The following is a 57,274-nucleotide window of genomic DNA, read 5'->3' as shown; positions in this document are numbered from 1 at the left end:
GAGGAGGCCGTGGAGGAGCTGCGCAGCATCAGCGGCCATGTGGTGGACCAGGGCTGGATCGACGAGCTGGGGAACGGGCGGTTCCTGCGCACGCTGTACGAGAAGAGCTGCGCGTACCGGGATCTGCGGCTGTCCGGCTGGAGCGGCACCCCGACCCGCGACGATCTCGCCACGCTGCGGCTGCCGGATCTGATGCAGGCGTACGGGGAGGTCCTGTCGGGCCGCGGTCCGATGTACCGCGACCCGCAAGACCCACCCCTGGCATAGCGCGCCCGCGGCGGGCTTTCCCCTACCCGCCCCTTCCCGAACCATGGAGCTCCGCCCCTGGACCCCGGACGCCCTTCGGGCGTGTCCTCAAACGCCGGACGGGCTGAAATCAGCCCCTCCGGCGTTTGAGGAGCGGGGTCCGGGGCGGAGCCCCGGTTGTGGGAAGGGGCGGGTAGGGGAACGGCCCGCCGCAGGCGCAACCGCAACCGCAACCGCAACCGCGGTCAGCCGACCATCGCCCGCTCCTCCCCGGAGGGCACGGCGGGCGCCGCCTCGCCCCTGGGCTCGGCCACCCGGTCCCGGGTCCCGCTCCCGCCCCGGTGGGCCGGGTCGTGGACCTCGCCGACCAGCTTCTCCAGGACGTCCTCCAGTGCCACCAGCCCCAGCACCGTGCCCGACGCGTCGGCGACGGCCGCCAGATGCGAGGCGGCCCGGCGCATCGCGGTGAGGGCGTCGTCCAGCGGAAGCTCCGCCCGGAGCGTCTCGATCGGATGCCAGACCCGCTGCGGTACGGCCCGCTCCGGGAACTCCAGCTCCAGGACGTCCTTCACATGCAGATAGCCCATGAAGGCGCCGCCGGGGCCGCGCACCGGGAAGCGCGAGTAGCCGGTGCGCACGGTCAGCTCCTCGATCTGCCGGGGGGTGACCGAGGGATCGACCGTGACCAGGCCCGCCGGGTCCAGGAGGACGTCGGTGACCGGGCGGCTGCCCAGCTCCAGGGCGTCCGCGAGCCGCTCCTGCTCACCGGGGTCGAGCAGCCCGGCCTGCCGGGAGTCCTCGACCAGATGGGTCAGCTGCTCGCTGGTGAAGACGGCCTCGACCTCGTCCTTGGGCTCCACCCGGAACAGCCGCAGCACCAGCCGGGCGCACGCCCCCAGCAGCGCGGTGACCGGCCGGCACAGCCGCGCGAAGGTGACCAGCCCGGGACCGAGCCACAGCGCGGTCTTGTCCGGCGCCGCCATGGCCAGGTTCTTCGGCACCATCTCGCCGATGACCAGGTGGAGGAAGACCACCAGGGCGAGCGCGATGGCGTAGCCGAGCGGGTGGATCAGCTGCTCGGGCAGATGGACGGCGTGGAAGACCGGCTCCAGCAGTTCGGCGACGGTCGGCTCGGCGACCGCGCCGAGGGTCAGCGAGCAGACGGTGATGCCGAACTGGGCGGCCGCCATCATCTGCGGCAGGTTCTCCAGGCCCGTGAGCACCGTACGGGCGCGTGCCGAGCCCTCGGCCGCGCGCGGTTCGATCTGGCTGCGGCGCACCGAGACCAGGGCGAACTCGGCGCCCACGAAGAAGCCGTTGGCCAGGACCAGCAGAACGGCGAAGAGAAGCTGTACCAGGCTCATCGTCCGTTCCCCTTCCCGGCCGCGGCATGGGCGGCCAGCTGCACAGGCGGCGTACCCGACTTCGTGCGGACGATGCGCACCAGTTCCGCCCGGTGGTGGCCGACCTGCCGGACGGCCAGCTTCCAGCCGGGCAGCTCGGCGATGTCGCCGGGGGCGGGGATCCGCGCCAGCAGATCGGCCACCAGCCCGGCCACCGTCTCGTACGGCCCGTCGGGCGCGTCGAGGCCGATCCGGCGCAGGGTGTCGACGCGGCAGCCGCCGTCGGCGTCCCACACCGTGCGTCCGTCCTCGGTGAGGGTCTGCACCAGGTCGGGGGTCTCCGCGGCCTCGTCGTCGTGCTCGTCGCGCACCTCGCCGACCAGCTCCTCGACGATGTCCTCCAGGGTGACCACACCGGCCGTGCCGCCGTACTCGTCGACGACCACGGCTATCGGCTGCTCGCTGCGCAGCCGCTCCAGCAGCGGCTGGACCGGCAGCGTCTCGGGGACCAGCACCGGGGCCTGGGCGATCCGGCTGACGGGTGTGCGCAGCCGGTCGTCGGACGGCACCGCGAGGGCGTCCTTGAGGTGCACCATCCCGATGACCTCGTCCAGCCGGTCGCGGTAGACGGGGAAGCGGGACAGCCCGGTGGCCCGGGTGAGATTGAGCACATCCACGGCGGTCGCCGTGGAGTGCAGCGCGCTGACCCGCACCCGCGGGGTCATCACATGCTGGGCGGTCAGCTCGCCGAGCGAGAGGGTGCGGACGAACAGATCCGCCGTGTCCTGCTCGAGCGCGCCGGCCCGCGCCGAGTGGCGGGCGAGCGAGACCAGCTCACCGGGGGTGCGGGCGGAGGCCAGCTCCTCGGTGGGCTCCACGCCCAGCGCCCGCACCAGCCGGTTCGCCACCGTATTGAGCAGGGCGATCACCGGCCGGAAGAACCGGGCGAAGGCGTACTGCGGGCCCGCGACGAAGCGGGCGACCTGCAGCGGCCGGGAGACCGCCCAGTTCTTGGGCACCAGCTCGCCGATGACCATCTGGACGGCGGAGGCCAGCAGCATGCCGAGCACGATGGCGACACCGGAGACGGCGCCGTGCGGCAGTCCGACCGCCTCCAGCGGCGTGGTCAGCAGATGGCCGAGCGCGGGCTCGGCCAGCATGCCGACGATCAGCGAGGTGATGGTGATGCCGAGCTGGGTGCCGGAGAGCTGGAAGGACAGCTCGCGCAGCGACTCGACGACGGTACGGGCGCGCTTGTCGCCCTCGTCGGCGGCTCGCTCGGCCTCCGGGCGCTCGACGGTGACCAGGCCGAATTCAGCGGCCACGAAGAAGCCGTTGGCGAGGATCAGGACGAGTGCCGCGGACAGCAGCAGGAGGGACAGGGTGATGCTCATGCCGCCGCCTCATGGTCGGCGGCGGCGCAGGTACTACAGGACGATCCGTCCATCTGCTGAGGGAGTCACTCCTCGGGTCGCAGGGGAGCCCGCCAGGGGCGCACGCGGGCGTGCGTGCTGGAGAGGCGGGGTGGGGCACCGTTCGGCCCCGGCAACAGAGTAAACAAGGATGGGGTGTGACGGGCAGGCCCCGCACACCGTTGGAGTGCCGATCCGCTCATCGGCCGGTTCGCGGGGGCCCGCCCGGAAGGGGGCGGAAGCGGACGTAAAGGGGCTGCTCACCGCCGCTGGGGCCGGGCGGCGCGGCCGGGTGGCTCAGTCCGCGGCACGGCCCGTCCCGTGCCGCTCGGCGAGGGCGCGCAGAGCCCGCGCGTCGCTGATGGCGTGCGCCTTGGCGATGCCCGGCTGGATGCCCATCGCGGGCAGGCTGGTGCCGTCGGCGAGATCCAGATAGACCCAGGGGTCGCCGGGGCGCAGATTGACCCGGAGCACCTCCGCCCACTCCAGACGGCGCTTGGTGGTGAGGTTGACCACCGTCACACCGCCCTCCTCGGCCACCACCTTGGGGCGGCTGAGCAGCGTCAGCACCCCGAAGAACAGCAGTCCGGTGAGGATGAAGCTGGCCCGCTCCCCCGGCCCCAGCCGCTCCAGCAGCAGGGCGACGGCCGTGAGGACGACCAGGACGGCGACACCGACGGTCATCAGAACGGCCCGGGTCCTGGTCGGCCGGAAGGTGATGGGCAGGGCGGGGGTGGGCGCGGCGGCGGACACGTGGTCGGCCTCTCGGATGGGAGGGATGGGAGGGAACGGGATGGGGGCGGGGACCGCGTCGGCCGTCAGAGGCGGCAGGCGTGGATGCCGGTGGTGAGGATGGCCCGCGCCCCCAGGTCGTACAGCTCGTCCATGATCCGCTGGGCGTCCTTCGCGGGGACCATCGAGCGGACCGCGACCCAGCCCTCGTGGTGCAGCGGGGAGACGGTGGGCGACTCCAGACCCGGGGTGAGTGCCACGGCGCGCTCCACCTGCTCCACCCGGATGTCGTAGTCCATCATCACGTAGCGCCGGGCCACCAGGACGCCCTGCATCCGGCGGAGGAACTGCTGGACCTTGGGGTCGTCGCTGGGGTCGCCGGTGCGGCGGATGACGACCGCCTCGGACTCCAGGATGGGCTCGCCGATGATCTCCAGCCCGGCGTTGCGCAGCGTGGTGCCGGTCTCGACCACATCCGCGATGACCTCGGCGACGCCGAGCTGGATGGCGGTCTCGACGGCGCCGTCGAGGTGGACCACGGCGGCGTCCACACCGTTGTCGGCCAGGTGCTTGGTGACCAGTCCGGCGAAGGAGGTGGCCACGGTCATCCCGCCGAACTCGCTGACGTCCTTGGCCGTGCCGGGACGGGTGGCGTAGCGGAAGGTGGATCCGGCAAAGCCGAGTTGCATGATCTCCTCGGCCTGGGAGCCGGAGTCCAGCAGCAGATCGCGGCCGGTGATGCCGATGTCGAGCCGGCCGGAGCCCACGTAGACGGCGATGTCGCGGGGGCGGAGGAAGAAGAACTCCACCTCGTTCTCCGCGTCGACCAGGACCAGTTCCCTGCGGTCCTTGCGCTGCCGGTAGCCCGCCTCATGGAGCATCGCCGACGCAGGCTCGGACAGTGAACCCTTGTTGGGGACGGCGATGCGCAGCATGAGTGCTCTTTCCTTCGGTAGCTCGGTGGCTCGGTAGCTCGGTGGCTCGGTGGCGCGGGTGAGGGTGCTGGTGGGGGTGTTCAGAGGTGGGCGTAGACGTCGTCGAGGGTCAGCCCCTTGGCGACCATCATCACCTGAAGGTGGTACAGGAGCTGGGAGATCTCCTCGGCGGTCGCCTCGTCGCTCTCGTACTCGGCGGCCATCCACACCTCGGCGGCCTCCTCCACGACCTTCTTGCCGATGGCGTGCACACCGGAGTGGACCAGCTCGGCGGTACGGGAAGTGGCGGGGTCGGCCGTGGCGGCCTTCTTCTGGAGCTCGGCGAAGAGCTCCTCGAACGTCTTCTTGGGCATCGTGTCCGTCATCCTACTTGGGTCGTGCGACGCGCCTCAGCGCCAGGGTTCGGCGACCGAGCGCAGGGTGGTGGCGGTGGCGACGGCCGCGGTGACCGCCTCGTGGCCCTTGTCCTCATTGGAGCCCGCGAGCCCGGCCCGGTCCAGGGCCTGCTCCTCGGTGTCGCAGGTCAGCACGCCGAAGCCGATGGGCACGCCGGTGTCCACGCTGACCTGGGTCAGGCCCTGGGTGACGCCCTGGCACACATAGTCGAAGTGCGGGGTGCCGCCACGGATGACGACGCCCAGGGCCACGATCGCGTCATAGCCGCGGCCCGCGAGCACCTTGGCGACGACCGGCAGTTCGAAGCTGCCCGGCACCCGCAGCACGGTGGGCTCGTCGATGCCGAGTTCGCCCAGCGCACGCAGGGCGCCGTCGACCAGGCCGTCCATCACCTTCTCGTGCCACTGTGCGGCGATGACGGCGACGCGCAGGTCCCCGCAGTTCTTCACGGACAGTTCGGGGGCGCCCTTACCGCTCACGTCTCTCCTCGGTGTTTCTGGAATTCCGGTGCTTCCGGTGCTTCCGGTGCTTCCGGTGCTTCTGGTGCTTCTGTGGTGGTGCGTTGGTGTGCGTTGGTGTGACTACCGGTTCTGTGTGGCTACTGGTTGCCGCAGGCCGATATGGGCTCCGCGCGGTCGCCGTCCAGCCAGGGCAGGTCATGCCCCATCCGGTCCCGCTTGGTGCGGAGGTAGCGGAGGTTGTGCTCCCCGGCCTGGACGGGCATCGGCTCCCGGCCGGTGACCCGCAGCCCGTGCCGCACCAGCGCCGTGGTCTTCTCCGGGTTGTTGGTCATCAGCCGCAGCGAGCGCACGCCGAGGTCGGCGAGGATCTCCGCGCCCGCGGCGTAGTCCCGCGCGTCGGCGGGCAGGCCGAGCTCCAGATTGGCGTCCAGGGTGTCCCGGCCCAGCTCCTGCAGCTCGTACGCGCGCAGCTTGGAGAGCAGTCCGATCCCGCGCCCCTCGTGGCCGCGCAGATAGAGGACGATGCCACGGCCCTCGGTGGTGACCCGCTCCAGCGCGGCGTGCAGCTGGGGGCCGCAGTCGCAGCGCAGCGAGTGGAAGACATCGCCGGTGAGGCATTCGGAGTGGACGCGGACCAGCACGTCCTCGCCGTCCCGGATGTCGCCCTGGACCAGCGCGATGTGCTCGACGCCGTCGGCCGCGCGGTAGCCGTACGCCCGGAAGTCGCCGAAGGCGGTGGGCAGCCGGGTCTCGGCCTCGCGCCGTACGAGCGGCTCGGCGGGCTTGCGGTAGGCGATCAGATCGGCGATCGAGACGATCGCCAGGTCGTGCTTGTGGGCGAAGGCGACCAGGTCGGGCAGGCGCAGCATGGCACCGTCCTCCCCCGCGATCTCGCAGATCACGGCCGCCGGGCGCAGTCCGGCCAGCCGGGCGAGGTCGACCCCGGCCTCGGTGTGGCCGTCGCGCTCGAGCACCCCGCCGGGGCGGGCGCGCAGCGGGAAGATATGACCGGGGCGGACGAGGTCGCCGGGGGTGGTGTCCGGGTCGGCCAGCAGCCGCAGGGTGGTGGCCCGGTCGGCGGCGGAGATTCCGGTGCTGACGCCGTGTTCTGCGGTGGCGTCGACCGAGACGGTGAAGGCGGTCCGCATGGACTCGGTGTTCTCCTCGACCATCTGCGGCAGCCGCAGTCGGTCGAGGTCGGCGGCCTCCATGGGCGCGCAGATGAGCCCCCGGCACTCGTTCATCATGAAGGCGACGATCTCGGGGGTGATCGTCTCGGCGGCGGCGACGAGGTCGCCCTCGTTCTCCCGGTCCTCGTCGTCCACAACCACCACGGGGCGGCCCGCGGCGATGTCGGCGATGGCGCGCTCGATGGGGTCCAGCGCCAGTTCGTCGGGCCAGTGCGCGGTCCGCAGGGGGGCGGCCGGGCCGCCGCTCGGACGCGGGTCGGTCACCGCGTATGCCTCACTCATGATGTGGCCTCCTTGTCCTGCGTGCCGTTGTCCCGGCCGAGCAGCCGCTCGACGTATTTGGCGAGTACGTCCACCTCGAGGTTGACCGTGTCACCGGCCTGCTTGACCCCGAGCGTGGTGAGCGCGAGGGTCGTCGGGATGAGGCTGACGGTGAAGTAGTCGAGGCCCGCGTCCACGACGGTGAGGCTGATGCCGTCCACCGTGATGGAGCCCTTCTCGACGACATAGCGGCTGAGTTCGGCGGGCAGCGAGATCTTCACGATCTCCCAGTGCTCGGAGAGCTTGCGGTCCACGATGGCGCCGGTGCCGTCCACATGGCCCTGCACGATGTGGCCGCCGAGCCGCCCGCCCAGCGCCATCGGGCGCTCCAGGTTGACCCGGGAGCCGATGTCGAGCGCGCCGAGACTGGAGCGGTTCAGGGTCTCGGCCATCACGTCGGCGCTGAACCGGGTGCCCTCACCGTCCTCGATGATGTCGACGACGGTGAGACAGACGCCGTTGACGGCGATGGAGTCGCCGTGCTTCGCCCCTTCGGTGACGACGGGGCCGCGTACCTGGAAGCGGGACGCGTCGCCCAGGTGCTCGATGGCGACGATCTCACCCAGTTCTTCGACAATTCCGGTGAACACTTCAGTTCTCCTCGGCGAGGGGGGCGGGGGCGGCGGGAACGGCGGTGGGGGCGGCGGGGACGGGGACGGCCGTGACGCGCAGATCGGGACCGAGCCGGGTCACATCGGCCGTCTCGAGGCGCAACGCCTGCGCGATGGTGGTGATTCCGGCGTCGGCCAGGGCGGCGGGGCCCGCGCCGAGCAGGACGGGGGCGAGATAGCCGACGACCTTGTCGACGGCGCCCGCGGCGAGGAACGCCCCGGCGAGGGTGGGCCCGCCCTCCAGCAGGACGGAGCGCACCCCGCGGCCGTGCAGCTCGGCCAGGAGCGCGGGGATCCGGAGGCCGGTTTCCGCGCGTGGCAGCCTTACGGTCTCCACGCCCGGCCGCCGCGGCAGATGGGCGATGCCCGCGTCCTCGGCGACGGCGATCAGCGTGGGCGCGGCGTCGTCCAGGACGCGGGCACCGGGCTTGATGGTGGCGCCGGTGTCGACGACGACCCGCAGCGGCTGGGTGGCGCCCTCCCGGTCCCGTACGGCCAGGTGGGGGTCGTCGGCGCGCAGGGTGCCGGAGCCGACGACGACGGCGTCGGCCTCCGCGCGCAGCCGGTGCACATCGGCGCGGGACTCGGCGGAGGTGATCCACCGGCTGGTGCCGTCGGCGGCGGCGCTGCGGCCGTCCAGGGTCGCGGCGAACTTCCACAGCACGAAGGGGCGGCCGCGGCGCATCGCGGTCAGCCAGGGCTCATTGACCGCCTCGGCCTCCTCGGCCAGCAGCCCGGCGTCGACCTCGACCCCGGCGGCGGCCAGGGTCGCGGCGCCGCCCTTGGCCTGGGCGGTGGGGTCGGCGACGGCGTAGTGGACGCGGGCGATCCCGGCGGCGATCAGGGCCTGCGAGCAGGGGCCGGTGCGGCCGGTGTGGTCGCAGGGCTCGAGGGTGACGACGGCGGTGCCGCCGCGAGCCCGCTGCCCCGCCGCGCGCAGCGCGTGGACCTCGGCGTGCGGGCCGCCGGCCCGCTGGTGCCAGCCCTCGCCGACGACGCGACCACCGGCGTCGAGGACGACGCAGCCGACGACGGGGTTGGGGCTGGTATGGCCGAGACCGCGGGCGGCGAGCGCGACGGCATGGCGCATCGCTTGGGCTTCGGCTGCGGTGGCCACCGGGTCCTCCTGCCTCTTCGGGCACGGACTCCGGGGCTGTCGAGATGACATGGAAGCGGGAACGCCGCCGCCAGCGCGCCGGGATCGGCGAAGCGTCCGCGTCCCGCATACGCGAGGGCGAACCGCCGAGGCGGCGCACCGGTGATGTCGCTACCGCCGCGCACTGCCTCCCATCCGGACTTTCACCGTCGGTCCAGGAATTTCACCTGGTCAACCGGCCGCTGGCGGCGGACGGGTCGCGGACTGTAACCGCCGGTTCGGATTTTCACCGACCCCGGAGTGCGCTGACGTCACTGGTACGCGCCCAGTGTGCCACGGCCATCAGCCCAGCTGGGAGGCCACCCTGGTGTGGCCTCCCTCACCCACCTGCCCCCGGAGGGGACCCCACCGTGTCCAGGGCCGGACCGCCCGGCCCGGCCGGGAACGGCCTTCACACCGTGGAGGCCCGCCGAGGCGTCGGCACCCCGCAGGTGGCAGATGGCGGCCGCCCTCGCCTCTCCGCCATCCGCTGCCATCCGCGGGGCACCCGCACCCGCCCCCGGCGGCTGGGGCCGCGGCGCGGAGGCCGTTCCCCGGCGGGGGCTCGGGGGCCTGCCTCCGATTCGGGAAGGGGCGGGGTAGGGAAAGAGACGCTCCCGCCACCGGCGGCTGGGAGGCCGCCGGAGCCACCGGCCACCGGCCCCGCCCCTCTGGCTTGCTCGCGGGGCGGGGATATGACACAGGCTCTTAGCCCTGGGCGATGCTGTCGAGTTGTTCCACCGCCGGCCGCAGGGCCCACAGGTCGCCGCCGGGTGGGGTCTGGAGCTCGGGCAGGGCCGCGCGGGCCTCGCGGTCACCCGCGTCGGCCGCCGCGTGGACGATGTCGCTCGCCGCGTAGGCGCGGAAGTCGAGCTCCGGGTACGGCCAGGTCGCGGCGCCCGTGGCCGCCGGGAGCAGGACGTCGACCGCCTTGAAGAGGTTCCCGCCGCCGGGCCCGGTGTAATGCCACAGGTCCACCCCGACGTGCTTCCCGATCGCGGCCATCCGGGTGTACGCGACCAGGTTGAAGGTCGAGTAATGGAAGCTCCGGGTCCGCTCCAGCTCCTGCGGCTGCGTGCCGTCGGCCGCGATCTGTGTGTCGATCCGCTTGGTACGGGCGTCGCGGAGCACCTGGCGGGCGCGGTCCCGGTCGCCCACGGCGGTGGCGATCGCGGCGACCTGCATGTCGTAGAAGGTGCCGTGGTTGTTCTTGGCGGCGCCCTCCTCCTTGCCGAAGTCGCTGTTCACCAGCCAGTCCAGGAACTGCTTGTTCCAGGTGCGGAAGCCCGCGTGGTCGCTCTTGGACCAGCCGGGGGCGCCGGTGTCGAGGAGCGCCGCGGCGTCGAGGAGGCTGGTGAAGGCCTGGGAGAAGTCGATGATCCCGATCGAGCGGCCGTCGTACTTGCAGGGGATGAACTGCGCGTGGTTCAGGTTCGGGTTCATCCGGGTCCCCGGGGTGACGAACCAGGTGCGCAGGATGTCCGCGGCATGCTCGGCGTAGGCCCGCTTACCGGTGTAGTACCAGGCCAGGGAGAGCTCGTAGGCGGACTCGAAGACCTTCCCGACCTCGGGACGGTCCGTCATCTTGTCCACGTCGGGGTTCCGTTGGCCATCCTTCTGAACGTAGGGGCAGCCGTACGGATTGTCCTCGGTCTTGGGCTGGCTGGGCCACCAGTAGGGGGCCTGACTGAAGTAGTCGTGTTTGTCGCCGCTGGGCGGCACCTGGTCCTTGTCGGTGACCGTCCAGGGGCCCTGCTTCATCCACTGGTCGGCCTGGGTGGTCAGATCGCGTACGGTCCGCCGCAAATCCCGGTCTCCGAGCTGCAGTTTCAGCTTGGTGAGGGACAGTCGGGGCCCGTCGAGCACCACGGTACGGGGCACCGGGCCGGAATGCCGGACGCGCTCGGCGCCCTGCGCGGAGGGGGCGGCGGGGATCGCCAGGACGGCCAGGAGGGCGGAGGCGGCGACGATCGCCCGAGCGATCCGCCCGCGTCCCGCTGGAGGTGCACCCATCGAGCACTCCAATCAGATAGCTGAACGCTATTCAGAATTGAGATCGGGCTCAGAGTAAGACGGCTCCATGGGCACGACAAGAGATCGCACAGGAATCCACTCGCCCCGCGGACGCGGCGGGCCGAACGGCTACGGAGCGCCGAACAGCTCGTTCTGCGTCGCGTCCAGCGCCGTCAGCACGGCACCCCGCAACACCCCGCCACCGCCCACCACCCCGGCCCGCACCCGCGTGCGCAGCGGCGACAGCCGGGCCACATGCTCCTCCACCCGCCGGGCGAGCCCCTCGCCCCCGGCCCGGCCGACCTCGCCGCCGAGCACCGCGCACCCCGGGTCGAGCACCGCGCAGATCGCGGCGACGCCCAGCGCGATACGGGCCGCCAGCGCGTCCAGGAACGCCTCGCCCCGCTCCCCCGCCCCCAGGGCCGCACGGAGCACCGCCTCCGCCGCGCCGGAGCCCTCCGCCCCCTCCCCACGCGAACCGCCCGCCGCGGCCGCCAGGCCGTGCTCCTGGGCGAGTTCACAGACCGCGGCACTGCACACCAGGGAATGGAACCCGCCCTCGCAGCCGGTGGCGGAGGGCAGCCCCACGGTGCCCGGCACCGGCAGAAAGCCGATCTCCCCGGTGCCGCCGGACGCTCCGCGCCGCAGCACCCGGTCGAGCACCACGGCCGCGCCGATGCCGTGGCCGAGCCACAGCAGCACAAAGGTGTCGCGGTCGCGCACCGCGCCCAGCCGCTGTTCGGCGACGGCCGCGAGATTGACCTCGTTCTCCAGCAGCACGGGCGCCGCGAGGCCGCCGTGCAGCGCGGTGGCCAGTTCGCGGTGCCAGGAGGGCAGCCCGCCGGGCGAGTTGAGCTCCCCGGTGGCGGGGTCGATGAGACCGGGCATCCCGATCCCGATGTGGTGCAGCCGCGCCGCCCCGGCCCGCTCGGCGGCCCGCTCCACCAGGGCCACCACGGCCGCCACGGTGTGCGCCGGTTCCATGTCCGGGGCCACCGGGAGCGATTCCTCCGCCACGGTCCGGCCCAGCAGATCGGCCACGCACACGGCGACGCCGTCCGTACGGACGTCGACCCCGGCCACATGCGCGCTGTCGGCGACGATCCCGTACACCCGGGCGTTGGGCCCCCGGCGCTCCGCCCCCGATTCCCCCACGACCGCCACCAGCCCGGTCTGCCGCAGCCGCTCGACCAGATCCGCGATGGTGGGACGGGACAGCCCGGTCAGCGACTTGAGCTCCCCCGCGGTCAACGGCCCCTTGTCCTTGAGCAGATGCAGGGCGAGGCGGTCGTTGATGGCCCGCGCCGTACTCGGAGAGGCGGTGCGGCCCGCCACGGACACGCTCGTCGAGGTCATGCCGGGATCCTTCCAGAAGGCCATGAGAAAAGCCCTATCTATCAGGGAGCCTTCCTGATAGTTTCCGGTGGGCCACGGCACCGGCCGGGCACGAGCACAGGCACGGGCACGGGCACGGGCACGGGCGCAGGCACGGATACAGGCACGGACACGGGTCGGCACTACGGGGAGGGTGCGGCAAGCATGGGCAGGCTCAAGGAGTCCGGGGCGTCCGAGATGCGCCCGGTACGGCGGGCACGGATCGCCGTGGCGGCGGTGTTCGCCGTGCACGGCGCGGTGACCGGCAACTTCGCCACCCGTATCCCCTGGATCCAGGAGCGGCTGGACCTGAGCGCCGGTCAACTCGGCCTCGCGCTCGCCTTCCCCGCCATCGGAGCCTCGATCGCGATGCCCCTGGCCGGGCGGATCAGCCATCGCTTCGGCGCCCGCACGGCGCTGCGCGGACTGCTCGCCCTGTGGACCGTCTGGCTGGTGATGCCCCCGCTCGCGCCCGGACTGGTCTGGCTGTGCGGTGTGCTGCTCATCTTCGGCGCGACCGCCGGGATGGCCGACGTCGCGATGAACGCCCTCGGTGTGGAGATCGAGAACCGCCTCGGCCGTTCGATCATGTCCGGGCTGCACGGCATGTGGAGCGTCGGCGCGCTCACCGGCTCGGCGGCGGGCACGGTCGCCGCCCACGCCGAGGCCGACGCCCGGCTCCATCTCGCCATCGCCGCCGGGGTCCTCACGGTGCTCGGCGCGGTGGCCTGCCACTGGGTCCTGGACCTGCGCAGCACCCCCGAGGAGCACCCGCCGCCCCGCTTCGCCCTGCCGCCCCGCTCCGCGCTGATCATCGGCGCGGTGGGGTTCTGCGCGGTGTTCGCGGAGGGGGCGAGCCTGGACTGGTCGGCGGTCTATCTGCGCGACGTCATGGAGACCTCCCCCGGCGTCGCCGCCGCCTGCACCACCGCCTTCTCCTGCACGATGGCCGGTGCCCGGCTCGTCGGGGACGCGGTGGTGGGCCGCTTCGGGCCGGTGCGGACCGTACGGACGGGCGGCGTCCTCGCCACCGCCGGGGGCATCCTCGTGGTCGCCGCCCCCGGGCCCGCCCTCGCCATCACCGGATTCGGCCTCATCGGCCTGGGCATCGCGATCGTGGTGCCGCTGGCCTTCGCCGCCGCCGGGCGCAGCGGCCCGGCCCCGAGCCAGGCCATCGCGGGCGTCGCCACGATCACCTACACCTCGGGGCTGATCGCTCCGGCGGCGATGGGCTCGATCGCGAATCTGACCTCGCTGACGATCTCGTTCTGCCTGGTCACGGCGTTGGCGCTGGGGCTGGTGGCGGGGGCCGGGGTGCTGCGGACCCCGGCGGGGACGGACGCCACGGGCCCCGCCCCGCACACCGACCCGTCGACGTCCCGGGCCACGCTCTCCTGAGAGGCCCGCGCACTCGCGCCCGGTTTCGCGTATCTGGACGGCGTACCGGGGGCCACGCTCTCCTGAGAGGCCCGCACACCGACCCGTCGACATCCCCGGCCACGCTCTCCTGAGAGGGGCGGGCCCAGGACCGCGCACCGGCTCCGACACCGCCATCGTTCGGCGAGCGCCGAAAGGATCCGGCCGTACGGTCGGTGATATGAGCGATACGAGCGACGGCCCGGTCCCCGACCGCCACACCGCCTTCCGCCGGCTCCACCACGGCGAGCGGCCCCTGTTGCTGCCCAACGCGTGGGACCACGCCTCCGCCGCCGCCCTCGTCCGGCGCGGCTTCCCCGCCATCGGCACCACCAGCCTCGGCGTGGCCGCGGCGGCCGGGCTGCCCGACGCGACGGGCGCCGCCCGCGACGGGACCCTCGCCCTCGCCCGTGCCATCGCCCGGCTCCCGGCGCTGGTCACCGTCGATATCGAGGGCGGGTTCGGCGAACGGCCCGAGGAGGTCGCGGCGGTCGCGGCCGAGCTGGACCGGGCCGGGGTGGTCGGCGTGAACATCGAGGACGGACGCCCCGACGGCACCCTCGCGCCACTGGCCCGGCAGTGCGCGGTGATCGAGGCCGTCAAGGAGCGGGTGCCGCGGCTGTTCGTGAACGCCCGGACCGACACCCACTGGCTCGCCGCGATCGGTGGCGGCACCCCGCCCTCGCTGGCCACCACCGCCGAGCGCATCGAGGCGTATGTGGGGGCGGGCGCGGACGGGATCTTCGTACCCGCGCTCACCGATGAGCAGGACATCGGCGCACTGGCCGACGACCTCGGCGAGACCCCGCTGAACATCCTCTTCACGCCCGGCCGCCACACCTACGAGCGGCTGGCGGAGCTCGGGGTGCGGCGGATCAGCTGCGGTTCGCTGCTCTTCCGGGCCGCCCTGGACCGCGCGGTCGAGCTGGCCTGGTCGATCGCCCACCCGGACGCCCCCGCCCATCCCGATCGAGCCGCCGACCTGCCCGGCTACGCCGAGGCGCGGTCACTGGCCGACGATTTCACCAATGACGTCACCGGGGCCGATCCCACCTAGGGCCTGTCTGGAGTTGTGACCGCATAGGTTCACCGGGCCGGCGGTCGTGGCGGTTGGATGTGCGGCGACGTCCGATCCGATCGCTGGAGGCCCGGTGGCCGAGCCTGTCCGGGTACGCGGACTGACCGACCAGGAGGGGCAGAAGCTGCAGCAGATCATGCGCAGGGGCAGCACGAGTTCGGTGCGCACCGGCGCGCGATGATGCTGCTCGCCCCGGCGGGCGGGAACCGGGTGCCGGTGATCGCCCAGCTGGTCCAGGCCGACGAGGACACCGTGCGCGATGTGATCCACCGCTTCAACGAGATCGGCCTGGCCTGCCTGGACCCTCAGTGGGCGGGAGGCCGTCCCCGCCTCTCGCGACGCCAAGCTCGACCGGATTGAGCAGGTGCTGGACCGCTTCCCGGACCGGGTCTTCACCTTCGACGAGTTCGGGCCCCTGGGGATCCGGCCCACCGCGGGCTCCCGCTCGGCGAAACAGGGCAAGCCAAACCGGCTGCCGGCGACCTACCGCCGCACTCACGGCGTCACCTACTTCCACGGCTGCTACTCCGTGGGCGACGACCGCCTGTGGGGCGTCAGCCGACGTCGCAAGGGCACCGCCAACACCCTGGCCGCGCTCAAGTCGATCCGCGCCGCCCGACTCGACGGCGCCCCGACCTACGCTTCCCGGGCCAATCCGATCGAGGCCCACTTCGGCCCGCCGGGGCGGACGCCCCCTCAACACCGCAGCCCGACCAACCGCGAACCGCAGCCCCCGAGCGCCGAAGGGGCCAAGTTCAGGAGAAGGACAGCGACAGAAGGATGGCTCAGGAGGCGGACGGTTCGATCTCCCCCGCAAAGACGATGACCTGGTCGATGAGGCTCCGCCGCAGATGGACGACGTCCGTTCCCGCCAGGCGGGGACCTCCATCCGGCGTGGTGAAGACCCACTGGTACCGGGCCCACTCGTCAGGCATGTCCACCGCCGAGCAGCGCACCATCGTGCCGGTCCCCGCCGGGTGGCGCCGGATGTCCAGCACGAACCGCTCGACCGCCGCGATTCCTTCGCTGCGACCCAACGGCCCCCAGAAGACCACGTCTGAGGTCAGAGCCTGGGAGAGCAGGGCAGTCACATAGCTGTCGTCCGAGGCGTTGAACGCGGAGATGAACGTGTCGATCGCGGAGCGTGCAATTTCTTCCTGCATGCCCCAGTCATACCAGCCGTTTCGCGTGCGCTCGTCCCGCGAGCCGCCTTCCGATCACGGTGAACCATCCCGGTCACAGCACTAGCCGATCCCACATGGCCGCACGACGCATATTTTCGGCCAACTAACATTGCTGCGATTCCCCCGTAGCGATGAAGTGGAGCAGTCATGGGCCTCGGCGTGGGCTGGACCCTGCACGGCGATGGGCGCACCCCAGCCCCCGGTGCCGTCGTCAAGCCGGATGAGCGGCTGTCGTGGCCGAGGACGGTGGGGCTCGGCGCGCAGCACGTCGTGGCCATGTTCGGGGCCAGCTTCGTCGCCCCGGTGCTGATGGGGCTCGACCCCAACCTCGCGATCATGATGTCCGGGGTCGCGACCGTCCTCTTCCTGCTCGCGACCCGCGGCCGGATTCCCAGCTATCTGGGATGCAGCCTGTCGTTCGTCGGCGTGGCCGCCGCGATCCGGGCGCAGGGCGGCGGCAGCGCCGCCGTCACCGGGGCGATCCTGGTGGTCGGCGGTGTGCTGCTGCTGAGCGGTCTGGCGGTACGGACGTTCGGCGCCCGGATCATCCACGCGGCGATGCCGCCGGTGGTGACCGGCGCGGTGGTCATGCTGATCGGGTTCAACCTCGCCCCGGTGACGGCCGGTACGTACTGGCCCGCCGATCAGTGGACCGCGCTGCTGACGATGCTGCTCACCGGGGCGGCGGTGGTCTGTCTGCGGGGCTTCTGGTCGCGTATCGCGATCTTCCTGGGGCTGGTCTTCGGCTATGCGGTCTCCTGGGTCTTCGACCGCGTCTTCGGCAAGATCCACTCCATCGACGGCAGTGGTCGGGTCACCGACCACTGGCGGCTGGATCTCTCCGGGGTGGCCAAGGCGGACTGGATCGGTCTGCCGTCCCTGCACGGGCCCACCTTCCACTGGTCGGCGGTGCTGGTGGCGCTGCCGGTGGTGATCGCGCTGATCGCCGAGAACGCCGGGCATGTGAAGGCGGTCGGCGAGATGATCGGCGATCCGCTCGACGACCAGTTGGGCACGGCGATCGCCGCGGACGGCGCGGCGACCATGATCTCCACCTCGGTCGGCGGCCCGGCCAATACGACGTACTCCGAGAACATCGGGGTCATGGCGGCCACCCGGGTGTACTCCACCGCCGCGTACTGGGCCGCCGCGGGATTCGCGCTGCTCTTCGGGCTGTGCCCGAAGTTCGGCGCGGTGGTGGCGGCGGTGCCGGGCGGGGTGCTGGGCGGGATCACCGTCATCCTCTACGGCATGATCGGGCTGCTCGGTGCGCAGATCTGGGTGCACAACAAGGTGGACCTGCGCAATCCGCTCAATCTGGTGCCGGTCGCGGCGGGCGTCATCATCGGCGTCGGCGGCGTCAGCCTGAAAATCGGCCACAACTTCGAGCTGGGCGGGATCGCGCTCGGCACGATCGTGGTGCTGCTCGGCTACCACGTGCTGCGTGCCCTGGCCCCGGCACATCTGAAGCAGCAGGAGCCCCTGCTGGACGCGGGCACCAGCGAATACGACGACGAGCGGCCGGACTAGGGCCTGTCTGGGGTTGTCCGGCGGGTCTGGCGCCTGCGGCGGACTGATCCCCTCCCCGCCCCTTCCCACAACCGGGGCTCCGCCCCACGACCGGGGCTCCGCCCCAGACCCCGAGGTCCAGGGGCGAAGCCCCTGCCACCCGCCGGACACCCCGTAGCCCCGAAGCGCCCGGCGGAAACCTCCCAGGTCCTCATCCTCGCGGCGCGAGGTCCTGCAGCCCCACCACCCGCAGCAGCTCCAGCCGCTCGGCGGACTCGCTGCCGGGACGCGCGGTGTGGACGATCAGCCGCTGGGCGTGTTCCGAGCTCAGCAGCACCTCGCAGTCCAGCTCCATCGTCCCCACCACCGGATGGGTGAACCGCTTGACCGTGGAGTGCCGTATGGCCACCTCATGGGCCTCCCACAGCGTCGCGAACTCCGCGCTCACCGACAGCAGTTCGGCCACCAGCCCCGCCGGGCCCGGGTCGTCGGGGCGGGCGGCGACCACGGCCCGGAGGGTGGCCACATGCAGCCGGGCGTGCTCCGCGATCTCCTCGCTCGGGAAGATCCCGGGGGTGCCGGAGGGGTCGGCGCGCCGGGTGAAGAAGCCGCGGACGATATTGCGGTCGCCGGGCGGCCGCCCCATGATGTCGCCGACCAGCGCCGCCGCCATCGCGTTCTGCGCCAGCACCTCGCCCCAGTCGGTGATCACCTGGGCCGGGGTGTCGTACAGCCGGTCCAGCACCCTGAGCAGTCCGGGCCGCACATGCTCTGAGGTGCTGCGGTCGCGCGGCGGCTCCTCCCCCACCAGATGGAAGAGATAGTCCCGCTCGTCGTCGGTGAGCCGCAGCGCCCGCGCCAGCGCGGTCAGCATCTGGCGGGACGGGCGCGGGCCGCGGGCCTGTTCCAGCCGGGTGTAGTAGTCCGGGGACATGCCCGCGAGCTGGGCCACCTCCTCCCGGCGCAGCCCGGGCGTACGGCGCCGCGGGCCGGGTGTCAGCCCCACCTCGGCGGGACCGAGGCGGGCGCGGCAGCGGCGCAGGAAGTCGGCGAGTTCCGTTCGATGCACGCTCCCATGGTCGCCGCGCCCGCGGCCGGTATCCAGGGTCTGCGGATCCCTGGATACGGAGGTCTCTCCCGGTCCCGCCCCGCCCGCCGCAGGCTCTAAGGCCGAGCGACGAGGCGAAAGGCGGATGCTCATGCCCTTGATTCTGGTGACGGGTGCGACCGGCCAGGTGGGACGGCGGTTCACCAAGCGGCTGCTGGAGCGGCGCGCGACCGGTACCGAGGTACGGGTGCTGGTGCGCGACGAGGAGCGCGGCGCTCCCTTCGCGGCCCAGGGCGCGCGGCTCATGGCCGGCGATCTGCGCGAGGAGAAGGATCTGCGGAGGGCCATGGAGGGGGTGCATGCGGTGGTCAACATCGCGGCGGCCTTCCGCGGGGTGCCGGACGAGGAGGCATGGGCGGTCAACCGGGACGCGGCGGTCGCGCTCGGGCGGGCCGCGGTCGAGGCCGGGACGAGCCGGTTTCTCCAGGTCAGCACCAATCTGGTGTACGGCGCCTCGCGCGGGCGGCCGTTCACGGAGGACGACGAGAGCAGGCCCGGCGGTCCGCGGTGGGGCGCGTACCCCGCCGCCAAGGCCGAGGCGGAGCGGGAACTGCTGGCGCTGCACCGCGAGCACGGCCTCGATCTGCGCATCGGCAGCCTGGCCTTCGTCTACGGGGACGGCGATCCGCATCTGACGAACGTGCTGCCGCACGCGGCGGCATGGGCCGGGAGCCGGCGGCTCGCCATGGTCCACCACGCCGACGCGACGCAGGCGCTGCTGCGGCTGCTGCGCGCCCCGGGCGGCACGGCCGGCGGCTCGGTCTCGGGCCGCAAGTACAACATCGTGGACGACGCCCCGGTGACCACGGTCGAGCTCTTCCAGATCAACGGGGTGCCACTGCCCGAGGGCATGACCGAGCGGACCGACGAGGACCCCTGGTTCGGCATCGCCTCCAACCTCCGGCTGCGCGACGAGCTGGGCTGGCGCCCGCTGTACCCGTCGATGTGGACCGCACGCGACGCGGGTGTGCTGTGATACGGAGGTTGACGAGGCATTACGCCGTCCAGGGGACGCGGCGGCGTACGGCGGGACCGCGCCCGTCCGGCCTGCCACCCTGGCGTCCATGACGATGCCCACGCCCGCGCGGCTCGCGCCGCCGCGCACCGTGAGAAGCGTCGTGGCGCGCATGAGCGCGCTCGGCGCGGCGCTGCCGCCGGGGGACGGGGTGGCGGTCTTCAACGGGGTGTATCTGTCGGTCACCGAGGAGGTCGGCCGACGGCTCGCGGACGGCTACTTCCACGACCCGTCCGCCACCGAGGAGCTGGACGTGCGGTTCGCCGGGCGCTATCTGACGGCGGTCGACGCGGTGGCCACCGGCGCGCGGCCGCCCGCCTGCTGGCGGCCGCTGTTCCAGCTGCGGTGCCATCCCGGGGTCCGCCCGGTGCAGTTCGCGCTCGCCGGGATCAACGCCCATATCGGCCATGACCTGGCGCTCGCGCTGCTGGACACCTGCCGGTCCCGGGGCCTCGAACCGGACGCCCTGGAGGGGGACTTCGACCGGATCGGAGAGCTGCTCACGGGGATGGAGGAGCGGATCCGGGAGGAGCTGATGCCCGGCCCCGACCTGCTGGACGTGGCCGATCCGCTCACCCATCTCGTGGGCTCCTGGAGTCTGGAGAAGGCGCGGGACGCCGCATGGGCGGCGTTCCGCGCGCTGTGGGGGCTGCGCGGAGTGCCGGAGCTGGCGGAGGAGTTCGCGGAGCGCGTCGACGCCACCGTGGGCCTGGTCGGGCGCTTTCTGCTCACTCCTCTGCCGTCCGCGTGCTGAGCGGCCCCGGTGCGGGTGCCCCCGGTCCGGGTGGGTGCTGAGCGGCCCCCGGACCGGCTCAGTCCTCGGGGAGCTCGACGGGCGCGATCTCGTCGTACAGATCGCCCGGCCCCGGGTTCTTCGGGTCGGTGCCGCCGCCGAACTGGTGCATGACGCCCCACACCGCGTTCAGCGCGGTCTGGACGGCGCCCTCGGCCCAGCCCGCGGTCCAGGAGATGTCGTCGCCCGCGAGGAAGACGCCGCGCTTGTCGGCGGGCAGCCGGTCCTGCATGAAGTGGGTGAACAGCCGGCGCTGGTAGCGGTAGTGGCCGGGCAGATTGGCCTTGAACGCGCCCATGAAGTACGGCTCGTTCTCCCAGGACACGGTGACCGGGCTGCCGATGATGTGCTTGCGGATGTCGACGTGTGGATAGATCTCCGAGAGCGACTTGAGCATGACCTCCATCCGCTCGTTCGCCGACAGCGGCAGCCACTTCAGGCTGTCGTCGCACCAGGTGTAGGAGAGGCAGATGACGGCGGGCCGGTCCGGGCCGTCGTCCAGCAGGTACGTGCCGCGGGTCATCCGGTCGGTGAGCGTCATGCTCATCGTGTCCCGCCCGGTGACCTCGTCCTTGTCCAGCCAGAACGGCCGGTCCACCGGCACGAAGAGCTTGCTGGACTCCATGTAGTGGGTGCGCTCGATCGCCGTCCAGTGGTCGATCGGGAAGAGCGAGTCATCGCAGTCGATCTTGGAGAGCAGCATCCAGGACTGCGCGGTGAAGACCACCGCGCGGTACGAGCGGATGTCACCGCTCGCGTCCGTCACCACGACGCGGTCGCCCGCGGCCCGGTGCAGCCGGGTCACGGCCGGGCGGGGCGCGCCCTCGTGCAGCGAGGCCAGCGAGGTGCCCTGGGGCCAGTGGACGATCTTCTCGGGCTCGCGCTCCCACAGCCGCAGCGGAAGCTGCTGGCTGCCGCCGACGATGCCGCGGTGGTGGTCGTCGGCCTCGGTGTAGACGACCCGCAGGATCTCCAGGATGGAGTTGGGGAAGTCGGTGTCCCAGCCGCCGGTGCCGAAGCCGACCTGGCCGAAGATCTCCCGGTGGCGGAAGGAGGTGAAGGCCGAGGAGTCGCAGAGGAAGCCGTAGAACGTCTGGTTGTCCAGCTTCTCGACCAGCCGCGCCCAGATCTCCCGGATCCGGGGGACGTCCCGCTCGCGGATGGCGCGGTTCATGTCGGAGAAGTCCGCGCCCTCCTCCAGGCAGGCGTTCCAGGCGTCGGCCACCTCGCGGTAGACCGGCGGCAGCTCGTCGATGGTGCGGGCGTAGTGGGACTCGCCCTTGAGGTCGACCACGGTCGAGGGGGTCTCGGGGGCCAGCGGGTTGGGGAACGGCCGGGTCTTCAGGTCCACCAGGTCGATGTAGTGCTGGAGGGCGGTGGAGGACGGCGGGAAGCGCATCGCGCCCATCTCGGCGGTCAGCGCGTCGTCACAGCCGTCGAAGCCGACGGTGCGCAGCCGTCCGCCGATCCGGTCGGCCTCGTAGACCACGGGCCGCAGGCCCATCTTCATCAGCTCGTACGCGGCGACGACACCGGAGAGCCCGCCGCCGACGACCGCGACCTCGGCGCCGTGCTCGGTCGCGGGTATCTGGCCCAGGCCCGCGGGGTGGGCGAGGTAGTCGTCGTAGGCGTAGGGGAAGTCCGGGCCGAACATGGTGATGGGCGGCAGGGCCTCGAGGGCCTGCGTCTCCTGCTCGTCATGGACGGCCGTGGGCACCGTGGACGTCATGGGGTACGGACTCCTTGCTGCTGTGCTCAAAAGGGTGGTTCGGGTGCGGCAGGGGCCGGACGGATCAGCCGAGGGAGGTGTAGAGGCCGGGGCGGCGGTCCCGCAGATACGGGTTGATCCGGCGCGAGGTCGCCAGCAGTTTGGGGTCGACGTCGCCGAGGAGGAGTTCCTCTCCGCGGCCGGCACGCAGACAGGTGGCGCCGTCGGGCCCGGCGAGACAGCTCAGCCCGACGAAGTCGAACTCGCCCTCGCGGCCGCTGCGGTTGACGTACGCGATGTACATCTGGCTCTCGAAGGCCCGCACCGGGATCAGGGATTCGGCCACGAACTCGAAGGGGTGCATCTGCGCGGTGGGCACCACCAGCAGATCGGTCCCGGCCAGCGCGTGGGCCCGTACGTTCTCGGGGAACTCCACGTCGTAGCAGACCAGGATGCCGACGGTCAGCTCGCCGATGGTGGCCTGGACGACGGGGGCCTCACCGGGGGTGAACGACGCCCGCTCGAAGCAGCCGTAGAGATGGGTCTTGCGGTAGTTGGCCAGCTCGGTGCCGTCCGCGCCCACCAGCCGCGCGGAGTTGTGAACCGCGTCCGCGTGGCGCTCGGGGTAGCCGTAGAGGATGGCCAGCCCGTGCGCCGCGGCGATGTCGGCCACGGCCCGGCCGCTCGGCCCGTCGGCCGGCTCGGCCAGCTCCCGCACGCCGCCACCGCCGATGGCGTAGCCCGTGAGGAACATCTCCGCGGTGACCAGCAGCCCGGCGCCGTCGGCGGCCGCTCGGGCGGCGGCCTCGTCGAGGACCTTGAGGTTACCGGCGGGGTCGCCGGGGTGACCGGAGTTCTGGAGCAGAGCGGTGCGCAGCGGCGGCATGGCAGACCTTGGGAGGAGGAGTACGGGCATAAAAACAGTACGTTGCCTCCGGATCGCCCAACAAGACGACTTCATTGCGTCCGGCGTCGATTCACACCGTATGGGACCCGGCACACGACGATTCATTGCACGGGCCGGGGCCCCGAAGAGGCGCGGGGCTGTGTCGATATGCGGCTCCGCCGCGTGAGGGGGGCGCCCCGCAGGGGCGCGGGGAACTGCGCGCCCAGCCACGACGCATGCCGCAGCCGACCGACAACAGGCCAGGGCAGACGCCCAGAACCGCGCACCCAGCGGAGCGCTTACGTCGGGGCACCCGAACTGAACCTCCGCAGCAGCGGCGACAACACCAGCACGGACTTGGTGCGCTCCACGAACGGCTCCCCCGCGATCCGCTCCAGCACCCGCTCGAAGTGGCGCATATCGGCGGCGAAGACCTGGACGACGGCGTCCGCGTCACCGGTGACGGTGGACGCGGACACCACCTCGGGGTAGCGCGACAGACCTCGGCGGATGTCCTCCGGCGAGGTGTTGTGGCGGCAGAAGAGCTCGATGAAGCCCTCGGTCTCCCAGCCCAGCGCCACCGGATCGACCCGCACCGTGAAGCCGGTGATGGCCCCCTCCGCGCGCAGCCGGTCCACCCGCCGTTTGACGGCGGGCGCGGACAGTCCGACGATTTCGCCGATGTCGGCGTAGGAGCGGCGGGCGTCCTCGGCGAGGGCGTGGACGATGCGTTCGTCGAGATCGTTCAGTCGCACTGGGGGGCAATCACTTCTCTGCTGTGGCCAGTCGGGATCGGCGCATGCCGTATCCGAAGTACAGCACAAGGCCGACGGCCATCCACACGCCGAAGACCACCCAGGTCACGAACTGCAGGCTGCCCATCATCCACAGACACAGCGCGAAGCCGATCACCGGGAAGAGCGGGGACAGCGGCACCCGGAAGGTCCGGGGCATATCGGGCCGGGTCCGGCGGAGCACGATCACGGCGATGTTGACCAGCGCGAAGGCGAAGAGCGTGCCGATGCTGGTGGCGTCGGCGAGCTGACCGAGCGGGATCGCGGCGGCGAGGACCCCGCAGAAGAGCGAGACGATGACGGTGTTGGCGCGGGGCACCCCGGTCCGGGCGTGGACCGTGGAGAAGGCCTTGGGCACCAGCCCGTCCCGGGACATCGCGAAGAGGATGCGGGTCTGCCCGTAGAGCACGGTCAGCACCACGGAGGCGATCGCGATCACCGCGCCGGCCGCCAGCAGCACGGCCCAGAAGTCCTGTCCGGTGACATCCTTCATGATCGAGGAGAGCGCGGCCTCGGAGCCGGAGAACTTCTTCCACGGCAGCGCGCCCACCGCCACGGCGGCCACCAGGCAGTACAGCGCGGTGACGATGATCAGCGAGAGCATGATCGCGCGGGGCAGGTCGCGCTGGGGGTTCTTGGCCTCCTCACCGGCCGTGGAGGCGGCGTCGAAGCCGATGTAGGAGAAGAAGAGGGTGGCGCCGGCGGCGCTGACGCCCGCCATGCCCAGCGGCATGAACGGGGTGTAGTTGCCGGCCCGGATGCCGGTGAAGGCGACGGCGCAGAAGAGGATCAGCGCCGCGATCTTCACCCCCACCATGATCGCGTTGGCGCGGGCGCTCTCCTTGGCGCCGCCCAGCAGGAACGCCATGGCCAGCAGCACCACGAGCAGCGCGGGCAGATTGAAGACCCCGCCGTCCCCGGGCGGGGCGGCCAGCGCGTCGGGGATGGTGATGCCGAGCGTGCCGTCGAGCAGTTCGTTGAGGTACTCGCCCCAGCCGACGGCCACGGCCGCCACCGAGACGCCGTACTCCAGGATCAGACACCAGCCGCAGACCCAGGCGATCAGCTCGCCCATCGTGGCGTAGGCGTACGAGTAGGAGGAACCGGAGACCGGGATGGTGCCCGCCAACTCGGCGTAGGACAGCGCGGAGAACAGCGCGGTGAGCCCGGCTATGACGAACGACACGACGACCGCGGGGCCCGCGTCCGGCACCGCCTCGCCGAGCACCACGAAGATGCCGGTGCCCAGGGTGGCGCCGATGCTGATCATGGTGAGCTGCCATACGCCCATCGAGCGCCGGAGGCTTCCGCCCTCGCCCTGGCCGCCCTCGGCGACCAGCCGCTCCACCGGCTTGCGCCGCATCAGGCGGGCGCCCAGCCCGCCGACCGGAGGGTCTGGTTCCGGTTGCTGGGTGGCGGGCGGTGCTGCGCCGTGCTCCAACACTTGGGTGGCTCCTTTATCGCTGCCATCAGGTGGTGGCGACCGACTGCGGACATACGGATACCCGGGAGGGAAACCCGCAGGTGGGAATCGCCGAGCAGCCGGTCCCCGCCACTCCACGTCAGCGCAAGACCCTATGAGCCGTCCGCCGACGGCCGTAATGCACCATGGTTGCGCATACGTGTCGCAACGTTGCGCGCGGGGGCGCCCGACGGTGAATCGTTGCGAAACCCTGAGCTCGTCAGCGCGCGTTTCACCCGAATGCCGCGATACTGCACCATTTTAGCGGTCGTTGGTGGGGACGTGACCACTGACAGTCTGCAACCACCCGATCACTCCCGCCTCGGCGCCGAACCCGTGTTCCGGCCCCGTGACCAGGGGGGTGACAGCGAGCGCTACCCGCTCGAATACTGCGCGAGAGTGTGGGAGGACTTCATCCGGACGCTGGGCCGGATCGAGGCGGACTTCCTCCAGCGCTCCGGTACCACAGAACCGGGCGTCAAGGCATGACGTACACCGAGCCGAGGCCGGGCGGCTACGGGCCCCCTCCCACCGGCCACCGGCCCGCCCCCGCACCCCCTCCCGGGGACCGGTTCGAGGTGGCGGCCGATTATGAGATGAATCCTTTCCCCCTGCCCGACCCGGAGACCATCGAGGGCCGCTGGGACCTGGAGGGGGACCTGGCGCGGCTGCTCCAGACGTCCTCCGCCGAGGAGGCGGTGCACACCACCGGCCCCATCGGACCACCGGTCACCCCCCTGCGAACCCCCTCCCCCGCGCATGTGCGGGGGCGCGGCAAGCGCCGCCGGGTCCGCTTCCGGCTGCCGACGATGCCGTGGCTGCATGTGATCAGCCTGATCTTCGCGGCGGTCACCACGGTCATCGTCGCCATGCTGAGCGTGCTGGGCGGAATGATCTCCTACCGCCCGCTGCGCTATCTGGCCTCCCCGAGCACCTCGGAGTCCATGGCGGCGTGGTGGCCCCTGCTGGTCTACGGGCCCTGGCTGGTCGCCTCGCTTTCGGTGCTGCGAGCGGCCCTGCACCGGCGGGGCGCGGCGCACTCATGGGCCGTGGTGGTGCTCTTCTCCACCATCGCGGTGTTCCTGTGCGTGGCCCACGCCCCGAGGAACGCGCCCAGCATGGCCGTGGCCGGTCTTCCCCCGGTCGCCGCGCTGGTCTCGTTCCACCAGTTGGTGCGGCAGATCACGCTCACCAGCCCGCCACGCCACGCGCTGCCCCGCACCCGGGGTGAGCAGCGTGGAATGGCGAGATGAGACACCGTCACACCACGGCGCCACAGCCCCACTCACCCGAGCCGAGTGGGGCTGTGGCGCTGTTGCGGTCCCGGTAGGCGCCGGCTCCGGGGCGCGCCGGCTCCAGGGGCGCCGGCTCAGTCCCAGGAGGCGTGGAGGGGCTTGCCCTCGGCGTAGCCCGCGGCGCTCTGGACGCCGACGACGGCCCGCTCGTGGAACTCCTCGAGCGACCCCGCGCCCGCGTAGGTGCACGAGCTGCGCACGCCCGCGACGATCGAGTCGATCAGGTCCTCGACGCCCGGCCGGGCCGGGTCCAGGAACATCCGCGAGGTGGAGATGCCCTCCTCGAACAGCCCCTTGCGGGCCCGCTCGTACGCCGACTCCTCGCTGGTGCGATTGCGCACCGCTCGCGCCGACGCCATGCCGAAGCTCTCCTTGTAGGGGCGGCCGTCGGCGGTGTGCTGGAGGTCGCCGGGCGACTCGTACGTGCCCGCGAACCAGGAGCCGATCATGACGTTGGACGCCCCGGCGGCCAGCGCCATGGCGACGTCACGGGGGTGCCGGATACCGCCGTCCGCCCAGATGTGCTTGCCGAACTTCCGCGCCTCGGCGGCGCATTCCATCACCGCGGAGAACTGCGGCCGGCCGACACCGGTCATCATGCGGGTGGTGCACATGGCACCCGGCCCGACGCCGACCTTGACGATGTCGGCACCGGCCTCGATGAGATCGCGCACCCCCTCGGATGCGACCACGTTGCCCGCCACCACCGGCACCCGCGGGCCCAGCCCGCGGACCGCCTTGAGCGCGCTGACCATCGACTCCTGGTGGCCGTGGGCGGTGTCCACGACGAGGGTGTCCACCCCGGCGTCGATGAGCGCCTTCGTACGGCCCTCCACATCGCCGTTGACCCCGACGGCGGCCGCGATCCGCAGCCGGCCCGCCGCGTCCACCGCGGGCGTGTAGAGCGTCGCGCGCAGCGCTCCCTTGCGGCTCAGGATGCCCGCCAGCTTCCCGTCCGCGTCCACGGCGGGGGCCAGCTTGCGGTGGGCGGCGTCGAGGCGGCTGAACGCCTCCTGGGGGTCGATGTCGGCGTCGAGCACCATCAGCTCCCGCGACATCACCTCGGACAGCTGGGTGAAGCGGTCCACCCCGGTCAGGTCGGACTCGGTCACCACACCCACCGGACGCCCGTCCTCGACCACCACGCCCGCGCCGTGTGCCCGCTTGGGCAGCAGCGACAGCGCGTCGGCGACGGTGCCGGTCGGGGCGAGGACGATCGGGGTGTCCAGCACCAGATGGCGGCTCTTGACCCAGCGGACCACGTCGGTGACGACGTCGATCGGGATGTCCTGCGGGATGACGACGAGGCCACCGCGCCGGGCGACCGTCTCGGCCATGCGGCGGCCGGCGATCGCGGTCATGTTGGCGACGACGAGCGGGATGGTGGTGCCGGTGCCGTCGGGGGCCGACAGGTCCACCCCCTGGCGGGAGCCGACCGCGGAACGGCTCGGCACCATGAACACATCGTCGTACGTCAGGTCGTAGGGAGCCGGGGAAGATTCCACATGGCGCCCCGTACCGGGCTCGAGGAAACGCATGAGTCTCACATTTTCACGCGAAACGACGCAGGTCACTCCCACGGCGGCACAACAAAAGACCCCCGCGTTCATAGAGTCCTCCAAAGAGGCGCTGCGGGGGCTGCTCCGATGCCGGCAGGCAACCTGCCTTACGTCGAAACGTTACCCGAGCGCACGCCCGAGGGCGAGTGGCCGATGGACCGCGGCCACCGCCGGGCCGTGATCCTCAACTCCCGGACGGCGATCGGCCCGCTTTCGTGCCACCGACCGCCGGTTTCTGGGGAAAGTGCCAGGAAAGCCGCCTGAACTGCCGAAACGGCAGGTGGATCGCGTACACAAGGTCTGGGCGCTCGACATGGGCGTCCGGTACGCGAACCCGCGAACGGGAGCCGTGCGCGCCCACCCGGTGAGGTGTGCCCGAGCGGCACTGGGTGCGAATGGCTGCCGTCGCCCCCTATCGAAGGAGTTGACCATGTCTGTTGCCGTACCGGCCGAGTCGGCCACTGAGATGTCGGAGTTCGACCTGGACGTGCGTGTCGAGCTCGACGAGCCGGCGGCCGCCCAGGGCGCCTCCACCGGCACGCCCGCGGCGTCCATCCTCTGGTGCACCGTCGTCGCGCCGGCCTGTTAGTGGTCACCGCGCGGGGTCCGGGCCGAGCCCGAGCCCCGCGCGGCTCGCCGACGGCGGAATGGCGGTGCCGAGCGTGAACGGGAGAGACGACACCATGTGCGGAGACAACGCGATGTTCCACGCGGAGCCCAGTGGGATGCTCCGTGTCCCCCTCCTCCCCCGCTCGGCCGCCGGGACCCGCGCGGACATCGACCCGCGCGACCGCGAACAGGTCCGCCGGTACATCGACGCGCTCCTCTCCGACGGACGGGTCGAGGAGGCCCTCGCCGTCTCCAGCCCCTCACTGCACCGGACCGTGGAAGCGCTGCGCGCGGACGTGCCGATGAAGCCCGGCGCCCTGCGCAAGCTCACGCTCTCGGCCACGCGCTACGTCCTGCGGGGTGCCAGCCGCGCCACCCCCTTCGGGCTCCTGGCGGGCGTCGCCCCGGTGTCCTTCGGCGAGACGGGCTACCGGATCCGGCTGGGCACCCGGCACCGCAAGGCGGTGCGCCCGGACGGCGGCTGGCTGAGCGGTGTGCTCACCACCTGGGAGGGCGACCTCGAGGTGCTGCGGGCGCTGCGCGTCGTGGCGAACGACCTGGGCTTCGCACGCGGGCGGCGCTGGGTGCTCCCCTGCGGCTACGACATGAAGGACCCCGCAGGCTCCGATGAGCCGGCCGCCGACGAACGGCGGGGCGAGGGGCGGCAGCGCGAGGGGCGGAGCGCCCAGGAGATCTCCATACGCCACACGGCGGCCGTGCGGACCATCCTCGCCGCCGCCCGGCACCCCCGCCCGGCCGGCGGCCTGCTGGAGATCCTCGACGAGACGTACCCGAACGTCCCCGCGTCCGCCAAGGAGGGGCTTCTCCTCGAGCTGGTCCGCCAGGGCTTCCTTCTCACCGAGCTGCGCCCCCCGCTCGGCGAGACCGACCCGTTACGGTACGCGGTGGACGTCCTCAAGGCCGTGGGCCGAACCGACAAGGCACGCGAACTGGCCGCCATCGGCGACCTGTTGGAGAGTTACGGCGCGGAACGCCTCGGCGCGGGACTCGGCCGCTGGCGAACGGCCCTGGACGCGATGGGCGGCCTGCGCGCCGATGACCGGCCGATCCAGGTCGACATGCGACTGGACGCCGAAGTCACCCTGGACCGGGAGGTGCTGCGGGAGGCGGAACGCGCGGCCACGGCGCTGTGTCTCGCCGCACCCGACACCATGCCGACGCCGGAGCTCCGGGAGTACCGTGACGCGTTCGTCGAACGCTATGGCACCGACCGGGCCGTGCCGCTCGCCGACGTCCTCGACCCGCACACCGGCCTGGGCCCGCCCGCCGGCTACGACCATCCCAGAAGCGAGCGGCGCACGGCGGAACCCGGTGAGCCGAGCGAACGCGACCGGGCCCGGAACGAGTTCCTGGGCGAGCTGGCGCTCACGGCGATCGCGTCGGGCGACCGCGAGGTGGTGCTCGACGACGCGGCGCTCGACCGGCTGCGCGGCTCCGGAGCACCGCCCCCGGCCGCGCTTGAGCTCTGCGCCCATCTGACCGCCCCCTCGCGGCGGTCCCTCGAAGCGGGCGACTTCGCGCTCGTGCTCTCCCCGTCGACGGGATCGCCGGCACCGGGCGCGCTCTTCGGCCGGTTCGCCTACCTCCTCGACGACGTGGAGGAGGTGGGCGAGTTGGCACGCCGCTCCGCCGCCGACTCGGCCCGGGACGGCGCGCTCCAGGCACACCTGGACTTCCTGCCCCTGAGCGGCCGCGACGCCAATGTGGCCCGCGTCCGGCCGTTCTGGACCGAGCGGGTCGCGGTGGGCTGCTTCGCGGACCGGGCCTCGCCCGCCGTGCGGGGAATGGGCGATCTCGCACTGGCCGCCGACCCGGACCGGCTGTATCTCGTGGACGCCTCGACCGGGCAGGAGATCAACCCCCGGGTTCCGACCATGCTCGACCCGCGGCGCGCCCCCGCGGCGGTCCGTCTGCTGCGCGAGTTGCCGACGATGGGAAGCTGGCCCTCGTGCGTGTGGACATGGGGGCGCCACTCCACACTTCCCCACCTGCCCCGGGTCCGGTACGGCAGGACGGTCCTCGCCCCCGCCCGATGGCGGCTGACCGACCCCGGCCTGTTCGACTCCGCCGTCTCCGACGCGGAGTGGGAGCGCCGCCTGGACGGCTGGCGGGCACGCTGGAACGTACCCGACCGGGTCGCCGTCGGCGGGGGCGACGACCACCGGGTGGAGATCGACCTGACCGCCCCGCTCCACCGCATGGTGCTGCGCCGCGAGCTGCGCCGGGGCAAGGACGTGACGGCGTACGAGACGCCCGAGGACGCGGGGCGGGGCGGCGGCTGGCTCGCCACCGACTCGGGGGCGTTCAGCAGCGAACTGGTGATTCCGCTGCTGCCCGCCCGCCCGGCGTCCGGCGAGTCCCCGGCCGTCCGGGCTCCGGCGCGGCGGATCCGCCCGGTCGGTCCGCCCGTCCCGCGGCACAGCCGCGGGTGGCTCTACGGCAAGCTCTACGCCTACGCCGGCCGCCAGGACGAGGTGCTGACCGAGCACCTGCCCCGGCTGCTGGCGGCCCTGCCGCCCGCGGTGGACCGCTGGTTCTTCATCCGCTACGCCGATCCGGCCGGCGCGCATCTGCGACTGCGGTTCCACGGCGACCCCGGCACGCTCCACGGCGAGCTGCTGCCGGGTGTCCTGGACTGGGTGGAGCAGCTGCGCGACCTGCGTCTGGCCGGGGGGTTCGTCATCGACGGCTATGAGCCCGAAACCCACCGCTACGGTGGCCCCGAGGCCATCGAGGCCGCCGAGGCGGTCTTCCACCACGACAGCGTGGCCGCCCTCGAACAGCTGCGCCTCCGGGCGGTCGGCGCGGTCGCCGTCGAGCCGCGGCTGCTCGCCGCCGCCAACTACCTCGATCTCGCCCGCCAGGTCCACGGCGACCGGTGGACCGACTGGTTCCTGCGCAACCCGCGGGACGAGGAGCACCACGCCCACTTCCGGGACGGGCGCACGGCGGCACTTCGCCTGCTGGACGGCGGGCTCCGGGCCGCGTTCCCCGCCGAGGGCGGCGCCGCCGTGCTCGCCGCCCTCGACGCCAGGGCGGCCGCCATGCGTGCCTATGCCTCCGTGGCCGCCGACGGATCGGTGCTGGCGAGCGTGTTGCATATGCACCACAACCGGCTCATCGGCACCTCACGCACCTCCGAGGCCCGTTCGCTGGCGGTGGCGCGCGGCCTCGCCCAGGCCGAACACGGACGGCGGAGGCACCTCGGATGACGGCGGCACCAGCCGGAGGGTGGGACGCCGGCACGGTGGCGGCCGAGATCGCCGCCCGCGTCCGCGACCACGTTCTCTCCACCGGCACCGGGGACTTCACCGCCGCCGGGCTCGGCATGGGCGCCTCGGGGGCGACGCTGTTGCTCAGTGAGCTGAGCAAGGGCGACCCGGGCCTGCGCACGACCGTCCACGCCCTGCTGGCCGCGGAGGCCGGGTTCGCCGGTGCCAAGGGTTCCGGGCTGATCACGGGCCTGGCCGGGCTCGGCCTCGCCACCAAGCACGCCGCCCGCTCGCCCCGGGACTACGCCACCGTGCGGGGCCGGGTGGACGCGGCGCTGCGGCATCGCCTCGGAAAGGTCCTCGACGCCGAGTACGACCGGATGGAATTCGGTGTCCCCGGGGCGGAGCGGGAGAACTTCGACGTCGTCGCCGGTGTGACCGGCCTCGGCCGGTACTTCCTCGCCGAGCCGTCCGACCCCGAAGCGATCCACGACGTGCTGCGGTATCTCGTCGCCCTCACCGAGCCCGTCAAGGCCACGGCCGGGCCCCTGCCCGGCTGGTTCAGCCCCCCGTGGCCCGCCGCGGTGGACCCGCGGCGCCGGGAGTGGGTGCTCGACCTGGGCCTCGCCCACGGGATAGCCGGGCCGCTCGCGCTGCTGTCCCTGTGCTGGACGCGCGGACTGCGCGTCCCCGGCCACGACACGGCCATCCGCCGTATCGCCCGGTGGCTGATGAGCTGGCGCCAGGAGGACCCCGCGGGCCCCGGATGGCCCGGTACGGTCTCCGCCGACCAGGAGCTGGCCCCCGTCCGGCCGGCCCTGGAGCCTGGGCGCGCGAGCTGGTGCTACGGGGCTCCGGGAATCGCCCGCGCGCTCCACCTCGCCGGAGTCGCGCTGGGCGAGGAGGCGTGGGCGCACACCGCGGCGGAGGCGATGCGGGCGGTCTTCGCCCGCCCCGACGGACTGCGGGGGCTGGACGACCCCGGACTCTGCCACGGCCTCGCCGGGCTGGCCCGGATCACCGGGCGCATGGCCGACGAGCTGGACGATCCATCGCTGTCCGCGCGGGCGGACGAGATCGCCGAGCGGCTGTGTGCCCGCTTCGACCCCGGCACGGCCTTCGGCTTTCCCACCGCGCCGATGCCGTCGTTCCGGCCGGAGCCGCTGGACGCGCCCACGTTCCTGGAGGGCGCGGCGGGCGTCGCCCTCGTCCTGCTCGGCCGGAGCACGCCGCCCGCCGGCACCGCCGACGACGATGTGCCCTGGGACGCCGCCCTGCTTCTGGCGTGATCCGGCGGGCGGTTCCCCTGCCGGGGCCGTTCCGACGGAGGGGGCGTCCCGACGGGGGGTCGTTCCGACGGCGGAGGCGTCCTCCCGACCGGGGGGTCGTTCCGACGGATCTCCGTGGCGGAAGGACCCCAGCCCGCGGCGGTCGGCCCGCTACGCGCCGTCCGGGTCGGCGCGGTCGAGGGCGGGGTGGGCGGCGGGGGTGGTCTCGGCGAGCAGATAGTCCGCCGCGGCGGTGTCCGTCACCAGGCTGGTGACCAGGCCGGACCTCAGCACCGCCCCGATCGCCTCGGCCTTACGGCGGCCACCGGCGATGGCCACCACCTCGGGGATCCGGCGCAGCCGGTCGGCCTCCACCGTGATGCAGCGCTCGCCCAGGTCGCGGCCGATGCGGCGGCCCTCGGCGTCGAAGAGGTGGGCCGACATCTCGGCGGCGGCGCCCAGGCTCTCGTAGTGGGCCCGCTCCTCCTTCGTCAGCATGTCGTAGACCGTGGAGATCCCCGCCTCCCAGGAGCCGATGGACACGCAGGCCACGGTGACCTTGTCGAAGTACTCGAAGGCACGGGCGATACCGGTCTGGCCGCGCAGGGCGTCCGCGGTGGCCGTGTCCGGCAGCAGCATCGGCGCGTAGATGGGATGCGCCTCACCGCCGGAGACGGCGGCGGCGCGGCGCACCGCCTCGACCGAGCCGCGCTCGGCCGTGCCCGCGTCGTACACGCCCGTGAGCTGGACGACGGTGCACGGGGGCAGCCGGTGCAGCGCGGCCGCCATGTGGATCGTGGACCGTCCCCAGGCCAGCCCCAGCACATCCCCCTCGGTCACCAGCTCGCCCAGCAGGTCCGCGGCGACCTCGCCGAGGTTCTCCGGGTCCGGGGTGTCCGCCTCGGCGTCGGCCGGGGACTCCACGACGACCGCGTGGCGCAGCCCGTAGCGGGCCCGCAGCGCGTCGGAGCGCTCCGCGTCGAGTTCGGCGGGAACCCGGATTTCGATGCGCACCAGATCGCGCTCGAGCGCCGTCTCCAGCACCCGCGCGACCTTGAAGCGGCTCACGCCGAACTCCTCGGCGATCTGGATCTTGGACTTGCCCTCGAGGTAGAAGCGGCGCGCCATGGCGGCCGCCTGCACCAGTTCGGCGGGTCCCATCCGCGTGGCTGAACGGCCCGTCGACACCGCGGTCTCCTCACTATTCACTGTCCGGACTCACCGTTCATCCTGTCAGAAACGGCGGAGTTGGTTTGGCCTTCATCCTTGAGTTCACCGACCGGTAGCTGGGTCGCCTCATGAACCGGGGGTGCCGGTCGCCTTTTCGGCGAGGTGGCGCAGCTCCCGTACGGCCTTGGCCGGGTCGTCGGCGCCGTAGACGGCCGAGCCCGCGACGAACACGTCGGCGCCCGCCTCGGCGCACCGCTCGATGGTCTCGGCGGAGACCCCGCCGTCCACCTGCAGCCACATCTGAAGGCCGTGCTTGGCGATGAGCTGCCGGGTGCGGCGGATCTTCGGCAGCATGATGTCGAGGAACGCCTGGCCGCCGAAGCCGGGCTCCACGGTCATCACCAGCAGCATGTCCAGCTCGGGCAGCAGATCCTCGTACGGCTCGATGGGTGTGGCGGGCTTGAGCGCCATCGAGGCCCGCGCGCCCTTGGCCCGGATCTCGCGCGCCAGCCGCACCGGCGCGGCCGCGGCCTCCACATGGAAGGTGACGGAGCCGGCGCCCGCCTCGATGTACTGCGGCGCCCAGCGGTCCGGGTCCTCGATCATGAGATGGCAGTCCAGCGGGGTGTCCGTGGCCCTGCCCAGGGATTCGACCACCGGCACGCCGAGGGTGAGGTTGGGGACGAAGTGGTTGTCCATGACGTCGACGTGGAGCCAGTCGGCGCCTTCCACCGCCTTCGCCTCATCCGCCAGGCGGGCGAAGTCTGCGGACAGGATGCTGGGATTGATCTGCGGGGCCATGGCTCCAAGCCTCCCACGATCGGCGCCGGTCCATGGAGCCGGGATGTGATCACCGGGTCCCGCTCGGATCACCGGACCCGCCAAGGCCATCGGCCCCGCTCGGTTCATCGGCCCCGCCAAGGCCATCGGCCCGCTCGGTTCATCGGCCCCGCTCGGATCGACGGACGCCGAGGGAGACGAGATCATGAAGATGGTCGAGCAACCCCTACAGGCAACCCACCATGACGAGCGATCGAATACCCCGGCACCCCCGCACCGCGGTGTGCGCGGCGCTGACGGCGGCCGTCGTCGCGGCGCCGGCCGCCGGGGCCGGCCCCGCCTCCGCGGCGGCCACGGCACCGCGGCCGGTCTGCGTCTCGCACCAGTCCGGGCTGGCCGGAAGGATGTCCAAGGACATCGCCGGCGCGCTGCGCGGCCGGTCCGGCACCGTCGCGATCAGCCTCCGCGACCACACCACCCACACCCGCTGCACCCTGCGCGCGAACCAGAGGTTCGACTCCGCGAGCGTGGTGAAGGTGACGGTCCTTGGAGCGCTGCTGTGGGACGCGCAGCGGCACCACCGGGGGCTGACCAAGCGCGAGAAGACCCTCGCCAAGGCCATGATCACCAAGTCGGACAACGCCTCGACCAGCAAGCTGTGGAAGCAGCTCAAGCCGGCCGGGGTCAAGGCGTTCCTGCGGGCGGCCGGAATGGACGCCACCGTGCCCGGCAAGGACGGCTACTGGGGCCTCACCCAGATCACCGCGAACGACCAGGAGCGGCTCCTGGACCTGATCACCCACCCGAACACGGTGCTCACCGACGCCTCCCGCGCCTACGTCCGCACGCTGATGGGCAAGGTCATCCCCGAACAGCGCTGGGGCACCCCGGCCGGGGCCCCGGCCGGTACCCGGATCCAGGTGAAGAACGGCTGGCTGAAGCGGTCCTCGCACGTCTGGCGGGTGCACAGCCTCGGCGCCTTCACCGGCGGCGGCCACGACTACACCCTCACCGTGCTCACCCAGGACGACCGCACCATGGAGGCGGGCGTGGCCACCATCGAGGCGGTGGCGCGCGAGGTGCACAGGGACCTCAATCCCACCGCCCAGGCCGCTACGCTCTACGCCCCGACCGACCGGCCCGAGGAAGCGCTTCCGGCGGTTCCGAAGGACTGAACGCCCGTCCTGGAATGGGCTGACCCCGGAAATCCCCGGCGATGGGCGCGGTCAGCCGGTGCGGCGCAGCAGGGCCAGATACATGGCGTCCGTGCCGTGCCGGTGCGGCCACAGCTGGACGTCGGGGCCGTCGCCCAGCTCGGGCACCCCGGGCAGCAGCGGCCGGGCGTCGATCCACTCCGCGGAGACGGCCGCGCCGCCCCGCCCCTTGAGGACGTCCTCGACCACGGCCCGGGTCTCGGCCGGATGCGGGGAGCAGGTGGCGTAGCCGACCACCCCGCCGATCCGCGCCGCGGCCAGCGCCTCCCGCAGCAGCCCGCGCTGGAGCGGGGCGAACCCCTCGAGGTCCTCGGGGCGGCGCCGCCAGCGCGCCTCGGGGCGGCGGCGCAGGGCGCCCAGGCCGGTGCAGGGGACGTCCACCAGCACCCGGTCGAAGGACTCCGGGCGCCACGGCGGCCGGGTGCCGTCCGCGGCGATCACCTGGTACGGCCCGGGGTTGCCCGCCAGGGCCCCGGCCACCAGCCGGGCCCGGTGCGGCTGCTTCTCGGCGGCCAGCAGCGAGGCGCCGCGCTCCGCGGCGAGCGCGGCGAGCAGCGCGGCCTTGCCGCCGGGGCCCGCGCAGCCGTCCAGCCAGCGCCGGTCGTCCCCCTCCAGCGGGGCGTTCGCCAGCGCGAGCGCCACCAACTGGCTGCCCTCGTCCTGCACTCCGGCCCGCCCGTCGCGCACCGCCTCCAGCGCACCGGGCTCGCCGCCCTCGGTGAGCCGCACCGCGTACGGCGACCAGCGGCCCGGCACCGCGGCCTGCTCGCCGACCGCGGCCAGCAGCTCCCCGGGCGTGGACCGGCCGGGCCGGGCGACGAGGGTGACCTCGGGCCGTTCGTTGTCGGCGGCCAGCAGCTCCTCCATACCGGCGCTGCCGCCGCCGAGCGCGTCCCACAGGGCGGAGACGACCCAGCGCGGATGCGAGTGGCGGACGCCCAGATGCTCCTCGGGGTCCTCGTCGTACGGCGGAGCGACCCGCTCCAGCCAGCCGTCGAGGTCATGGGTGGCGATCTTGCGCAGCACGGCGTTGACGAACTTGGCCCGGCCGTCGCCGAGCACCACCCGGGCCAGCTCCACGCTCGCCGAGACGGCGGCGTGGGTGGGGATACGGGTCCCGAGCAACTGGTGGGCGCCGAGGCTCAGTACATCGAGCACGGGCGGATCCACCTCGTGCAGCGGGCGGTCCACGCAGTCGGCGATGATCGCATCGTAGGTGCCCTGGTGGCGCAGGGTACCGTAGACCAGCTCGGTGGCGAGCGCCGCGTCCCGGGAGTCGAACCGCGGCCCGCTGCCGGCCTCCGCGCTCTCCCGCGCCTTGCGCAGCAGGGGCGGGAGAACGAGGTTGGCGTACGCGTCCCGCTCGTCGACCGCCCGCAGCGCCTCGAAGGCGAGGATCCGCACGGGGTCCTTCTGCGGGCGGCGGTAGGGCTTGCCAGGCCGGTTCGGGGCGTGCGGACGGCGACGACGGGGCTGGTCGGTCACGGGAAATGTGCTCCGGGGGACGGATCGGGCTGAAGGGACCAGCCTACGTCGCCGGGGCGTCGGCGGTCGTGGGGCCGTCGTCCAGGGCCGTTCCGTCCACGACGGTTCCGTTGACGGTCGTCCCGTTCGCGGTCGTCCCGTGCACGGCCGTGGGCGCGACGGCCGCGCCGGACACGCTCGCTCCGCCCATGCTCGCTCCGTCCACGGTGAATCCGTGGTCGACCGTCGTCGGCTGCTCGAACTGGGTGCGGTACAGCTCCTCGTAGCGGCCTCCGGCGGCCAGCAGCGCGGTGTGCGTACCGCGCTCCACGATCCGCCCGTCCTCCACGACGAGAATGAGATCCGCGGCCCGGACCGTGGACAGCCGGTGGGCGATCACCACCGCGGTGCGCCCGGCCAGCGCCTCGCCGAGCGCCTCCTGGACATCCGCCTCCGAGGTGGAGTCCAGATGCGCGGTGGCCTCGTCCAGGATCACCACCCGGGGCCGGGCCAGCAGCAGCCGGGCGATGGTCAGCCGCTGGCGCTCACCGCCGGAGAGCCGGTAGCCGCGCTCGCCGACGACGGTGTCGAGACCGTCCGGCAGCGCCGCGATCAGCCCCTCGAGCCGGGCCCGGCGCAGCACCGCCCACAGCTCCTCGTCGGTGGCCTCCGGCCGGGCCAGCAGCAGATTGGCGCGGATCGAGTCGTGGAAGAGGTGGCCGTCCTGCGTGACCATGCCGAGGGTGGCGCGGATCGAGTCGGCCGTCAGATCGCGGACGTCCACCCCGGCGAGCCGTACGGCGCCGCCGTCGGCGTCGTAGAGCCTCGGCAGCAGTTGCGCGATGGTCGACTTCCCGGCGCCGGAGGAGCCCACCAGCGCGACCATCTGGCCCGGTTCGGCGCGGAAGGACACCTGGTGCAGAACCGGGACGCCGCCGCGGGTGTCCAGGGTCGCGACCTCCTCGAGGGAGGCCAGGGAGACCTTGTCCGCGGCCGGGTAGCCGAAGTCCACGCGGTCGAACTCGACGGACACCGGCCCCTCCGGGACCTCCCGGGCGTCCGGCTTCTCCTTGATCAGCGGCTCGAGGTCCAGCACCTCGAAGACCCGCTCGAAGCTGACGAGCGCGCTCATCACCTCGACCCGCGCCCCGGCCAGCGCGGTCAGCGGCGCGTACAGCCGGGTGAGCAGCAGCGCGAGCGCCACGACGGCGCCGGGGTCGAGCCGCCCGTGCAGCGCGAACCAGCCACCGAGGCCGTAGACCAGGGCGAGGGCCAGCGCGGAGACGAGGGTCAGCGCGGTCACGAAGGAGACCTGCACCATCGCGGTCCGCACCCCGATGTCCCGCACCCGCCGGGTCCGCGCGGCGAACTCGGCGGACTCGTCCGCGGGCCGCCCGAACAGCTTGACCAGGGTCGCCCCGGGCGCGGAGAAGCGCTCGGTCATCTGGGTGCTCATCGCGGCGTTGTGCGCGGCCGCCTCGCGCCGCAGCTTCGCCAGCCGTCCGCCCACCCGGCGCGCGGGCAGCAGGAAGACGGGCAGGAGCAGCAGCGTCAGCAGGGTGATCTGCCAGGAGATCCCGACCATGACGACGAAAGTGAGCAGCAGCGTCACCACATTGCCGACCACCCCGGAGAGGGTGTCGCTGAACGCCCGCTGCGCGCCGATGACGTCGTTGTTGAGCCTGCTGACCAGCGCGCCGGTGCGGGTCCTGGTGAAGAACGCCACCGGCATCCGCTGGACGTGGTCGAAGACGGCGGTGCGCAGATCGAGGATCAGCCCCTCGCCGATGTTCGCCGACAGCCAGCGGGTCAGCAGCCCGAGCGCCGCCTCCGCCACGGCGATCGCGGCGATCAGCCCGGCCAGCCAGAGCACCGTGTCCTGTCCCGAACGGTGGACGATCGCGTCCACCACCCGGCCGGCCAGCAGCGGCGTCGCCACCGCGAGCACCGCCGTGACCGTGCTCAGCACCAGGAACAGCAGCAGTTGGCGGCGGTGCGGACGGGCGAAGGCGCCGATGCGGCGCAGCGTCTCGCGGGAGAAGGGCCGCCGGTCGTCTTGAGCATTGGCCGTCTGGTACAGGGAATGCCAGGCGGTCGATTGCATGTCCATCACGCACCTCCGAGGTCTCGTGAGGAACGTAGGACCTCAACCTAGGTTGAAGTCAACGTCCGCCCCCTCGGCGCGTCCGTAGCGCACCTGGTTCCGGCGCGGCGGCCCGCTCAGGCCCCGAGCCGCTCGTCCTCCGCGATCCGCACCCCGCGCGCCCAGTCCGCCGCGAGCATCGGCTTCTTGCCCTGCGGCCGCACCCAGGTCAGCTCGACGGCATGGCTGCCGGTGCCCACGTACACGGCCTTCTTGGTGGCCGCCAGCAGCCCGGGTTCCAGATCCGTACGGTCCGCCACCGGGCGCGCCGAGACGACCTTCAGCCGCTCCCCCCGGAAGGTGGTCCACGCGCCCGGGGCGGGCGTGCACGCGCGCACCAGCCGGTCGACGCGCAGCGCGGGCGCCGTCCAGTCGATCTCCGCGTCCTCGACAGTGATCTTCGGGGCCAGCGAGATGCCCTCGGCCGGCTGCGGCACCGGGTTCAGGGTGCCGTTCTCGATGCCGTCCATCGTCGCCTCGAGCAGCCCCGCGCCGGCGAAGGCGAGCCGGGTCAGCAGATCGCCGCTGGTGTCGGTGGCCCGCACCTCCTCCGTCACCACCCCGAACACCGGCCCGGAGTCCAGCCCTTCCTCGATCTGGAAGGTCGAGGCGCCGGTCATCTCGTCGCCCGCCAGCAGGGAGTGCTGCACGGGGGCCGCGCCCCGCCAGGCCGGGAGCAGCGAGAAGTGCAGATTAACCCAGCCGTGCGCGGGGATCTCCAGCGCGGCCTTGGGCAGCAGCGCGCCGTAGGCCACCACCGGGCAGCAGTCCGGCGCGATCTCGGTGAGCCGGGCGAGGAACTCCGGATCGCGCGGCTTGGCGGGCTTGAGCACCTCGATGCCCGCCTCCTCGGCCCGCTCGGCGACCGGGCTGGCCACCAGCCGACGGCCGCGCCCGGCGGGCGCGTCGGGACGGGTCACCACGGCCACCACCTCGTGCTTCTCGGACGCGATCAGCGCGTCCAGAGCGGGCAGGGCGACCTCGGGGGTACCGGCGAAGACGAGCCTCATGGGTGGCGAACTACCTCTCACACAGCGGATACGGCGGGAACGTCGCGAACAGCGTGAAGTCTATGGTCCGCCGTCCGAGGGGGCGTACGAGCGGACTGCCGCACGCCCCGGACCGTGACCGACGGGCGGGTGCCGCGTTGGTCAAGGCAGATTGACCGCATCGGGCCGCTGTCGCGGCCCGATCCGTTTCCCGCCGCCCGTCCGACTCCCCTGTCCAGCCCCAGCCCTTCCCCAGCTCCCCCATCCCCCCAATCCCCCGTCAACGCCGGTTCGAGAGGCTTGTTCATGGCCGACCACGCAACTCATGACGCCCAGGCACGGGCCAGCCTGCACCTCCTGGTCCGGGACATCGAGCGGGTCCGCCGCCAGGTGGACGCGCTGCGCACGCTCACCGCCCAGCTCGGCAATGTCTACCGCCCCCGTCGCACCGGCCCGTCGTCCGGTTTCGTGGTCTACGGACGCGCCCCGGCGCCCACCGTGCGGCTCGCCCAGGAGCTGCGGGACAGCGTCGAGACGCTGGTCACGGCCGCGGTCGACTTCGACCGCTCGCTCGGCTTCTCCTGGGACGCGGTGGGCTCGGCGCTCGGCGTCACCAAGCAGGCGGTGCACCGCCGTTACGGTGCCCGCCGGGCCGCCGCGCAGAACGCGACCGAGGGCGGCGAACCGTCCACGGGCCGCCCGGCCGAGCCCGCCCCCCTGCCCTCGGTGCCGGCCGCCCGCACGGTCCCGCCGCAGTCGGCCCCGTCCCTCCGCGAGGACCCCCGCCCCAGCGCCTTCCCGAGCCCCCGGCCGTCCCTCTAGAGGCCCGGTTCTCCCCCAGCTACCGCTGGGAGGTGCCCCCGCCGGAGTCACCCGATGTCCAGGGGATCCACCCGCACCGCGGGGTCCCTGTCGCCCCGGGCCAGACGGCGGGCCTTCGACTCCTTGAGGGCTGCCGCGAGAGCGCTGCCCTGGCCGGTGCGGACCCGCAGCAGGGCGCGCTCCCAGACCTCGCCCGCGGGCGGGTCTCCGGGGCGGCGCGGGCGCCCGGGGGGCGGCGGGGGCAGCGGCACCGGGCCCAGGGTCTCGGCCCCCTCGGGGAGCCGGGTCGAGGCGATCAGCTCGGCCACCGCCTCCGCGGGACCGGTCACGGCCGCCATCCGGGAGATCGGCGGGAAGCCCAGATCGGACCGCTCGGCCAGCTCGCGCGCCGCGTAACCGGCCGGGTCCCAGCGCACCAGCGCCTGGACGGGCCGCAGCGTCGGCTCGGCCATGATCACCACCGTGCCGCCCGGACCGTCGTCCCCCTCCTCCCCATGGCCACGGACCAGCGAGGCCGCCTCCAGCCAGTGGCGCAGCGCGTCCTCACCCGCGCGCAGATCGGGGCGGCCGAGCAGGGCCCAGCCGTCGAGCAGCAGCGCCGCGGCGTAGCCGCCCTCCGCGACCGGTTCGGCGCCCGGAGTGCTCACCACGAGCGCCGGGCGGTCGGGGACGGACGTCAGCACATGGTCGCGGCCGGAGGTGCGGACGGGCACCGACGGAAAGGCACGGCCCAGCTCCTCGGCGGTGCGCCGGGCGCCGACGATGGACGCCCGCAGCCGGACGCCCCCGCATTCGCGGCAGTGCCAGGCGGGCTCGTCCCGCCCGCACCATCCACACACCAGATGGTCCGCGTCCCGCGCCTCCAGCGGACCCGAGCAGTGCGCACAGCGCGCGGGCTCCCGGCAGCGCTCGCAGGCCAGCTTGGGCACATAGCCCCGGCGCGGCACCTGCACCAGCACCGGGCCCCGGGTCAGCGCCTCCCGTACGGTCTGCCAGGCGAGCGTGGGCAGCCGGGCGGCGCGGGCCTCGGCGTCCCGGGCCACCTCGCCCTCGTCGACCGTACGGATCAGCGGGGCGGCCGCCCGGACCCGCTCGCGGTCGGCCTCGAGCGGACGGGCCCAGCCGTTCTCCACCAGCTGGGCGGCCTCGACGGTGCGGCCGAGGTCGCCCAGCAGAAAGCCGGTCTTCTCATGGACGGCGCGGAGCAGCAGCACATCGCGGGCGTGCGGCTGCGGCAGCCGGTCGTCGCTGTGGCTGCGGTCCCCGTCGTCCCAGATCCCCACCAGCCCGAGGTCCCGGACCGGTGCGAACATCGCCGCCCGGGTGCCCACCACCGCGCGCACCGAGCCCCGGCTGACCGCCAGCCAGCGGCGGTAGCGCTCCTCGGGCCCGAGGTCGGCGGTGAGCAGCACATGCCGCCCCGGGCCGCCGAGCACCTCCGTGAGCGCGGCGTCCACCCGCTCGGCGGTCCGCCCGTCGGGCACGACGACGAGCGCCCCGCGCCCGGACGCCAGGGTGGCGGCCACGGCGGTGGCCCACTCCCGGGGCCAGTGCGGTCCGGGCAGCGCGGTCCATACGGCACGCGGCCGGTCCCCGCGCCCCAGCGCCTCCAGGAACCCGGGCCCGGCCGGATAGCGCGCCCAGCTCCCGGGCGCGGGCGGTCCGGGCGGGGGCAGCGGCGGCGGTGACGGCTCGCCCTCGGCGCGGGCGTTCCGCTTGGGCAGGGCCAGCTGGAGCACATCGGCGAGCGATCCGGCGTACCGGTCGGCGACCGCCCGGCACAGCGCCAGCAGTCCCGGTCCCAGCACCTGCTCCGTGGAGACCACCTGCGCGAGGGCGGCCAGCGGGCCCCGGTAGTCGGACTCGGCGACGCGCTCGATGATGTACCCGTCGAGCAGCCCGCCCCCCTCGCGCCGCCCCTCCCGCACCTTCCCCGTACCGGCCCCGAACCGCACCCGCACCCGCACCCCGGGCCGGGCCTCGGCGTCCATCTCGGCGGGCACCGCGTAGTCCCACAGCTTGTCGAGGTGGACCGGCCCCTTGTCGACCAGCACCCGCGCCACCGGCCGCTCCGCGGCCAGCGCCGCCCCCCGCCAGGTCCGCGGCTTGGCCTTGGGCACCTTGGCCTTGCGCACCGTCTCCCGAATGAGCGCGAGCTGCTCCCCCTCCGACGCCTCCGCCGGATCCCTCGGCCGCTCGTTGTCCCTGCTCACAGATCAAGTCTTAGCAGACCGCACGGACAGGGACGCAGGCGAAGGCCCGGACGCCGCGGGGGCGTCCGGGCCTTTGCCTGGATCCGTGAATCGAGCCGGGGTCCTACAGACCCGCCGCCGCGCGGAGGGCGTCGACGCGGTCGGTGCGCTCCCAGGTGAAGTCGGCGTGCTCACGGCCGAAGTGGCCGTACGCCGCGGTCTGGGCGTAGATCGGGCGGAGCAGGTCGAGGTCGCGGATGATCGCGGCCGGGCGGAGGTCGAAGACCTCGGAGATGGCCTTCTCGATCTTCTCGGCGTCGACCGCCGCCGTGCCGAAGGTCTCGACGAAGAGGCCGACCGGCTCGGCCTTGCCGATGGCGTACGCGACCTGCACCTCGCAGCGCTGGGCGAGACCGGCGGCCACCACGTTCTTCGCGACCCAGCGCATGGCGTAGGCGGCGGAGCGGTCGACCTTGGAGGGGTCCTTGCCGGAGAAGGCGCCGCCGCCGTGGCGGGACATGCCGCCGTAGGTGTCGATGATGATCTTGCGGCCGGTGAGGCCGGCGTCGCCCATCGGGCCGCCGATCTCGAAGCGGCCGGTGGGGTTCACCAGCAGGCGGTAGCCCTCGGTGTCGAGCTTGATGCCGTCCTCGACCAGCTCGTTCAGCACGTGCTCGACCACGAATTCCCGGATGTCGGGCGCCAGCAGCGAGTCCAGGTCGATGTCGGAGGCGTGCTGCGAGGAGACGACGACGGTGTCCAGGCGGACCGCCTTGTGGCCGTCGTACTCGATGGTGACCTGGGTCTTGCCGTCCGGGCGCAGGTAGGGGATGGTCCCGTTCTTGCGGACGTCGGACAGCCGGCGGGAGAGCCGGTGCGCCAGGTTGATCGGCAGCGGCATCAGCTCGGGCGTCTCGTCGCAGGCGTACCCGAACATCAGGCCCTGGTCGCCCGCGCCCTGCTTGTCCAGCTCGTCCTCGTCGCCCTCGACCCGGAGCTCGTAGGCGGAGTCCACACCCTGGGCGATGTCCGGGGACTGTGAGCCGATCGACACCGAGACGCCGCAGGAGGCGCCGTCGAAGCCCTTCTTCGAGGAGTCGTAGCCGATTTCGAGGATCTTGTTCCGCACGAGCGTCGCGATCGGGGCGTACGCCTTGGTCGTCACCTCGCCGGCCACGTGCACCAGGCCGGTGGTGATCAAGGTCTCGACCGCGACCCGGGAGTGCGGGTCCTCCCGCAGAAGGGCGTCGAGAATGGTGTCGCTGATCTGGTCAGCGATCTTGTCGGGGTGACCCTCGGTGACAGATTCCGAGGTGAACAGGCGGCGGGACACATCGCTCCCTGGGGTTGCAGCGGCTGCTGGCTGATCATGGTCGGGACCGCGCGGGGGCTGCGCCCGATGCGGTTCCTGGGCCAGTTTATCCGGCACGTCCACCGGTCAAGCATCCCCGTCCCACAGAACGGGCAGGCCCGTGACCGGGAACATACCTTGCCTCAAGCCGAAATACAGCCCCACCCCGCCGTGGCGGGAATGTGTCATGAGCCCGATCGGCCGTGTCGCGCCCCCGTCGAGCGTGTGGGGAGAGGTCCCGGCGGGCCCCGGGTCCGGGTTCAGCCCAGGCGGCGGGCCACCAGGTCCCAGACCGTATCGGCGAGTGCCCCCTTGGGGCCGTACGGCACGGGCGTCTCGGAGCCGTCGGCGCCGAGCACCACGGCCTCGTTGGTCTCGGCGCCGAAGGTCTTGTGCTCCCCGACCTCGTTCACCACGAGCAGATCGCAGCCCTTGCGGGCCAGCTTCGCGCGGCCGTTCGCGAGCACATCGTCGGTCTCCGCGGCGAAGCCGACCACGATCTGGCCGGGGCGGGCGCGTTCGGCCGAGATCTCGGCGAGGATGTCCGGATTCCGTACCAGGGCGAGCGGCTCGGGCTCCTGGCCCTCGCGCTTCTTGATCTTCCCCTCGGCGTACTGGGCGGGGCGGAAGTCGGCGACGGCGGCGGCCATGACCACGGCGTCCGCGTCCGCGGCGGCCTTGAGGACGGCCTCCCGCAGCTGTGCCGCGGTGCCCGCGCGCACCACATCGGCGCCGGCCGGATCGGGCAGCTCACTGTTGGCCGAGACAAGAGTCACCCGCGCGCCCCGGGCGACGGCGGCGCGGGCCAGGGCGTACCCCTGGCGGCCGGTGGAGCGGTTACCGAGGAAGCGCACCGGGTCCAGCGGCTCGCGGGTGCCCCCGGCGCTGACCACGACATGGCGGCCGGCCAGATCGGCGGTGAGCGCCTCGGTGCCGCGGGCCAGCACCCGGCGGCAGACCTCGAAGATCTCCCCGGGGTCCGGCAGCCGCCCCTTGCCGGTGTCCACGCCGGTGAGCCGCCCCACGGCGGGCTCGATGACGATGGCGCCGCGACGGCGCAGCGTCGCCACGTTCTCCTGGGTGGCGGCGTGCTCCCACATCTCGGTGTGCATCGCGGGCGCGAAGACGACCGGACAGCGCGCGGTGAGCAGCGTATTGCTGAGCAGGTCGTCCGCCAGGCCGTGAGCGGCCTTGGCGAGCAGATCGGCGGTGGCGGGCGCGATCACGACCAGATCGGCGGACTGGCCGATGCGGACGTGCGGCACCTCGTGGACGGACTCCCAGACCTCGGTCGTCGCCGGATGCCCGGACAGCGCCGACCAGGTCGCCTCGCCGACGAAGTGCAGCGCCGAGTCGGTCGGCACCACGCGTACGTCATGGCCGGACTCGGTGAGGCGGCGCAGCAGCTCGCACGCCTTGTAGGCGGCGATCCCGCCGCTGACACCCAGGACCACCTCGGGCTTGTCCATCGCTCGGCTCCCCACCGGGTATGTCGTCTGCCGCATCGGGCCGTACGTCCAGTCACGGTACGCCGGGACGGCTCACGTACCCATGACACACCACGGGCCCGGCATCACTGCCGGGCCGGTGGCTCAAGCGATCCGAAACCTACTGAGCCGGGCCCTCGATGGCCTCGGAGGTCAGCAGGCCCGCGTTGATCTCACGGAGCGCGATCGAGAGGGGCTTCTCGTGGACGTGGGTGTCCACGAGGGGACCGACGTACTCGAGCAGGCCCTCACCGAGCTGGGAGTAGTACGCGTTGATCTGACGCGCACGCTTCGCCGCGTAGATCACCAGGCTGTACTTGGAGTCGGTGGCCTCGAGCAGCTCATCAATCGGAGGGTTGATGATCCCCTCGGGCGCGGTCATGGGAGAGGACACTCTCTAGCCTTCCTAATTTCGCCTCATGGCAAGAGTGAATCGAAGATCAAGCCACTCACATCAAGGCTAGCAGCTCGTTTGCCACGTCCTCGACGGAGGTATTGACCAAGGTCGTATCGAACTCTGACTCGGCGGCCAGCTCGGTCCGCGCGGCCTCCAGCCGCCGCTCGATCACCTCGGGCGCCTCGGTGCCCCGGCCGGTGAGCCGGCGCACCAGTTCCTCCCAGCTCGGCGGCGCGAGGAAGACCAGCTGCGCCTCCGGCATGGACTCGCGGATCTGCCGTGCGCCCTGCAGATCGATCTCCAGCAGCACCGGCTCGCCCGCGTCGAGGCGGTCCATGACCGCCTCGCGCGGGGTGCCGTAGCGGTTGCCCGCGAATTCGGCCCACTCCAGCAGCTCACCATTGGCTATGAGCTTGTCGAACTCCCCGTCGTCCACGAAGAAGTAGTGGACGCCATCCCGCTCACCGGGGCGCGGGCGCCGGGTCGTGGCGGAGACCGAGAGCCAGACCTCGGGGTGTTCCTTGCGCATATGGGCGACGACCGTGCTCTTGCCGACCCCGGAGGGGCCGGAGAGCACGGTCAGTCGCGGTCGTGCGGAGTGTGCTGCCATGGAGCGATTATCCAGGTTCCCGGGAGTGCCTGGAAACGCCGGGCCGGGTCAGCCGGCGGCGCCGCCGAACTCACGCTCGAGCGACGCGATCTGGTTGGAGCCCAGACCCCGCACACGACGGCTCTCGGAGATGCCGAGCCGCTCCATGATCTGCTTGGCGCGGACCTTGCCGACGCCGGGCAGGGACTCGAGGAGAGCGGACACCTTCATCTTGCCGATGACATCGTTCTCCTGGCCCTGCTTGATGACCTCGTGCAGGGAGGCGCCGGAGTGCTTGAGTCGATTCTTGACCTCGGCGCGCTCCCGGCGAGCCGCGGCGGCCTTTTCTAGCGCGGCTGCGCGCTGTTCAGGGGTAAGGGGCGGAAGAGCCACGCCTACGTCACCTCGGATGTCGAACTGTCGGATATGGACCGGTGAGGAACCTAGTCGCCCCTCACCTGGGGAGCAACGCGCAACGCAGCGCGCGATCGCTCTCGTCGGAGACTAGCGGCCGATCCCGCTCCAGTCAGCGAGAACAGACGAAAAGTCCTGGTCAGACTCGCTCGACTCAGACATTTACGGACAAAGTAGCCGGGTTATTCGGCCACGGCACGCACTTCATCAGCCATTCGGGAGGCCGCCGCGACCAGCGATGCGGCGTCCGGACCATGCCGGAGCACCCCCCGGCTGACGCTCGGAAGAACATTTCGCACCGCCGCGCCGAACACCGCCGGAAGATCGGCGGGGGTCGCGCCCTGGGCCCCGATGCCGGGGGCCAGCAGCGGCCCGTCGATCGCCAGATCGGCGCCGAGCCGGTGCGCGGTGCCGCCGAGGGTGGCCCCGACGACGGCCCCGTACGAGCCGAGGCGGCCCTCGGCGGCCTCGGCGGCGTTCTCGGCCTTGAGCGCGGTCAGCACGGTGGCCGCGACGGTCGTCCCGTCGGGCCGCACCGCGTGCTGCACCTCGGCGCCCTCCGGGTTGGACGTCAGCGCCAGCGCGAAGACGCCCGCCCCCGCCGCCCGCGCGGCGTCCAGCGCCGGGCGCAGCGAGCCGAAGCCGAGGTAGGGGCTGACGGTGACCGCGTCCGAGAAGAGCGGGCCGGCCGGATCCAGATAGGCGGAGGCGTACGCGGCCATGGTCGAGCCGATGTCGCCGCGCTTGGCGTCCATCAGCACCAGCGCCCCGGCGGCGCGGGCGTCCGCGACGGCCCGCTCCAGCACCGCGATGCCGCGGGAGCCGAACCGTTCGAAGAAGGCCGACTGCGGCTTGAGGACGGCCACCCGCCCGGCGAGGGCGTCCACGACGGTCCGGGTGAACCGCTCCAGACCGGCCACATCGTCCCCCAGGCCCCAGTCGGCGAGCAGGGAGGCGTGCGGGTCGATGCCGACGCACAGCGGGCCACGGGCGTCCATGGCGGCGCGCAGCCGGGTGCCGAAGGGGGTGGGGGCGGGTGTCGTCATCGGTCTCTCCTCAGAAAATTCAGCCCCTCCGGCGCTTGACGAGCGGGGTCCGGGGCGGAGCCCCGGCGGGGGGGGCGGGGGCGGAGCCCCCGGGCATTACGCGGCGGCCTCGGCGCCGACGGCCTCGGCGAGGGTGGCGTACGGGCTCGCGGCCAGGCGGGCCGCGAGGCCGTGGTGGATCTCACGGCACCAGAAGGGACCCCGGTAGATGAAGGCGCTGTAGCCCTGCACCAGCGTGGCGCCGGCCAGAATCCGCTCCCAGACGTCGTCCGCGGTCTCGATCCCGCCGACCCCGACCAGGGTCAGCCGGTCCCCCACCCGGGCGTACAGGCGGCGCAGCACCTCCAGGGAGCGCGCCTTCAGGGGCGCGCCGGACAGACCGCCGGTCTCGGCCGTGAGCTGGGCGGAAGAGGTGAGGCCGAGGCCGTCGCGGGCGATGGTGGTGTTCGTGGCGATGATGCCGTCCAGGCCGAGTTCGACCGCCAGATCGGCGACCGCGTCCACGTCCTCGTCGGCGAGATCCGGCGCGATTTTGACCAGAAGTGGCACCCTGCGGCCGGTGACCGTGCGGTCCGCGGCCTCGCGGACCGCGGTCAGCAGCGGCCGCAGATGGTCCACGGCCTGGAGATTCCGCAATCCGGGGGTGTTGGGCGAGGAGACGTTGACGACGAGGTAGTCGGCGTGGGCGGCGAGCCGCTCGGTGGACGTCACATAGTCGGCGACGGCCTCCGCCTCGGGGACGACCTTGGTCTTGCCGATGTTGACGCCGACCGTCGTACGGAAGGCCGGGCGCCGGGCCGCGAGGCGGGCCGCGACCGCCGCCGAGCCCTCGTTGTTGAAGCCCATCCGGTTGATCAGGGCGCGGTCGGCGACCAGCCGGAAGAGCCGCCGCTTGGGGTTGCCGGGCTGCGGCTGGGCGGTGACCGTGCCGATCTCGACATGGTCGAAGCCCAGCATGGCCATGCCGTCGATCCCGGCGGCGTTCTTGTCGAATCCGGCGGCGAGCCCGAAGGGCCCGTGCATCCGCAGGCCCAGCGCCTCGGTGCGCAGCGCCGGGTGGCGGGGGGCGAGGACGGCGGCGACGAAGGTCCGCAGGACGGGGATGCGGGCGGCCAGCCGGATCCAGGAGAAGGCCAGGTGATGGGCGCGCTCCGGGTCCATGCGGCGGAAGATCAGGTTGAAGAGGAGCGGGTACATGAGGGGCTTTCTGCCGAAGAACGAGGACGTGGGCTCATGAAGAGGGGGACACCGGCCGGTGTCCCCCTCCCTCGTCTCACTCCTCGCGGGCGGCGGTCAGATGTTCCGCGTGTTCCTGGAGCGATCGCACGCCCACCGCGCCCCGGCCCAGCGCCTCGATGCCCTGGACGGCGGCCGCGAGCGCCTGGACGGTGGTCAGGCACGGGACGCCGCGGGCGACGGACGCCGTACGGATGTCATAGCCGTCGAGCCGGCCGCCGGTGCCGTACGGGGTGTTGACGATCAGATCGACCTCGCCCTCGTGGATGAGCTGGACGATGGTCTTCTCGCCGTTCGGGCCCTCGCCCTCGCTGTGCTTGCGCACCACGGTCGCGTTGATCCCGTTGCGCTTGAGCACCTCCGCCGTGCCCGAGGTGGCCAGCAGCTCGAAGCCGAGGCCGACCAGCTCCCGGGCCGGGAAGATCATCGAGCGCTTGTCGCGGTTGGCCACGGAGACGAACGCGCGCCCCTTGGTCGGCAGCGCGCCGTACGCCCCGGCCTGCGACTTGGCGTAGGCCGCGCCGAAGACCGAGTCGATGCCCATGACCTCGCCGGTGGAGCGCATCTCCGGGCCGAGGATGGTGTCCACCCCGCGCCCGGAGGCGTCCCGGAACCGGCTCCAGGGCATCACGGCCTCCTTGACGGAGATCGGCGCGTCCATCGGCAGCGTGCCGCCGTCGCCGCTGGAGGGCAGCAGCCCCTCGGCGCGCAGCTCGGCGACGGTGGCGCCCAGCGAGATCCGGGCGGCGGCCTTGGCCAGGGGGACGGCGGTGGCCTTGGAGGTGAAGGGCACGGTACGGGAGGCGCGCGGGTTGGCCTCCAGCACGTAGAGGATGTCCCCGGCCATCGCGAACTGGATGTTGATCAGCCCGCGGACGCCGACCCCGCGCGCGATGGCCTCGGTCGAGGCGCGCAGCCGCTTGATGTCGAAGCCGCCGAGGGTGATCGGGGGCAGGGCACAGGCCGAGTCGCCGGAGTGGATCCCGGCCTCCTCGATGTGCTCCATGACGCCGCCGAGGTAGAGCTCCTCGCCGTCGTAGAGCGCGTCCACGTCGATCTCTATGGCGTCGTCGAGGAAGCGGTCGATCAGCACGGGGTGCTCGGAGATCAGCCCGGCGTGCCGCTCCAGGTAGGCGGCGAGCGAGGGCTCGTCGTAGACGATCTCCATGCCGCGGCCGCCGAGCACGTAGGAGGGGCGGACCATGACCGGGTAGCCGATCTCGGCGGCGATGCCCTTGGCCTGCTCGAAGGAGAAGGCGGTGCCGTACTTGGGCGCGGGCAGCCCGGCCTCGGTGAGCACCCGGCCGAAGGCGCCGCGCTCCTCGGCGAGGTTGATCGCCTCGGGCGAGGTGCCGACGATCGGCACGCCGTTGTCCTTGAGCGCCTGGGCCAGGCCCAGCGGGGTCTGGCCGCCGAGCTGGACGATCACCCCGGCGACCGGGCCCGCCTGCGTTTCCGCGTGGACGATCTCCAGCACGTCCTCCAGGGTGAGCGGCTCGAAGTAGAGCCGGTCGGAGGTGTCGTAGTCGGTGGAGACGGTCTCCGGGTTGCAGTTGACCATGACGGTCTCATAGCCCGCGTCATGCAGCGCGAAGGAGGCGTGGACGCAGGAGTAGTCGAACTCGATGCCCTGGCCGATGCGGTTGGGGCCCGAGCCGAGGATGATCACCGCGGGGGTCTCGCGCGGGGCGACCTCGGACTCCTCGTCGTAGGAGGAGTAGAAGTACGGGGTCCTGGCGGCGAACTCGGCGGCGCAGGTGTCGACCGTCTTGTAGATGGGCCGGATGCCCAGCGCGTGCCGCACCTCGCGGACCACGTCCTCGCGCAGCGAGCGGATCCCGGCGATCTGGGCGTCGGAGAAGCCGTGCCGCTTGGCCTCGGCGAGCAGCTCGGGGCCGAGCTTGCCGGCGGCGGCGATCTCGTCCGCGACCTCCTTGATCAGGAAGAGCTGGTCCACGAACCACGGGTCGATCTTCGTGGCGTCGAAGACCTCCTCGGGGGTGGCTCCGGCGCGGATGGCCCGCATCACGGTGTTGATCCGGCCGTCGGTCGGGACGACCGCCGCCTGGAGCAGCTCGGACTTGCTCCCGGGCTCCCCGGTGAAGTCGAACTGGCTGCCCTTCTTCTCCAGCGAGCGCAGCGCCTTCTGGAGCGCCTCGGTGAAGTTGCGGCCGATGGCCATGGCCTCGCCGACCGACTTCATGGTGGTGGTGAGCCGGGCGTCGGCGGCCGGGAACTTCTCGAAGGCGAAGCGCGGCACCTTGACCACGACATAGTCGAGCGTGGGCTCGAAGGAGGCCGGGGTCTCCTGGGTGATGTCGTTCGGGATCTCGTCCAGGGTGTAGCCGACGGCCAGCTTCGCGGCGATCTTGGCGATGGGGAAGCCGGTGGCCTTGGAGGCGAGCGCCGAGGAGCGGGAGACGCGCGGGTTCATCTCGATGACGATGACCCGGCCGTCCTCGGGGTTGACCGCGAACTGGATGTTGCAGCCGCCGGTGTCCACGCCGACCTCGCGGATGACGGCGATGCCGATGTCCCGCAGGATCTGGTACTCGCGGTCGGTGAGCGTCATCGCCGGGGCGACGGTGATCGAGTCACCGGTGTGCACGCCCATGGGGTCGAAGTTCTCGATGGAGCAGACGACCACGACATTGTCGTTGCGGTCGCGCATCAGCTCCAGCTCGTACTCCTTCCAGCCGAGGATGGACTCCTCCAGGAGCACCTCGGTGGTCGGCGAGAGGGCCAGGCCCTGCCCGGCGATGCGGCGCAGCTCGTCCTCGTCGTGGGCGAAGCCGGAGCCCGCGCCGCCCATGGTGAAGGAGGGGCGGACCACGACCGGGTAGCCGCCGAGCTCCTCGACGCCCGCGAGGACGTCGTCCATGGAGTGGCAGATGACCGAGCGGGCGGACTCACCGTGGCCGATCTTGGCCTGGACGGCCTCGACGACCTCCTTGAACTGGTCGCGGTCCTCGCCCTTGTGGATCGCCTCGACGTTGGCGCCGATCAGCTCGACGCCGTACTCGGCGAGGGTGCCCGCCTCGTCCAGCGAGATCGCGGTGTTGAGCGCGGTCTGGCCGCCGAGGGTGGGCAGCAGCGCGTCGGGGCGCTCCTTGGCGATGATCTTCTCGACGTACTCCGGGGTGATCGGCTCGACATAGGTGGCGTCGGCGATCTCCGGGTCGGTCATGATCGTGGCCGGGTTGGAGTTGACCAGGATGACCCGCAGGCCCTCGGCCTTCAGCACCCGGCACGCCTGGGTGCCGGAGTAGTCGAACTCGGCGGCCTGGCCGATGACGATCGGGCCGGAGCCGATGACCAGAACGGACTGGATGTCGGTGCGCTTAGGCACGCTGGCCCTCCATCAGGGACACGAAGCGGTCGAAAAGGTACGCGGCGTCATGCGGACCGGCGGCGGCTTCGGGGTGGTACTGGACGCTGAACGCGGGGCGGTCGAGCAGCCGCAGCCCCTCGACCACGTTGTCGTTGAGGCAGACGTGGGAGACCTCGGCGCGGCCGAAGGGAGTGTCGGACGGCGCGTCGAGCGGGGCGTCCACGGCGAAGCCGTGGTTGTGGGCGGTGACCTCCACCTTGCCGGTGGTGCGGTCCTGCACCGGCTGGTTGATCCCGCGGTGGCCGTACTTCAGCTTGAAGGTGCCGAAGCCGAGCGCGCGGCCGAGGATCTGGTTGCCGAAGCAGATGCCGAACAGCGGCGTGGAGCGCTCCAGCACGGCCCGCATCAGGGCGACGGGGTGGTCGGCGGTGGCCGGGTCGCCGGGGCCGTTGGAGAAGAAGACCCCGTCCGGGTTCACCGCGTAGACGTCCTCGGCGGTGGCGGTCGCGGGCAGCACGTGCACCTCGATGCCGCGCTCGGCCATCCGGTGCGGGGTCATGCCCTTGATGCCCAGGTCGATCGCGGCGACGGTGAACCTCTTGGTCCCGATCGCCGGGACGACGTACGCCTCCTCGGTGGCCACCTCGCCGCTGAGGTCGGCGCCCTTCATCTGGGGGGCTTCCCGCACCTTCGCCAGCAGCGCGGCCTCGTCGGCGAGTGCCGCGCCGGAGAAGATGCCCACGCGCATGGCGCCGCGCTCGCGCAGATGGCGGGTGAGTGCGCGGGTGTCGATCCCGCTGATGCCGACGACGCCCTGGGCGCTGAGCTCGTCGTCGAGCGAGCGGCGGGAGCGCCAGTTGGAGGGCGTACGGGCCGGGTCGCGCACCACGTAGCCGGAGACCCAGATCCGCTTCGACTCCGGGTCCTCGTCGTTGACGCCGGTGTTCCCGATGTGCGGGGCGGTCATCACGACGACCTGGCGGTGGTAGGAGGGGTCGGTCAGGGTCTCCTGGTAGCCGGTCATCCCGGTGGAGAACACGGCCTCGCCGAAGGTCTCCCCCACGGCCCCGTAGGCCCGGCCGCGGAAGGTGCGGCCGTCCTCCAGGACGAGGATGGCAGGGTTTTGGGGATTCTTCATGAATCCGGGCATCGGGTTTCCTCCCGGCTGGTACGTTCCGTAGTGGCCGCCGGGCTGGCGGTTACGGCCTGTGGAGCTGATGTAAGACCTCGGCTTGGGTTCGTCCCGGGGGCTGTCGGCTGTGAAGCAGGAAGAGCCCCTGGGCGACTGGGGGCGTCCCCGCCCCTGGGGTGGGGAGGAGGTCAACGTGCGCCTTCCGTGTCTTCGGATTGCGTCTTGGCGGGCACAGCGCCCGAGGTGAGCCGTCCCACGGCTTCGACCCAGGCGGTGTGCTCGGCCGCGTGGTCGGAGCGGAAGCCGGAGTCGATCAGCCGGTCACCGTGGCTCCAGGTGATCACCAGCAGTCCGCCCTCGGCGAGGACCTTGCCCGCGATGCCCTTGTCGAGCCGGGCGCCGCGCAGCTCGGCGGCGGGAATGAGGAAGTCCCGGGCGCCCGGCCGTACGACGCTCACGCCCTGGTCGGTGAGGGTGAGCTCGGCCCGGCTGCGGGTGCCGAGGCCATGGGCGACGATCCGGTCCAGCCACTGCCCGGCGGTGGTGGAGCCGTGGTAGCGGCCGCTCATCGAGAGCGTCGGCGCGCCGGGCTCGGCCGGGGTCTGGGGCAGCTCGGGGAGGTCGCCCTGGAGGGTGGCGCGCCACTTCCAGCCCTCGCGCATCAGCCAGTAGACCAGCGCGATGACCAGCAGCAGCCCGACGACCCAGCCGATCCTGGCCGCCCAGTCGGTCACGTCCTGCGATTTCTGTTCGGCCGCGAGGCCCGCGAATCCCGCGAGGCCCGCCACCGGATGACTCGGAGTCGTCACGCCAGCTTCCCGTCCACAACCGTCGCCCGGCCCCGCAGGAAGGTGTACGTCACGCGGCCCGGCAGTTCGCGGCCCTCGTAGGGGGTGTTGCGGCTGCGGGAGGCGAAGCCCGCGGGGTTCACCACACCACGGTAAGCGGAGTCGAGCAGGGTGAGGTTGGCGGGCTCCCCGGCGGCGATGGGACGGCCGTGGCCGGTCAGCCGGCCGATGGCCGAGGGCCGCGTGGACATCCGGTCGGCGACGCCCGTCCAGTCCAGCAGGCCGGTGTCCACCATGGTGTGCTGGACCACGGACAGCGCCGTCTCCAGGCCCACCATGCCCATGGCCGCGGCGCCCCACTCGCAGTCCTTGTCCTCGTGCGGATGCGGGGCGTGGTCGGTGGCCACGCAGTCGATGGTGCCGTCGGCGAGCGCCTCACGCAGCGCCATCACATCGGCCTCGGTGCGCAGCGGCGGGTTCACCTTGTAGACGGGGTCGTAGGAGCGTACGAGTTCGTCGGTGAGCAGCAGGTGGTGCGGGGTGACCTCGGCGGTGACGTTCCAGCCCTTGGACTTGGCCCAGCGGACGATCTCGACCGAGCCCGCGGTGGAGAGGTGGCAGATGTGCACCCGGGAGCCGACGTGCGCGGCGAGCAGCACATCGCGGGCGATGATCGACTCCTCGGCGACGGCCGGCCAGCCGCCCAGGCCCAGCTCGGCGGAGACGACGCCCTCGTTCATCTGGGCGCCCTCGGTGAGGCGGGGCTCCTGGGCGTGCTGGGCGATGACGCCGTCGAACGCCTTCACGTACTCCAGCGCGCGACGCATGATCACCGCGTCGTCCACGCACTTGCCGTCGTCGGAGAAGACCCGCACCCCGGCGGCGGAGTCGTGCATCGCGCCCAGTTCGGCGAGCTTCTTGCCGTCCAGGCCCACGGTCACCGCCCCGATGGGCTGGACGTCGCAGTAGCCGGACTCCTTGCCCAGCCGCCACACCTGCTCGACGACGCCCGCGGTGTCGGCCACGGGGAAGGTGTTGGCCATGGCGTGGACGGCGGTGAAGCCGCCGATCGCGGCGGCCCGGGTGCCGGTGAGGACCGTCTCGGAGTCCTCCCGGCCGGGCTCGCGCAGATGGGTGTGGAGGTCGACCAGGCCCGGCAGCAGGATCTGCCCGGCGGCGTCGATCACGGTGCCGCCGTCCGCGTCCAGACCGGTGCCGACCGCGGCGATGCGCTCGCCCTCGATCAGCACGTCGCGCGGCTCACCGCCGAGCACCTTCGCCCCGCGCAGCAGCGTCTTGTGGGTGTCGCTCATGGTCACTTGCTCTCCTCGGTGCGGGCGGCGGCGACGGCGGACTCGTTCCCGCCGAGCAGCAGGTACAGGACGGCCATGCGGATCGAGACGCCGTTGGCGACCTGCTCGACGGCGGTGCAGCGGTCGGAGTCCGCGACCTCCGCGGTGATCTCCATGCCGCGGTTCATGGGGCCGGGGTGCATCACGATGGCGTGCTCCGGCATCCGTGCCATGCGGTCGCCGTCCAGGCCGTAGCGGCGGGCGTACTCCCGCTCGGTGGGGAAGAACGCGGCGTTCATGCGCTCGCGCTGGACGCGCAGCATCATCACGGCGTCGGTCTTGCCGACCACC

The 57,274-nt window shown here is 72.5% G+C and carries 49 protein-coding genes, 1 pseudogene and 1 riboswitch (2 of these 51 only partly in view); of the genes and pseudogenes, 14 read left to right on the top strand and 36 right to left on the bottom strand.

Annotated features, from left to right (window positions below; genetic code table 11):
• Positions 1–267 carry the 3' end of an AAA family ATPase gene (locus NP777_RS17605; RefSeq protein WP_256651090.1) on the top strand. It extends 1,623 nt beyond the left edge of the window, so the window shows 267 of its 1,890 coding nt (coding positions 1,624–1,890); its start codon lies beyond the left edge, outside the window; its stop codon occupies positions 265–267.
• Positions 268–491: 224 nt separating this feature from the next.
• Here NP777_RS17605 and NP777_RS17600 read toward each other — a convergent pair whose 3' ends face one another.
• From NP777_RS17600 to NP777_RS17550, 11 genes are all read right to left on the bottom strand, one after another.
• Positions 492–1,610: a hemolysin family protein gene (locus NP777_RS17600; RefSeq protein ID WP_256651089.1), complete on the bottom strand. Its 1,119-nt coding sequence runs from the start codon at positions 1,608–1,610 to the stop codon at positions 492–494.
• A complete protein-coding gene (locus NP777_RS17595; RefSeq protein WP_256651148.1) occupies positions 1,607–2,977 on the bottom strand; it encodes a hemolysin family protein in 1,371 nt (456 codons plus the stop codon). The genes NP777_RS17600 and NP777_RS17595 overlap by 4 nt, the downstream gene beginning before the upstream one ends.
• A gap of 321 nt (positions 2,978–3,298) precedes the next feature.
• Positions 3,299–3,754 (bottom strand): PH domain-containing protein, encoded by a 456-nt coding sequence (locus tag NP777_RS17590; RefSeq protein ID WP_256651088.1) that lies wholly within the window; start codon positions 3,752–3,754, stop codon positions 3,299–3,301.
• Between the two features lie 65 nt (positions 3,755–3,819).
• Positions 3,820–4,668 carry an ATP phosphoribosyltransferase gene (hisG, locus tag NP777_RS17585; protein ID WP_138916523.1) on the bottom strand — a complete coding sequence of 283 codons (849 nt, stop codon included), beginning with the start codon at positions 4,666–4,668 and terminating at the stop codon, positions 3,820–3,822.
• An 80-nt stretch (positions 4,669–4,748) separates the two neighbouring features.
• The gene (locus NP777_RS17580) at positions 4,749–5,021 is read right to left on the bottom strand and encodes a phosphoribosyl-ATP diphosphatase (protein WP_037951821.1); all 273 of its coding nucleotides are present in this window, start codon (positions 5,019–5,021) and stop codon (positions 4,749–4,751) included.
• 36 nt (positions 5,022–5,057) lie between these two features.
• Positions 5,058–5,543: a 6,7-dimethyl-8-ribityllumazine synthase gene (gene ribH / locus NP777_RS17575; RefSeq protein ID WP_256651087.1), complete on the bottom strand. Its 486-nt coding sequence runs from the start codon at positions 5,541–5,543 to the stop codon at positions 5,058–5,060.
• Between the two features lie 119 nt (positions 5,544–5,662).
• Entirely contained in the window at positions 5,663–6,997 is a 1,335-nt protein-coding gene (locus tag NP777_RS17570) for a bifunctional 3,4-dihydroxy-2-butanone-4-phosphate synthase/GTP cyclohydrolase II (RefSeq protein WP_256651086.1), read from the bottom strand.
• Positions 6,994–7,626 (bottom strand): riboflavin synthase, encoded by a 633-nt coding sequence (locus NP777_RS17565; RefSeq protein WP_256651085.1) that lies wholly within the window; start codon positions 7,624–7,626, stop codon positions 6,994–6,996. The genes NP777_RS17570 and NP777_RS17565 overlap by 4 nt, the downstream gene beginning before the upstream one ends.
• 1 nt (position 7,627) lies before the next feature.
• Positions 7,628–8,764, bottom strand: coding sequence for a bifunctional diaminohydroxyphosphoribosylaminopyrimidine deaminase/5-amino-6-(5-phosphoribosylamino)uracil reductase RibD (gene ribD / locus NP777_RS17560; protein ID WP_256651084.1), 1,137 nt, complete (start codon positions 8,762–8,764; stop codon positions 7,628–7,630).
• A 156-nt stretch (positions 8,765–8,920) separates the two neighbouring features.
• A riboswitch (FMN riboswitch) is annotated at positions 8,921–9,051 on the bottom strand.
• Positions 9,052–9,490: 439 nt separating this feature from the next.
• Positions 9,491–10,795, bottom strand: coding sequence for an alginate lyase family protein (locus NP777_RS17555; protein WP_256651083.1), 1,305 nt, complete (start codon positions 10,793–10,795; stop codon positions 9,491–9,493).
• A gap of 129 nt (positions 10,796–10,924) precedes the next feature.
• On the bottom strand, positions 10,925–12,151 hold the full coding sequence (locus NP777_RS17550; RefSeq protein ID WP_256651082.1) for an ROK family transcriptional regulator: 1,227 nt from the start codon (positions 12,149–12,151) through the stop codon (positions 10,925–10,927).
• Between the two features lie 183 nt (positions 12,152–12,334).
• Between NP777_RS17550 and NP777_RS17545 the strand changes: the two genes are divergently transcribed.
• The 3 genes and pseudogenes from NP777_RS17545 to NP777_RS17535 form a co-directional block, all read left to right on the top strand.
• Positions 12,335–13,567, top strand: a complete 1,233-nt coding sequence (locus NP777_RS17545) for an MFS transporter (protein ID WP_256651081.1) — start codon at positions 12,335–12,337, stop codon at positions 13,565–13,567.
• Positions 13,568–13,766: 199 nt separating this feature from the next.
• Positions 13,767–14,642, top strand: a complete 876-nt coding sequence (locus tag NP777_RS17540; protein WP_256651080.1) for an isocitrate lyase/PEP mutase family protein — start codon at positions 13,767–13,769, stop codon at positions 14,640–14,642.
• Between the two features lie 94 nt (positions 14,643–14,736).
• Positions 14,737–15,342, top strand: a pseudogene (locus tag NP777_RS17535) (helix-turn-helix domain-containing protein); the annotation flags it as partial.
• A 106-nt stretch (positions 15,343–15,448) separates the two neighbouring features.
• Here the strand turns inward: NP777_RS17535 and NP777_RS17530 are convergent.
• On the bottom strand, positions 15,449–15,826 hold the full coding sequence (locus NP777_RS17530; RefSeq protein ID WP_030825962.1) for a hypothetical protein: 378 nt from the start codon (positions 15,824–15,826) through the stop codon (positions 15,449–15,451).
• A gap of 168 nt (positions 15,827–15,994) precedes the next feature.
• On the opposite strand from NP777_RS17530, the gene NP777_RS17525 reads away from it, so the two are divergent.
• The gene (locus NP777_RS17525) at positions 15,995–17,377 is read left to right on the top strand and encodes a uracil-xanthine permease family protein (protein ID WP_256651079.1); all 1,383 of its coding nucleotides are present in this window, start codon (positions 15,995–15,997) and stop codon (positions 17,375–17,377) included.
• Between the two features lie 190 nt (positions 17,378–17,567).
• On the opposite strand, the gene NP777_RS17520 is transcribed toward NP777_RS17525, so the two are convergent.
• The gene (locus tag NP777_RS17520; RefSeq protein WP_256651078.1) at positions 17,568–18,425 is read right to left on the bottom strand and encodes a helix-turn-helix transcriptional regulator; all 858 of its coding nucleotides are present in this window, start codon (positions 18,423–18,425) and stop codon (positions 17,568–17,570) included.
• Positions 18,426–18,555: 130 nt separating this feature from the next.
• Between NP777_RS17520 and NP777_RS17515 the strand changes: the two genes are divergently transcribed.
• Together NP777_RS17515 and NP777_RS17510 are read left to right on the top strand one after the other, a co-directional pair.
• Entirely contained in the window at positions 18,556–19,440 is an 885-nt protein-coding gene (locus NP777_RS17515; RefSeq protein WP_256651077.1) for an NAD-dependent epimerase/dehydratase family protein, read from the top strand.
• A gap of 88 nt (positions 19,441–19,528) precedes the next feature.
• Complete coding sequence (locus NP777_RS17510; RefSeq protein WP_256651076.1) at positions 19,529–20,233, top strand: DUF5995 family protein; 705 nt, start codon at positions 19,529–19,531, stop codon at positions 20,231–20,233.
• A 58-nt stretch (positions 20,234–20,291) separates the two neighbouring features.
• Here NP777_RS17510 and NP777_RS17505 read toward each other — a convergent pair whose 3' ends face one another.
• The 4 genes from NP777_RS17505 to NP777_RS17490 all read right to left on the bottom strand — a co-directional run bounded on the left by NP777_RS17505 (position 20,292) and on the right by NP777_RS17490 (position 25,104).
• Positions 20,292–22,001 (bottom strand): flavin monoamine oxidase family protein, encoded by a 1,710-nt coding sequence (locus NP777_RS17505; protein ID WP_256651075.1) that lies wholly within the window; start codon positions 21,999–22,001, stop codon positions 20,292–20,294.
• 64 nt (positions 22,002–22,065) lie between these two features.
• Complete coding sequence (locus NP777_RS17500; RefSeq protein WP_256651074.1) at positions 22,066–22,866, bottom strand: carbon-nitrogen hydrolase family protein; 801 nt, start codon at positions 22,864–22,866, stop codon at positions 22,066–22,068.
• Positions 22,867–23,165: 299 nt separating this feature from the next.
• Entirely contained in the window at positions 23,166–23,621 is a 456-nt protein-coding gene (locus tag NP777_RS17495) for an Lrp/AsnC family transcriptional regulator (RefSeq protein ID WP_086882116.1), read from the bottom strand.
• A 10-nt stretch (positions 23,622–23,631) separates the two neighbouring features.
• A complete protein-coding gene (locus NP777_RS17490; RefSeq protein WP_256651073.1) occupies positions 23,632–25,104 on the bottom strand; it encodes an amino acid permease in 1,473 nt (490 codons plus the stop codon).
• 300 nt (positions 25,105–25,404) lie between these two features.
• On the opposite strand from NP777_RS17490, the gene NP777_RS17485 reads away from it, so the two are divergent.
• Positions 25,405–25,611, top strand: coding sequence for a hypothetical protein (locus NP777_RS17485; protein WP_137980375.1), 207 nt, complete (start codon positions 25,405–25,407; stop codon positions 25,609–25,611).
• Between the two features lie 107 nt (positions 25,612–25,718).
• Positions 25,719–26,375, top strand: coding sequence for a DUF2637 domain-containing protein (locus tag NP777_RS17480; RefSeq protein WP_391858531.1), 657 nt, complete (start codon positions 25,719–25,721; stop codon positions 26,373–26,375).
• A 116-nt stretch (positions 26,376–26,491) separates the two neighbouring features.
• Here NP777_RS17480 and NP777_RS17475 read toward each other — a convergent pair whose 3' ends face one another.
• The gene (locus NP777_RS17475; RefSeq protein ID WP_256651071.1) at positions 26,492–27,955 is read right to left on the bottom strand and encodes a GuaB1 family IMP dehydrogenase-related protein; all 1,464 of its coding nucleotides are present in this window, start codon (positions 27,953–27,955) and stop codon (positions 26,492–26,494) included.
• A 451-nt stretch (positions 27,956–28,406) separates the two neighbouring features.
• Between NP777_RS17475 and NP777_RS17470 the strand changes: the two genes are divergently transcribed.
• From NP777_RS17470 to NP777_RS17460, 3 genes are all read left to right on the top strand, one after another.
• Positions 28,407–28,565 (top strand): FDLD family class I lanthipeptide, encoded by a 159-nt coding sequence (locus NP777_RS17470; protein WP_256651070.1) that lies wholly within the window; start codon positions 28,407–28,409, stop codon positions 28,563–28,565.
• Positions 28,566–28,701: 136 nt separating this feature from the next.
• A complete protein-coding gene (locus tag NP777_RS17465; protein ID WP_256651069.1) occupies positions 28,702–31,818 on the top strand; it encodes a lantibiotic dehydratase in 3,117 nt (1,038 codons plus the stop codon).
• Complete coding sequence (locus tag NP777_RS17460; RefSeq protein WP_256651068.1) at positions 31,815–33,107, top strand: lanthionine synthetase C family protein; 1,293 nt, start codon at positions 31,815–31,817, stop codon at positions 33,105–33,107. Before NP777_RS17465 ends, NP777_RS17460 begins: the two co-directional genes overlap by 4 nt.
• 150 nt (positions 33,108–33,257) lie before the next feature.
• Here the strand turns inward: NP777_RS17460 and NP777_RS17455 are convergent, their stop codons facing one another.
• Both NP777_RS17455 and rpe read right to left on the bottom strand, forming a co-directional pair.
• Positions 33,258–34,247: a sugar-binding transcriptional regulator gene (locus NP777_RS17455; RefSeq protein ID WP_256651067.1), complete on the bottom strand. Its 990-nt coding sequence runs from the start codon at positions 34,245–34,247 to the stop codon at positions 33,258–33,260.
• A 135-nt stretch (positions 34,248–34,382) separates the two neighbouring features.
• Positions 34,383–35,057, bottom strand: coding sequence for a ribulose-phosphate 3-epimerase (gene rpe / locus NP777_RS17450; RefSeq protein ID WP_256651065.1), 675 nt, complete (start codon positions 35,055–35,057; stop codon positions 34,383–34,385).
• Between the two features lie 221 nt (positions 35,058–35,278).
• Here rpe and NP777_RS17445 point away from each other — a divergent pair, with 221 nt between their 5' ends.
• On the top strand, positions 35,279–36,211 hold the full coding sequence (locus NP777_RS17445) for a class A beta-lactamase-related serine hydrolase (RefSeq protein ID WP_256651064.1): 933 nt from the start codon (positions 35,279–35,281) through the stop codon (positions 36,209–36,211).
• Between the two features lie 51 nt (positions 36,212–36,262).
• Here the strand turns inward: NP777_RS17445 and NP777_RS17440 are convergent, their stop codons facing one another.
• The 3 genes from NP777_RS17440 to fmt form a co-directional block, all read right to left on the bottom strand.
• Positions 36,263–37,735: an RsmB/NOP family class I SAM-dependent RNA methyltransferase gene (locus NP777_RS17440; RefSeq protein ID WP_256651063.1), complete on the bottom strand. Its 1,473-nt coding sequence runs from the start codon at positions 37,733–37,735 to the stop codon at positions 36,263–36,265.
• A 43-nt stretch (positions 37,736–37,778) separates the two neighbouring features.
• Positions 37,779–39,824, bottom strand: coding sequence for an ABC transporter ATP-binding protein (locus tag NP777_RS17435; protein WP_256651062.1), 2,046 nt, complete (start codon positions 39,822–39,824; stop codon positions 37,779–37,781).
• 110 nt (positions 39,825–39,934) lie between these two features.
• Positions 39,935–40,867, bottom strand: a complete 933-nt coding sequence (fmt, locus tag NP777_RS17430) for a methionyl-tRNA formyltransferase (RefSeq protein WP_256651061.1) — start codon at positions 40,865–40,867, stop codon at positions 39,935–39,937.
• A 285-nt stretch (positions 40,868–41,152) separates the two neighbouring features.
• Between fmt and NP777_RS17425 the strand changes: the two genes are divergently transcribed.
• Positions 41,153–41,668: a hypothetical protein gene (locus NP777_RS17425; RefSeq protein WP_256651060.1), complete on the top strand. Its 516-nt coding sequence runs from the start codon at positions 41,153–41,155 to the stop codon at positions 41,666–41,668.
• A 47-nt stretch (positions 41,669–41,715) separates the two neighbouring features.
• Here NP777_RS17425 and NP777_RS17420 read toward each other — a convergent pair whose 3' ends face one another.
• From NP777_RS17420 to NP777_RS17360, 13 genes are all read right to left on the bottom strand, one after another.
• Positions 41,716–43,881 carry a primosomal protein N' gene (locus NP777_RS17420; protein WP_256651059.1) on the bottom strand — a complete coding sequence of 722 codons (2,166 nt, stop codon included), beginning with the start codon at positions 43,879–43,881 and terminating at the stop codon, positions 41,716–41,718.
• A gap of 103 nt (positions 43,882–43,984) precedes the next feature.
• Entirely contained in the window at positions 43,985–45,193 is a 1,209-nt protein-coding gene (metK, locus tag NP777_RS17415) for a methionine adenosyltransferase (protein ID WP_256651058.1), read from the bottom strand.
• Between the two features lie 278 nt (positions 45,194–45,471).
• Positions 45,472–46,680, bottom strand: coding sequence for a bifunctional phosphopantothenoylcysteine decarboxylase/phosphopantothenate--cysteine ligase CoaBC (coaBC, locus tag NP777_RS17410; protein ID WP_256651057.1), 1,209 nt, complete (start codon positions 46,678–46,680; stop codon positions 45,472–45,474).
• A 139-nt stretch (positions 46,681–46,819) separates the two neighbouring features.
• Positions 46,820–47,080: a DNA-directed RNA polymerase subunit omega gene (rpoZ, locus tag NP777_RS17405; protein WP_020867048.1), complete on the bottom strand. Its 261-nt coding sequence runs from the start codon at positions 47,078–47,080 to the stop codon at positions 46,820–46,822.
• Between the two features lie 67 nt (positions 47,081–47,147).
• Positions 47,148–47,705, bottom strand: coding sequence for a guanylate kinase (gene gmk / locus NP777_RS17400; protein ID WP_256651056.1), 558 nt, complete (start codon positions 47,703–47,705; stop codon positions 47,148–47,150).
• 48 nt (positions 47,706–47,753) lie between these two features.
• Complete coding sequence (locus NP777_RS17395) at positions 47,754–48,077, bottom strand: integration host factor (RefSeq protein WP_009713618.1); 324 nt, start codon at positions 48,075–48,077, stop codon at positions 47,754–47,756.
• Between the two features lie 203 nt (positions 48,078–48,280).
• Positions 48,281–49,144, bottom strand: a complete 864-nt coding sequence (gene pyrF / locus NP777_RS17390; protein WP_256651055.1) for an orotidine-5'-phosphate decarboxylase — start codon at positions 49,142–49,144, stop codon at positions 48,281–48,283.
• A gap of 96 nt (positions 49,145–49,240) precedes the next feature.
• Entirely contained in the window at positions 49,241–50,341 is a 1,101-nt protein-coding gene (locus NP777_RS17385) for a quinone-dependent dihydroorotate dehydrogenase (RefSeq protein ID WP_256651054.1), read from the bottom strand.
• 76 nt (positions 50,342–50,417) lie between these two features.
• On the bottom strand, positions 50,418–53,729 hold the full coding sequence (gene carB, locus NP777_RS17380) for a carbamoyl-phosphate synthase large subunit (RefSeq protein WP_256651053.1): 3,312 nt from the start codon (positions 53,727–53,729) through the stop codon (positions 50,418–50,420).
• Positions 53,722–54,849: a glutamine-hydrolyzing carbamoyl-phosphate synthase small subunit gene (gene carA, locus NP777_RS17375; RefSeq protein ID WP_256651052.1), complete on the bottom strand. Its 1,128-nt coding sequence runs from the start codon at positions 54,847–54,849 to the stop codon at positions 53,722–53,724. The genes carB and carA overlap by 8 nt, the downstream gene beginning before the upstream one ends.
• A 182-nt stretch (positions 54,850–55,031) precedes the next feature.
• Positions 55,032–55,652: a PH-like domain-containing protein gene (locus tag NP777_RS17370; protein WP_256651051.1), complete on the bottom strand. Its 621-nt coding sequence runs from the start codon at positions 55,650–55,652 to the stop codon at positions 55,032–55,034.
• Positions 55,649–56,944 carry a dihydroorotase gene (locus tag NP777_RS17365; RefSeq protein ID WP_256651050.1) on the bottom strand — a complete coding sequence of 432 codons (1,296 nt, stop codon included), beginning with the start codon at positions 56,942–56,944 and terminating at the stop codon, positions 55,649–55,651. The genes NP777_RS17370 and NP777_RS17365 overlap by 4 nt, the downstream gene beginning before the upstream one ends.
• A gap of 2 nt (positions 56,945–56,946) precedes the next feature.
• Positions 56,947–57,274, bottom strand: the 3' end of a protein-coding gene (locus NP777_RS17360) for an aspartate carbamoyltransferase catalytic subunit (protein WP_256651049.1). The gene runs 653 nt beyond the window's last position; only the last 328 of its 981 coding nucleotides appear in the window; the start codon falls outside the window, past its right edge; its stop codon occupies positions 56,947–56,949.

Origin of the sequence: Streptomyces rugosispiralis, assembly GCF_024505145.1 — a bacterium.
GTDB classification, from domain to species: domain Bacteria; phylum Actinomycetota; class Actinomycetes; order Streptomycetales; family Streptomycetaceae; genus Streptomyces; species Streptomyces rugosispiralis.
Note: the sequence above shows the minus strand (reverse complement) of the source record. Positions and strands in the feature narration are given on the sequence as shown.

Excerpts from the sequence above, each read along its gene's own strand:
- NP777_RS17600 (WP_256651089.1), bottom strand. The coding sequence starts at position 1,610 with ATGAGCCTGGTACAGCTTCTCTTCGCCGTTCTGCTGGTCCTGGCCAAC.
- hisG (WP_138916523.1), bottom strand. The coding sequence starts at position 4,668 with ATGCTGCGCATCGCCGTCCCCAACAAGGGTTCACTGTCCGAGCCTGCG.
- NP777_RS17580 (WP_037951821.1), bottom strand. The coding sequence starts at position 5,021 with ATGCCCAAGAAGACGTTCGAGGAGCTCTTCGCCGAGCTCCAGAAGAAG.
- NP777_RS17570 (WP_256651086.1), bottom strand. The coding sequence starts at position 6,997 with ATGAGTGAGGCATACGCGGTGACCGACCCGCGTCCGAGCGGCGGCCCG.
- NP777_RS17555 (WP_256651083.1), bottom strand. The coding sequence starts at position 10,795 with ATGGGTGCACCTCCAGCGGGACGCGGGCGGATCGCTCGGGCGATCGTC.
- NP777_RS17550 (WP_256651082.1), bottom strand. The coding sequence starts at position 12,151 with ATGACCTCGACGAGCGTGTCCGTGGCGGGCCGCACCGCCTCTCCGAGT.
- NP777_RS17545 (WP_256651081.1), top strand. The coding sequence starts at position 12,335 with ATGGGCAGGCTCAAGGAGTCCGGGGCGTCCGAGATGCGCCCGGTACGG.
- NP777_RS17540 (WP_256651080.1), top strand. The coding sequence starts at position 13,767 with ATGAGCGATACGAGCGACGGCCCGGTCCCCGACCGCCACACCGCCTTC.
- NP777_RS17530 (WP_030825962.1), bottom strand. The coding sequence starts at position 15,826 with ATGCAGGAAGAAATTGCACGCTCCGCGATCGACACGTTCATCTCCGCG.
- NP777_RS17525 (WP_256651079.1), top strand. The coding sequence starts at position 15,995 with ATGGGCCTCGGCGTGGGCTGGACCCTGCACGGCGATGGGCGCACCCCA.
- NP777_RS17515 (WP_256651077.1), top strand. The coding sequence starts at position 18,556 with ATGCCCTTGATTCTGGTGACGGGTGCGACCGGCCAGGTGGGACGGCGG.
- NP777_RS17510 (WP_256651076.1), top strand. The coding sequence starts at position 19,529 with ATGACGATGCCCACGCCCGCGCGGCTCGCGCCGCCGCGCACCGTGAGA.
- NP777_RS17505 (WP_256651075.1), bottom strand. The coding sequence starts at position 22,001 with ATGACGTCCACGGTGCCCACGGCCGTCCATGACGAGCAGGAGACGCAG.
- NP777_RS17500 (WP_256651074.1), bottom strand. The coding sequence starts at position 22,866 with ATGCCGCCGCTGCGCACCGCTCTGCTCCAGAACTCCGGTCACCCCGGC.
- NP777_RS17480 (WP_391858531.1), top strand. The coding sequence starts at position 25,719 with ATGAATCCTTTCCCCCTGCCCGACCCGGAGACCATCGAGGGCCGCTGG.
- NP777_RS17475 (WP_256651071.1), bottom strand. The coding sequence starts at position 27,955 with ATGCGTTTCCTCGAGCCCGGTACGGGGCGCCATGTGGAATCTTCCCCG.
- NP777_RS17470 (WP_256651070.1), top strand. The coding sequence starts at position 28,407 with ATGTCTGTTGCCGTACCGGCCGAGTCGGCCACTGAGATGTCGGAGTTC.
- NP777_RS17465 (WP_256651069.1), top strand. The coding sequence starts at position 28,702 with ATGCTCCGTGTCCCCCTCCTCCCCCGCTCGGCCGCCGGGACCCGCGCG.
- NP777_RS17460 (WP_256651068.1), top strand. The coding sequence starts at position 31,815 with ATGACGGCGGCACCAGCCGGAGGGTGGGACGCCGGCACGGTGGCGGCC.
- NP777_RS17455 (WP_256651067.1), bottom strand. The coding sequence starts at position 34,247 with ATGGGACCCGCCGAACTGGTGCAGGCGGCCGCCATGGCGCGCCGCTTC.
- rpe (WP_256651065.1), bottom strand. The coding sequence starts at position 35,057 with ATGGCCCCGCAGATCAATCCCAGCATCCTGTCCGCAGACTTCGCCCGC.
- NP777_RS17445 (WP_256651064.1), top strand. The coding sequence starts at position 35,279 with ATGACGAGCGATCGAATACCCCGGCACCCCCGCACCGCGGTGTGCGCG.
- NP777_RS17435 (WP_256651062.1), bottom strand. The coding sequence starts at position 39,824 with ATGGACATGCAATCGACCGCCTGGCATTCCCTGTACCAGACGGCCAAT.
- fmt (WP_256651061.1), bottom strand. The coding sequence starts at position 40,867 with ATGAGGCTCGTCTTCGCCGGTACCCCCGAGGTCGCCCTGCCCGCTCTG.
- NP777_RS17425 (WP_256651060.1), top strand. The coding sequence starts at position 41,153 with ATGGCCGACCACGCAACTCATGACGCCCAGGCACGGGCCAGCCTGCAC.
- coaBC (WP_256651057.1), bottom strand. The coding sequence starts at position 46,680 with ATGGACAAGCCCGAGGTGGTCCTGGGTGTCAGCGGCGGGATCGCCGCC.
- rpoZ (WP_020867048.1), bottom strand. The coding sequence starts at position 47,080 with ATGACCGCGCCCGAGGGGATCATCAACCCTCCGATTGATGAGCTGCTC.
- gmk (WP_256651056.1), bottom strand. The coding sequence starts at position 47,705 with ATGGCAGCACACTCCGCACGACCGCGACTGACCGTGCTCTCCGGCCCC.
- pyrF (WP_256651055.1), bottom strand. The coding sequence starts at position 49,144 with ATGACGACACCCGCCCCCACCCCCTTCGGCACCCGGCTGCGCGCCGCC.
- NP777_RS17385 (WP_256651054.1), bottom strand. The coding sequence starts at position 50,341 with ATGTACCCGCTCCTCTTCAACCTGATCTTCCGCCGCATGGACCCGGAG.
- carA (WP_256651052.1), bottom strand. The coding sequence starts at position 54,849 with ATGAAGAATCCCCAAAACCCTGCCATCCTCGTCCTGGAGGACGGCCGC.
- NP777_RS17365 (WP_256651050.1), bottom strand. The coding sequence starts at position 56,944 with ATGAGCGACACCCACAAGACGCTGCTGCGCGGGGCGAAGGTGCTCGGC.